Source organism: Staphylococcus sp. Marseille-Q5304, assembly GCF_943737015.1.
In the GTDB taxonomy this organism is placed as follows: Bacteria; Bacillota; Bacilli; order Staphylococcales; family Staphylococcaceae; genus Staphylococcus; species Staphylococcus hsinchuensis.
Genome location: NZ_CALSFP010000001.1, coordinates 634,387 through 692,057 on the forward strand (window position 1 = coordinate 634,387; position 57,671 = coordinate 692,057).

The 57,671-nt window shown below is 34.5% G+C and carries 52 protein-coding genes, 29 tRNA genes and 3 rRNA genes (2 of these 84 only partly in view); 69 read left to right on the forward strand and 15 right to left on the reverse strand.

The window, feature by feature from the left end; all coding sequences use genetic code 11:
- Positions 1-1,045, forward strand: the 3' portion of a protein-coding gene (gene dinB, locus NGI30_RS03120) for a DNA polymerase IV (RefSeq protein ID WP_251942697.1). The gene continues 26 nt to the left of window position 1, outside the view; only the last 1,045 of its 1,071 coding nucleotides appear in the window; the start codon falls outside the window, past its left edge; it ends in the stop codon at positions 1,043-1,045.
- A 250-nt stretch (positions 1,046-1,295) separates the two neighbouring features.
- Here dinB and NGI30_RS03125 read toward each other — a convergent pair whose 3' ends face one another.
- Entirely contained in the window at positions 1,296-1,880 is a 585-nt protein-coding gene (locus NGI30_RS03125; RefSeq protein ID WP_285813487.1) for a 3'-5' exonuclease, read from the reverse strand.
- Positions 1,881-2,179: 299 nt separating this feature from the next.
- Positions 2,180-2,680 carry an H-type ferritin FtnA gene (gene ftnA, locus NGI30_RS03130; RefSeq protein WP_251518472.1) on the reverse strand — a complete coding sequence of 167 codons (501 nt, stop codon included), beginning with the start codon at positions 2,678-2,680 and terminating at the stop codon, positions 2,180-2,182.
- A gap of 164 nt (positions 2,681-2,844) precedes the next feature.
- On the opposite strand from ftnA, the gene murT reads away from it, so the two are divergent.
- Both murT and gatD read left to right on the forward strand, forming a co-directional pair.
- A complete protein-coding gene (gene murT / locus NGI30_RS03135; protein WP_251942699.1) occupies positions 2,845-4,161 on the forward strand; it encodes a lipid II isoglutaminyl synthase subunit MurT in 1,317 nt (438 codons plus the stop codon).
- Complete coding sequence (gene gatD / locus NGI30_RS03140) at positions 4,161-4,880, forward strand: lipid II isoglutaminyl synthase subunit GatD (protein WP_251518476.1); 720 nt, start codon at positions 4,161-4,163, stop codon at positions 4,878-4,880. The genes murT and gatD overlap by 1 nt, the downstream gene beginning before the upstream one ends.
- A gap of 91 nt (positions 4,881-4,971) precedes the next feature.
- On the opposite strand, the gene NGI30_RS03145 is transcribed toward gatD, so the two are convergent.
- A complete protein-coding gene (locus tag NGI30_RS03145; protein WP_251518478.1) occupies positions 4,972-5,958 on the reverse strand; it encodes an FUSC family protein in 987 nt (328 codons plus the stop codon).
- Between the two features lie 166 nt (positions 5,959-6,124).
- On the opposite strand from NGI30_RS03145, the gene map reads away from it, so the two are divergent.
- The 5 genes from map (at position 6,125) to vraR (ending at position 9,747) form a co-directional block, all read left to right on the forward strand.
- A complete protein-coding gene (gene map / locus NGI30_RS03150; protein ID WP_251518480.1) occupies positions 6,125-6,877 on the forward strand; it encodes a type I methionyl aminopeptidase in 753 nt (250 codons plus the stop codon).
- A gap of 104 nt (positions 6,878-6,981) precedes the next feature.
- Positions 6,982-7,368: a hypothetical protein gene (locus NGI30_RS03155; protein ID WP_251942701.1), complete on the forward strand. Its 387-nt coding sequence runs from the start codon at positions 6,982-6,984 to the stop codon at positions 7,366-7,368.
- 18 nt (positions 7,369-7,386) lie between these two features.
- Positions 7,387-8,088, forward strand: coding sequence for a cell wall-active antibiotics response protein VraT (vraT, locus tag NGI30_RS03160; protein ID WP_251518484.1), 702 nt, complete (start codon positions 7,387-7,389; stop codon positions 8,086-8,088).
- Entirely contained in the window at positions 8,085-9,128 is a 1,044-nt protein-coding gene (vraS, locus tag NGI30_RS03165) for a sensor histidine kinase VraS (protein WP_251518486.1), read from the forward strand. Before vraT ends, vraS begins: the two co-directional genes overlap by 4 nt.
- On the forward strand, positions 9,118-9,747 hold the full coding sequence (gene vraR / locus NGI30_RS03170) for a response regulator transcription factor VraR (RefSeq protein ID WP_251518488.1): 630 nt from the start codon (positions 9,118-9,120) through the stop codon (positions 9,745-9,747). Before vraS ends, vraR begins: the two co-directional genes overlap by 11 nt.
- A 120-nt stretch (positions 9,748-9,867) precedes the next feature.
- Here the strand turns inward: vraR and NGI30_RS03175 are convergent, their stop codons facing one another.
- From NGI30_RS03175 to NGI30_RS03185, 3 genes are all read right to left on the reverse strand, one after another.
- Entirely contained in the window at positions 9,868-11,061 is a 1,194-nt protein-coding gene (locus NGI30_RS03175; protein ID WP_251942703.1) for a YihY/virulence factor BrkB family protein, read from the reverse strand.
- Between the two features lie 323 nt (positions 11,062-11,384).
- Positions 11,385-11,669 (reverse strand): YtxH domain-containing protein, encoded by a 285-nt coding sequence (locus NGI30_RS03180; RefSeq protein WP_251518492.1) that lies wholly within the window; start codon positions 11,667-11,669, stop codon positions 11,385-11,387.
- 6 nt (positions 11,670-11,675) lie between these two features.
- Positions 11,676-12,140 (reverse strand): low molecular weight protein-tyrosine-phosphatase, encoded by a 465-nt coding sequence (locus tag NGI30_RS03185; RefSeq protein ID WP_251942705.1) that lies wholly within the window; start codon positions 12,138-12,140, stop codon positions 11,676-11,678.
- A 593-nt stretch (positions 12,141-12,733) separates the two neighbouring features.
- Here NGI30_RS03185 and NGI30_RS03190 point away from each other — a divergent pair.
- The 3 genes from NGI30_RS03190 to NGI30_RS03200 are packed head-to-tail and all read left to right on the forward strand — an operon-like array spanning position 12,734 to position 14,733.
- Complete coding sequence (locus NGI30_RS03190; protein ID WP_418129309.1) at positions 12,734-12,916, forward strand: DUF1128 family protein; 183 nt, start codon at positions 12,734-12,736, stop codon at positions 12,914-12,916.
- Positions 12,917-12,929: 13 nt separating this feature from the next.
- On the forward strand, positions 12,930-14,168 hold the full coding sequence (locus NGI30_RS03195) for an aminopeptidase (protein ID WP_251518502.1): 1,239 nt from the start codon (positions 12,930-12,932) through the stop codon (positions 14,166-14,168).
- Positions 14,169-14,202: 34 nt separating this feature from the next.
- Positions 14,203-14,733: an acyl-CoA thioesterase gene (locus NGI30_RS03200; protein ID WP_251518504.1), complete on the forward strand. Its 531-nt coding sequence runs from the start codon at positions 14,203-14,205 to the stop codon at positions 14,731-14,733.
- Positions 14,734-14,795: 62 nt separating this feature from the next.
- On the opposite strand, the gene yfkAB is transcribed toward NGI30_RS03200, so the two are convergent.
- Entirely contained in the window at positions 14,796-15,950 is a 1,155-nt protein-coding gene (gene yfkAB / locus NGI30_RS03205) for a radical SAM/CxCxxxxC motif protein YfkAB (RefSeq protein WP_251518506.1), read from the reverse strand.
- A gap of 181 nt (positions 15,951-16,131) precedes the next feature.
- Between yfkAB and NGI30_RS03210 the strand changes: the two genes are divergently transcribed.
- The 7 genes from NGI30_RS03210 to NGI30_RS03240 all read left to right on the forward strand — a co-directional run bounded on the left by NGI30_RS03210 (position 16,132) and on the right by NGI30_RS03240 (position 21,878).
- On the forward strand, positions 16,132-16,302 hold the full coding sequence (locus NGI30_RS03210; protein ID WP_251518508.1) for an SE1561 family protein: 171 nt from the start codon (positions 16,132-16,134) through the stop codon (positions 16,300-16,302).
- Between the two features lie 95 nt (positions 16,303-16,397).
- The gene (locus NGI30_RS03215) at positions 16,398-16,919 is read left to right on the forward strand and encodes a type 1 glutamine amidotransferase domain-containing protein (RefSeq protein ID WP_251518510.1); all 522 of its coding nucleotides are present in this window, start codon (positions 16,398-16,400) and stop codon (positions 16,917-16,919) included.
- A 242-nt stretch (positions 16,920-17,161) separates the two neighbouring features.
- On the forward strand, positions 17,162-17,974 hold the full coding sequence (sgtB, locus tag NGI30_RS03220; RefSeq protein WP_251518511.1) for a monofunctional peptidoglycan glycosyltransferase SgtB: 813 nt from the start codon (positions 17,162-17,164) through the stop codon (positions 17,972-17,974).
- Between the two features lie 360 nt (positions 17,975-18,334).
- On the forward strand, positions 18,335-19,153 hold the full coding sequence (recX, locus tag NGI30_RS03225; RefSeq protein WP_251942707.1) for a recombination regulator RecX: 819 nt from the start codon (positions 18,335-18,337) through the stop codon (positions 19,151-19,153).
- The gene (locus NGI30_RS03230; protein WP_251518515.1) at positions 19,131-19,445 is read left to right on the forward strand and encodes a YfhH family protein; all 315 of its coding nucleotides are present in this window, start codon (positions 19,131-19,133) and stop codon (positions 19,443-19,445) included. Before recX ends, NGI30_RS03230 begins: the two co-directional genes overlap by 23 nt.
- A gap of 15 nt (positions 19,446-19,460) precedes the next feature.
- Positions 19,461-20,993 carry an ATP-binding cassette domain-containing protein gene (locus NGI30_RS03235; RefSeq protein WP_251518517.1) on the forward strand — a complete coding sequence of 511 codons (1,533 nt, stop codon included), beginning with the start codon at positions 19,461-19,463 and terminating at the stop codon, positions 20,991-20,993.
- A 9-nt stretch (positions 20,994-21,002) separates the two neighbouring features.
- Positions 21,003-21,878, forward strand: a complete 876-nt coding sequence (locus NGI30_RS03240) for a sugar ABC transporter permease (protein WP_251518519.1) — start codon at positions 21,003-21,005, stop codon at positions 21,876-21,878.
- A 75-nt stretch (positions 21,879-21,953) separates the two neighbouring features.
- On the opposite strand, the gene NGI30_RS03245 is transcribed toward NGI30_RS03240, so the two are convergent.
- The gene (locus NGI30_RS03245; protein WP_251942709.1) at positions 21,954-22,931 is read right to left on the reverse strand and encodes a metal-dependent hydrolase; all 978 of its coding nucleotides are present in this window, start codon (positions 22,929-22,931) and stop codon (positions 21,954-21,956) included.
- A 122-nt stretch (positions 22,932-23,053) separates the two neighbouring features.
- Here NGI30_RS03245 and mutY point away from each other — a divergent pair, with 122 nt between their 5' ends.
- The 3 genes from mutY (at position 23,054) to NGI30_RS03260 (ending at position 26,693) form a co-directional block, all read left to right on the forward strand.
- The gene (gene mutY / locus NGI30_RS03250) at positions 23,054-24,100 is read left to right on the forward strand and encodes an A/G-specific adenine glycosylase (RefSeq protein WP_251519070.1); all 1,047 of its coding nucleotides are present in this window, start codon (positions 23,054-23,056) and stop codon (positions 24,098-24,100) included.
- Between the two features lie 66 nt (positions 24,101-24,166).
- The gene (ntdP, locus tag NGI30_RS03255) at positions 24,167-24,709 is read left to right on the forward strand and encodes a nucleoside tri-diphosphate phosphatase (protein WP_232163077.1); all 543 of its coding nucleotides are present in this window, start codon (positions 24,167-24,169) and stop codon (positions 24,707-24,709) included.
- 247 nt (positions 24,710-24,956) lie between these two features.
- Positions 24,957-26,693, forward strand: coding sequence for an ABC transporter ATP-binding protein (locus tag NGI30_RS03260; protein ID WP_251942710.1), 1,737 nt, complete (start codon positions 24,957-24,959; stop codon positions 26,691-26,693).
- Between the two features lie 296 nt (positions 26,694-26,989).
- Here the strand turns inward: NGI30_RS03260 and NGI30_RS03265 are convergent, their stop codons facing one another.
- Positions 26,990-28,084 (reverse strand): FUSC family protein, encoded by a 1,095-nt coding sequence (locus NGI30_RS03265; protein ID WP_251518523.1) that lies wholly within the window; start codon positions 28,082-28,084, stop codon positions 26,990-26,992.
- 72 nt (positions 28,085-28,156) lie between these two features.
- Positions 28,157-29,446, reverse strand: a complete 1,290-nt coding sequence (locus NGI30_RS03270; RefSeq protein WP_251942712.1) for a glutamate-1-semialdehyde 2,1-aminomutase — start codon at positions 29,444-29,446, stop codon at positions 28,157-28,159.
- An 81-nt stretch (positions 29,447-29,527) separates the two neighbouring features.
- On the opposite strand from NGI30_RS03270, the gene bcp reads away from it, so the two are divergent.
- From bcp to NGI30_RS03445, 35 genes are all read left to right on the forward strand, one after another.
- Positions 29,528-29,983 (forward strand): thioredoxin-dependent thiol peroxidase, encoded by a 456-nt coding sequence (bcp, locus tag NGI30_RS03275; protein ID WP_251518527.1) that lies wholly within the window; start codon positions 29,528-29,530, stop codon positions 29,981-29,983.
- A 4-nt stretch (positions 29,984-29,987) separates the two neighbouring features.
- Positions 29,988-30,938 carry a phosphoglycerate dehydrogenase gene (locus NGI30_RS03280; RefSeq protein ID WP_251942714.1) on the forward strand — a complete coding sequence of 317 codons (951 nt, stop codon included), beginning with the start codon at positions 29,988-29,990 and terminating at the stop codon, positions 30,936-30,938.
- Between the two features lie 95 nt (positions 30,939-31,033).
- Positions 31,034-31,492 (forward strand): peroxide-responsive transcriptional repressor PerR, encoded by a 459-nt coding sequence (gene perR, locus NGI30_RS03285; protein ID WP_251942716.1) that lies wholly within the window; start codon positions 31,034-31,036, stop codon positions 31,490-31,492.
- 725 nt (positions 31,493-32,217) lie between these two features.
- Positions 32,218-33,767, forward strand: a 16S ribosomal RNA gene (locus NGI30_RS03290).
- Positions 33,768-33,869: 102 nt separating this feature from the next.
- A tRNA-Ile gene (locus NGI30_RS03295) sits at positions 33,870-33,946 on the forward strand.
- A 22-nt stretch (positions 33,947-33,968) separates the two neighbouring features.
- Positions 33,969-34,044, forward strand: a tRNA-Ala gene (locus NGI30_RS03300).
- A gap of 171 nt (positions 34,045-34,215) precedes the next feature.
- Positions 34,216-37,137, forward strand: a 23S ribosomal RNA gene (locus NGI30_RS03305).
- A 77-nt stretch (positions 37,138-37,214) separates the two neighbouring features.
- Positions 37,215-37,329, forward strand: a 5S ribosomal RNA gene (gene rrf, locus NGI30_RS03310).
- Together the 16S, 23S and 5S rRNA genes with 29 tRNA genes alongside form the textbook arrangement of a ribosomal RNA operon.
- A gap of 8 nt (positions 37,330-37,337) precedes the next feature.
- Positions 37,338-37,413 (forward strand) — tRNA-Val (locus NGI30_RS03315).
- A gap of 13 nt (positions 37,414-37,426) precedes the next feature.
- Positions 37,427-37,502, forward strand: a tRNA-Thr gene (locus tag NGI30_RS03320).
- Between the two features lie 6 nt (positions 37,503-37,508).
- A tRNA-Lys gene (locus NGI30_RS03325) sits at positions 37,509-37,584 on the forward strand.
- 13 nt (positions 37,585-37,597) lie between these two features.
- A tRNA-Leu gene (locus NGI30_RS03330) sits at positions 37,598-37,679 on the forward strand.
- Between the two features lie 3 nt (positions 37,680-37,682).
- A tRNA-Gly gene (locus NGI30_RS03335) sits at positions 37,683-37,757 on the forward strand.
- A 7-nt stretch (positions 37,758-37,764) separates the two neighbouring features.
- Positions 37,765-37,853, forward strand: a tRNA-Leu gene (locus tag NGI30_RS03340).
- 11 nt (positions 37,854-37,864) lie between these two features.
- Positions 37,865-37,938 (forward strand) — tRNA-Arg (locus NGI30_RS03345).
- An 8-nt stretch (positions 37,939-37,946) separates the two neighbouring features.
- Positions 37,947-38,020 (forward strand) — tRNA-Pro (locus tag NGI30_RS03350).
- 17 nt (positions 38,021-38,037) lie between these two features.
- A tRNA-Ala gene (locus NGI30_RS03355) sits at positions 38,038-38,113 on the forward strand.
- A 39-nt stretch (positions 38,114-38,152) separates the two neighbouring features.
- Positions 38,153-38,226 (forward strand) — tRNA-Met (locus NGI30_RS03360).
- 28 nt (positions 38,227-38,254) lie between these two features.
- Positions 38,255-38,328, forward strand: a tRNA-Ile gene (locus NGI30_RS03365).
- A gap of 11 nt (positions 38,329-38,339) precedes the next feature.
- Positions 38,340-38,432 (forward strand) — tRNA-Ser (locus NGI30_RS03370).
- Positions 38,433-38,462: 30 nt separating this feature from the next.
- A tRNA-Ser gene (locus NGI30_RS03375) sits at positions 38,463-38,555 on the forward strand.
- A gap of 14 nt (positions 38,556-38,569) precedes the next feature.
- Positions 38,570-38,643, forward strand: a tRNA-Met gene (locus NGI30_RS03380).
- Positions 38,644-38,652: 9 nt separating this feature from the next.
- Positions 38,653-38,728, forward strand: a tRNA-Asp gene (locus NGI30_RS03385).
- Positions 38,729-38,732: 4 nt separating this feature from the next.
- A tRNA-Phe gene (locus tag NGI30_RS03390) sits at positions 38,733-38,805 on the forward strand.
- A gap of 7 nt (positions 38,806-38,812) precedes the next feature.
- Positions 38,813-38,888: transfer RNA gene (locus tag NGI30_RS03395), tRNA-Thr, on the forward strand.
- 6 nt (positions 38,889-38,894) lie between these two features.
- Positions 38,895-38,978: transfer RNA gene (locus NGI30_RS03400), tRNA-Tyr, on the forward strand.
- Between the two features lie 11 nt (positions 38,979-38,989).
- A tRNA-Trp gene (locus tag NGI30_RS03405) sits at positions 38,990-39,063 on the forward strand.
- Between the two features lie 2 nt (positions 39,064-39,065).
- Positions 39,066-39,138 (forward strand) — tRNA-His (locus NGI30_RS03410).
- A gap of 14 nt (positions 39,139-39,152) precedes the next feature.
- Positions 39,153-39,224 (forward strand) — tRNA-Gln (locus tag NGI30_RS03415).
- 5 nt (positions 39,225-39,229) lie between these two features.
- A tRNA-Cys gene (locus NGI30_RS03420) sits at positions 39,230-39,303 on the forward strand.
- A gap of 8 nt (positions 39,304-39,311) precedes the next feature.
- A tRNA-Gly gene (locus NGI30_RS03425) sits at positions 39,312-39,386 on the forward strand.
- 10 nt (positions 39,387-39,396) lie between these two features.
- A tRNA-Gly gene (locus NGI30_RS03430) sits at positions 39,397-39,471 on the forward strand.
- Between the two features lie 9 nt (positions 39,472-39,480).
- A tRNA-Gly gene (locus NGI30_RS03435) sits at positions 39,481-39,555 on the forward strand.
- Between the two features lie 9 nt (positions 39,556-39,564).
- Positions 39,565-39,639 (forward strand) — tRNA-Gly (locus tag NGI30_RS03440).
- A gap of 40 nt (positions 39,640-39,679) precedes the next feature.
- Positions 39,680-39,763 (forward strand) — tRNA-Leu (locus tag NGI30_RS03445).
- Between the two features lie 316 nt (positions 39,764-40,079).
- On the opposite strand, the gene NGI30_RS03450 is transcribed toward NGI30_RS03445, so the two are convergent.
- Positions 40,080-40,400 carry a hypothetical protein gene (locus NGI30_RS03450; RefSeq protein ID WP_251519538.1) on the reverse strand — a complete coding sequence of 107 codons (321 nt, stop codon included), beginning with the start codon at positions 40,398-40,400 and terminating at the stop codon, positions 40,080-40,082.
- A 358-nt stretch (positions 40,401-40,758) separates the two neighbouring features.
- On the opposite strand from NGI30_RS03450, the gene NGI30_RS03455 reads away from it, so the two are divergent.
- From NGI30_RS03455 to fumC, 7 genes are all read left to right on the forward strand, one after another.
- Complete coding sequence (locus NGI30_RS03455; protein ID WP_251942718.1) at positions 40,759-41,826, forward strand: PTS sugar transporter subunit IIC; 1,068 nt, start codon at positions 40,759-40,761, stop codon at positions 41,824-41,826.
- Positions 41,827-42,073: 247 nt separating this feature from the next.
- Positions 42,074-43,201: a tRNA epoxyqueuosine(34) reductase QueG gene (gene queG / locus NGI30_RS03460; protein WP_251942720.1), complete on the forward strand. Its 1,128-nt coding sequence runs from the start codon at positions 42,074-42,076 to the stop codon at positions 43,199-43,201.
- 5 nt (positions 43,202-43,206) lie between these two features.
- Entirely contained in the window at positions 43,207-43,677 is a 471-nt protein-coding gene (gene trmL / locus NGI30_RS03465) for a tRNA (uridine(34)/cytosine(34)/5-carboxymethylaminomethyluridine(34)-2'-O)-methyltransferase TrmL (protein ID WP_251519545.1), read from the forward strand.
- Between the two features lie 179 nt (positions 43,678-43,856).
- Entirely contained in the window at positions 43,857-44,456 is a 600-nt protein-coding gene (locus NGI30_RS03470) for a 6-phosphogluconolactonase (protein WP_251942722.1), read from the forward strand.
- A 22-nt stretch (positions 44,457-44,478) separates the two neighbouring features.
- Positions 44,479-44,649: an SAS053 family DNA gyrase inhibitor gene (locus NGI30_RS03475; RefSeq protein ID WP_251519555.1), complete on the forward strand. Its 171-nt coding sequence runs from the start codon at positions 44,479-44,481 to the stop codon at positions 44,647-44,649.
- 138 nt (positions 44,650-44,787) lie between these two features.
- Positions 44,788-45,207, forward strand: coding sequence for a hypothetical protein (locus NGI30_RS03480; RefSeq protein ID WP_251519557.1), 420 nt, complete (start codon positions 44,788-44,790; stop codon positions 45,205-45,207).
- 211 nt (positions 45,208-45,418) lie between these two features.
- The gene (gene fumC, locus NGI30_RS03485; protein WP_251519559.1) at positions 45,419-46,804 is read left to right on the forward strand and encodes a class II fumarate hydratase; all 1,386 of its coding nucleotides are present in this window, start codon (positions 45,419-45,421) and stop codon (positions 46,802-46,804) included.
- An 86-nt stretch (positions 46,805-46,890) separates the two neighbouring features.
- Here fumC and NGI30_RS03490 read toward each other — a convergent pair whose 3' ends face one another.
- Positions 46,891-47,718 carry an RluA family pseudouridine synthase gene (locus NGI30_RS03490; protein WP_251519561.1) on the reverse strand — a complete coding sequence of 276 codons (828 nt, stop codon included), beginning with the start codon at positions 47,716-47,718 and terminating at the stop codon, positions 46,891-46,893.
- Between the two features lie 165 nt (positions 47,719-47,883).
- On the opposite strand from NGI30_RS03490, the gene NGI30_RS03495 reads away from it, so the two are divergent.
- From NGI30_RS03495 to NGI30_RS03505, 3 genes are all read left to right on the forward strand, one after another.
- Positions 47,884-48,993, forward strand: coding sequence for a GAF domain-containing sensor histidine kinase (locus tag NGI30_RS03495; RefSeq protein ID WP_251519563.1), 1,110 nt, complete (start codon positions 47,884-47,886; stop codon positions 48,991-48,993).
- A gap of 17 nt (positions 48,994-49,010) precedes the next feature.
- A complete protein-coding gene (locus tag NGI30_RS03500; RefSeq protein WP_251942723.1) occupies positions 49,011-49,634 on the forward strand; it encodes a response regulator in 624 nt (207 codons plus the stop codon).
- Positions 49,635-49,753: 119 nt separating this feature from the next.
- A complete protein-coding gene (locus tag NGI30_RS03505) occupies positions 49,754-51,031 on the forward strand; it encodes a dicarboxylate/amino acid:cation symporter (protein ID WP_251519567.1) in 1,278 nt (425 codons plus the stop codon).
- Positions 51,032-51,149: 118 nt separating this feature from the next.
- On the opposite strand, the gene NGI30_RS03510 is transcribed toward NGI30_RS03505, so the two are convergent.
- Positions 51,150-51,536 carry a MerR family transcriptional regulator gene (locus NGI30_RS03510; RefSeq protein ID WP_251519569.1) on the reverse strand — a complete coding sequence of 129 codons (387 nt, stop codon included), beginning with the start codon at positions 51,534-51,536 and terminating at the stop codon, positions 51,150-51,152.
- A gap of 545 nt (positions 51,537-52,081) precedes the next feature.
- Between NGI30_RS03510 and NGI30_RS03515 the strand changes: the two genes are divergently transcribed.
- A complete protein-coding gene (locus NGI30_RS03515; RefSeq protein WP_251519572.1) occupies positions 52,082-52,864 on the forward strand; it encodes an SDR family NAD(P)-dependent oxidoreductase in 783 nt (260 codons plus the stop codon).
- 343 nt (positions 52,865-53,207) lie between these two features.
- Entirely contained in the window at positions 53,208-55,298 is a 2,091-nt protein-coding gene (gene lip / locus NGI30_RS03520; RefSeq protein WP_251942725.1) for a YSIRK-targeted triacylglycerol lipase, read from the forward strand.
- A 186-nt stretch (positions 55,299-55,484) separates the two neighbouring features.
- Here the strand turns inward: lip and yidC are convergent, their stop codons facing one another.
- Positions 55,485-56,342: a membrane protein insertase YidC gene (yidC, locus tag NGI30_RS03525; RefSeq protein ID WP_251519589.1), complete on the reverse strand. Its 858-nt coding sequence runs from the start codon at positions 56,340-56,342 to the stop codon at positions 55,485-55,487.
- Between the two features lie 177 nt (positions 56,343-56,519).
- Here yidC and NGI30_RS03530 point away from each other — a divergent pair, with 177 nt between their 5' ends.
- Entirely contained in the window at positions 56,520-56,924 is a 405-nt protein-coding gene (locus NGI30_RS03530) for a sporulation protein (RefSeq protein WP_251942727.1), read from the forward strand.
- A 154-nt stretch (positions 56,925-57,078) separates the two neighbouring features.
- On the opposite strand, the gene purU is transcribed toward NGI30_RS03530, so the two are convergent.
- A protein-coding gene (gene purU, locus NGI30_RS03535; RefSeq protein WP_251519599.1) for a formyltetrahydrofolate deformylase crosses the window boundary here: on the reverse strand, positions 57,079-57,671 show its 3' portion. Its footprint extends 259 nt past the window's final position; the window shows 593 of its 852 coding nt (coding positions 260-852); its start codon lies off the right edge, out of view — the gene reads right to left on this strand; it ends in the stop codon at positions 57,079-57,081.

Sequence of the window (57,671 nt, forward strand, 5' to 3'; positions counted from 1 at the left end):
AGATATGGATTATTTTTTTGCTCAAGTAGAAATGAGAGATAATCCAGAATTAAAAGGGAAACCAGTCATCGTGGGAGGTAAAGCAAGTAACCGTGGCGTAGTGTCTACGGCCTCATATGAAGCAAGAAAATATGGTGTGCACTCTGCTATGCCTATGGTACAAGCACATAAATTATGTCCAGACGGTTATTATGTCACGCCTCATTTTGAAAGATATCGTGAAGCATCTCAACAAATAATGGATATCTTTAAAAGTTATACAGATATCGTTGAACCATTATCTTTAGATGAAGCTTACTTAGATATCACGCATCTAGTTAGACCAGATTTACCAGCATCTCACATCGCTCAATTTATCAGACGAGATATATTAGAAGCTACACAATTAACTGCCTCAGCAGGTGTCTCATATAATAAGTTTCTTGCAAAGTTAGCCAGTGGAATGAATAAACCCAATGGTCTTACAGTTATAGATTATAACAATGTACACGAAATATTAATGGGACTTGATATAGGTGGGTTTCCAGGGGTGGGGAAAGCATCTAAAGCAAAGATGCATGAAAATAACATCTATACAGGTCAAGATTTATATGATACGAGCGAACGTGAGTTAATAAGATTATTCGGTAAGAGAGGTCATGGTTTATACAATAAAGCGAGAGGGATAGATTATAATCCTGTTAAATCGACTAGAATTAGAAAATCTGTAGGGACAGAACGTACATTTGCTACAGATATGAACGATGACGATACAATTTTACAAAAAATATGGGAATTAAGTTGTAAAACGTCAGAGAGGTTAGCCAAAATTCAAAAATCAGGTAAGACTGTCACGGTTAAAATTAAAACATTTCAATATGAAACACTATCCAAACAACGGAGTCTCAGAGACCCGGTAAAAAGTGAAACTGATATCTATAATATTGCATATGAATTGTATACTGATTTAAAAAATCCTGATGTACCTATTAGATTAGTTGGGGTTACAGTAGGCAATCTAGAAGAAGTTTCTTTTGTGAATATGACTATTTATGATTATTTGTAACATCATAAGAGATAATATAAAATCAAGTGTGGTTATGGTTATATTATATATGAAAGCCATGTAATATTTTTGTAAGTTTATCTATTTAGCAAAAAATAATACGAGTCACTAAAATGATTCGTATTATTCTAAAGTTTTTAACAAAAATGTTATACATTTTGTTATACTGATGTTGAATTCATTTTTGAATTGTATATGATAATACATAAAAATAAATGTTGTGTTAGTTAAATTCACACCTCTATTGCATTTATTTCAATGCATCTTTGTCCTGTAGATTTTTACCGTAAATATTGAGCATAGTAGATAAATCGTTATAGTGCTTTAATAAACGGTATGTAATCATTGCACATGCTTTTGCATCATTGAGTGCATCATGATGTCCTTTGAAGTCTAAATTGTAATATTCCATCATGTAATTTAACCCATAACGATGATTTGTAATTGTTTTTCTAGAAAGTTGAAGAGAACAAAAATAAACTAGATTGGGCGTTTTATGACCGATAGCTCTAATACTTTCATGCAATACATTCATATCAAATGCAGCATTATGTGCTACAACAGGCAAACCGTCGATAAAGTTCATCATATGTGGAAACACGATATCAAACGTCGGAGCATGTATCACATCATCGGGATGAATGCCGTGGACGTTGATATTTTGTTGTGAAAAATAATCTTTTGGGTTAACTAACGTATAAAATGTTTCGGTAATTTGATGATTAATGACTTTAACCATACCGACTGAACAAATACTTGTGCGTTTGCCATTCGCTGTTTCAAAATCTAGGGCAATGTAGGCATTATCACTCATCGAATGTAGTTCCTTTCTCATTGAGTTTGAATGGTAGGGTGTTGATGGTTGCTAAAATGAATTAATGACCATGTTATTTTTTATAAAATGTGACAACACGTTATCTGAGTCACTATAAAGGCAATAAGGGAGTGGGACAGAAATCGAATACTTTTAATAGAGATTTCGTAGTCCCACCCCGGCAAGGATGACTAGTATTAAAAAAGCTTGATATAAGCACATTTTCAATTCAGACATTTATTGCTTAGTTGACAAAAAGTCTGAGACATTTATTTTTGTCTCAGACTCTAATGCATTGTATATATTATTGGATGGCTTTATTATTCTTCATCGAAAGAACGACTAGCAAGCTCTTTTTCATAAAGATAAAGCGTGTTACTATCGTCACCGATACGTTTTAAATAATCGATGTGTGTTTCAAACATTGATTCTTCTTCTACTTGTTCATCTAAGAACCAATTTAAGAATGAAATTGTAGCGTAGTCTTTTGCGTTATTAGCTAACTCTGATAAGTTATAAAAACGTTTAGTTACATCTTGTTCCTGGGCTAAACCATCTTCAAATGTTTCTAAGATGCTATTGAAGTCAGATTTAGGAGTTGAAATAGATGAAAAGATTGCGTGTTCGCCACGATCATTAATATAGTCATATATTTTTTGACCATGGAATCTTTCTTCTTTAGCTTGTTCAATGTAGAAGTTTGCAAATCCATCATATGATTCTTTGTCGCAATATGCCGCCATCGCCATATAAGCGTGTGCAGCGTAAAATTCATGGTTCATTTGTTCATTTAAAGCATTTAATAAATCTTTGTTTAACATAATCAAGCCAACCTCCATTCGTTATTGACTACATTATAGCAAATTTATAAAGTTCAGTAAATTATAATTATTATAATCTGGAGGTCGCTTTTTCAACCAACTTATTTAGTGTAATTCATAAATTAAAAATGATATAATTTTCCAGTGGAAAAGGGAGGAAACTGATGAAACGTTGGAGCGCAATTCAATTAGCAAAATTGACCAGGAGAACGAGTAAAGCTTTAGGGAAAAATGGTACAAATTTACCAGGAAAAGTTGCTAGAACTATAGATAAAAATATATTAAAAAAATTAGCTACACAAGTTGATGAAATTGTATTTATTAGTGGAACCAATGGTAAAACAACAACTTCAAATTTAATCGGCCACACATTAAAAAAGAATGGAATTAAAATTATACATAATAACGAAGGCGCAAATATGGCGCCGGGCATTACCTCTTCATTTATTCTACAAGGTACACAAGAAACAAAAGTCGCGATTATTGAAATTGATGAAGGGTCTATTCCGCGCGTATTAAATGAAATTACACCAACGATGATGGTTGTTACTAACTTCTTTAGAGATCAAATGGATCGATTTGGTGAAATAGATATCATGGTAGATAATATCGCGAAAGCAATTCAAAACAAGGGCATTAAATTACTCTTAAATGCTGATGACCCCTTTGTTAGTAGATTAAAGATTGCGAGTAAACACGTTATTTATTATGGCTTAAAAGCACACGCACATGAGTTTGAACAAAGTACAATGAATGAAAGTAAATACTGTCCAAATTGTGGGAAGCTCTTACATTATGATTATATTCATTATAACCAATTAGGACATTATTATTGTTCATGTGGCTTTAAACGTGAAGCTACCAAGTATGAAATATCGAAATTTACAGTAAATCCATTTATACAGTTTTCTCTCGAAAATCAAATTTATAATATGAAATTAGCAGGAGATTTCAATGCGTTTAACGCAATTGCGGCTTATTCAGTGTTGAGAGAGCTCGGTTTAAATGATGATTCTATTAAAAAAGGATTTGAAACATATACCTCTGATAATGGTCGCATGCAATACTTCAGTAATGAATCGAAAGAGGCAATGATTAATCTAGCTAAAAATCCAGCAGGTATGAATGCTAGTTTATCTGTGGGAGAACAAATACGTGATAATAAAGTTTATGTTATTAGCTTAAATGACTATCCTGCTGATGGTAGAGATACTTCATGGATTTATGATGCAGATTTTGAAAAGTTAAATGACCAACAACTCGAGGCTATCATCGTAACAGGAACAAGAGCAGAAGAATTACAGTTACGCTTGAAACTTGCAGAAATTAAAGCGCCGGTCATTTTGGAAAGAGATATTCATAAAGCTACGGCTAAAACGATGGATTTTAAGGATTGTTATACCGTTGCTATACCTAATTACACATCTTTAGAACCAATGTTAGAGCAACTAAACTACTCTTTTAGGGGGAAACATAAGTAATGCGCCAACTAACCGTCTATCATTTTTTGCCGGATAAGTTAAATTTATATAGTGATATTGGCAATATCCTAGCCTTGAAACAACGAGCTAAATTACGCAATATTGAGTTGAAGGTGAAAGATATCAACGTAACAGATGGTATTACCTTTGACGCTTGTGATATATTCTTTATCGGCGGAGGTAGTGACAGAGAGCAATCATTAGCCACGAAAGAATTAAGTAAAATCAAAGTGAAATTGAAAGATGCTATAGAAGATGGCATGCCAGGCTTAACCGTTTGTGGTGGCTATCAATTTCTCGGTAGCAAATATATAACTTTAGATGGGACAGAGTTAGAAGGTTTAAATATTTTAGATTTCTATACAGAATCTCAACAAGATCGATTGATTGGTGATGTCGTCATTAACAGTGAAACATTCGGAACAATTGTAGGTTTTGAAAATCATGGCGGCCGTACGTATCATCAATTTGGTTCATTAGGTAAAGTTGTAAACGGCCATGGTAATAATGGACAAGATGCGAAAGAGGGCATCCATTATAAAAATTTACTCGGGACATATTTACATGGGCCTATTTTACCTAAGAATCATGAAATCACTGATTACTTGTTAGAGAAAGCATGTGAACGAAAAGGGATTTCGTTTGAGCCACAACAGGTTAATAACGATGAGGAAGAAGCGGCGAAAAAAGTAATTATCGATCGTGTGAAAAATAAATAAATGAATAAACTAAAGGTCAGGGCATAGTACAGTGGTTGCGGTAATTTCCGTAAGTGCAACCTAAATGTAAACATGATGTCCTGACCTTTCTTTATGCAAATCGATGATCGAGAATGCGATATATTAATAAAATTTCATAAATAACGTGACTCTTAAGTTGATGTTTATCAAATTCATCAAGTTGTTTAACAGAACTCTTTAATACTGAGACAGAATTTTTTTGACGTTCGAAGTGGCCTGTAGCCTGGATATCACTAATACTTTCAGCAATATAGAGAATAGCTAAACGTTCTTCTTGCGTAAATTTAATATTCGTATCTTTGGGTAAATAAACAATATTTGATAAATGTGTAATAAATAAGCGATTTGTATGCGCTCGGGTTGTTAACGATTTGATTTGGATCCATTCATCATCACGATGCTTATGGTAACCTAATTCATCTTTTTGATAAGTGAGTAATGTTTCTATTTTTTGCGTAAGGCGCATTAATGCAGAAAGTCTTTTATAAGCATTATTTGCTGAATACTTACCCATTAAAAGTTGTTTCACACGTTCGTTGAATAACTGATACATTTCTGTTTCCGTCTTATTAATACTGTCGTTTACTTGGTCGTAGTATTTAGGTGGTAAAATGATAAAATTCACTAAAGCTGCTGTAACAAGACCAATCATCGCTGTGAGCAATCTTGAAAAGAAATTGTAGAGGTATGCTTCATGTATACCAGGAATCATAGCCATAGCTGTTAACGTAGCAACAGTAGTTCCAACGTGTAAATTGAGCTTTGTACACAACACAATTGTGAAAGTGGCACTTAAAGCATAAGTTAATGCATTTCCATCACCGAGTAAAAAAGTAAATAACACAGAAAATAGTGCTCCAATTATCGTCGCTGGTAATCTTTTATAACCTTTTTTAATTGAAGCTTTAGCTGTAGGTTCAATCGTTACGATAGCTGTTAAAATGGCGAATATAGGATTTAGATTTAGCAACAAGCAAAATAAAGCCGTTAGAAAGGTAGCTAAACCTGTCTTCAAAGTTCTGGCGCCTATAATATTTTTATACCAATGTTCATTCATATAAAAACTCCTAGTAATATGATTCAAACACTTCTTGATTATGAAGTTATGTAATTCATCTAAGTAAAGTGTTAAACTGGTTATGTTCGTATAATATAATTTATTATATCAAATGAAGTTTGCTATAATAAGGAAGAAATTAATTTTTAAAAAGGAACGGGATAATATGATAGTAAAAACTCAAGAAGAATTAGATGCATTAAAAGATATTGGCTATATTTGTGCACTAGTTAGAGACAAAATGCAGGCCGCAACAAAGCCTGGAGTAACAACAAAAGAATTAGATAATATCGCTAAAGATTTATTTGAAGAACATGGCGCTATTTCAGCTCCTATTCATGATGAAAACTTTCCGGGACAAACATGTATCAGTGTTAATGAAGAGGTTGCGCATGGCATCCCAAGCATTCGTAAGATTAAAGAAGGCGACTTAGTAAATATTGATGTATCTGCCTTAAAGAATGGTTATTATGCTGATACAGGTATTTCTTTTGTTGTAGGTGAAACTGATGAGCCTATTAAACAAAAGGTTTGCGATGTTGCATTAGAAGCATTTGATGCAGCAATGCTCAAAGTCAAACCAGGCTCTAAATTAAGTCAGATTGGTAAGGCAGTTCATGCAACAGCACGTAAAAATGACTTAACAGTTATAAAGAATTTAACAGGTCACGGCGTAGGACAGTCACTTCACGAAGCACCAAGTCATGTAATGAACTATTATGAACCGAAAGATAAAACGTTACTAAAAGAAGGTACTGTTATCGCAGTCGAACCATTTATCTCATCAAATGCAACATTTGTTTCTGAAGGTAAGAATGAATGGGCTTTTGAGACGAAAGATAAAAGCTATGTAGCGCAAATTGAACATACTGTTATTGTTACGAAAGAAGGACCTTTATTAACTACTAAAATTGATTAGAAAGTGTTTCGGTCTAAAGTACTAATTCAAGATGGTTCCGGAGCCTATATGCATGGTTCCGGATATTTTTTATAATAGAATCTAATCGATTAAGAGGTGATTCTATGAATTATATAACAACATATTTAGAAAAAATGACTAAAAATTCAATAAACACAAGCTTAGTAGAATATCAAAAATATTTGGATAAAAAGCTAAGAAGTGTGGAGATGTATATCAAATACTTAATCGAACGTAAAGATTATTTAGGTGAATTAATCCATCAATTAACAGTGACATTAGAAAATAGATATATGGATGTTTTAGATGAAATTCATGTGAGCCGTGCACAAGCAATCAATGATGAAGAAATAGAACAAATTAAGCAGGAATTAAATGAAATGGAAGCGGACTATGCACGAATCGAATCCGATTTATCGTATCATGCAGAAGAGAAAGTAAATATTGAAACAGAGTGTGATTTAATCGAACGATTAAGTTTAGTCGCTTAAGAAGAAAGGTGGCGAAACATGACAAATAAATATTTATCAACAGAAATGTTGATTATTTTTACGACATTAATGATTATTGCCAATTTTTATTATATATTTTTTGAAAAAATTGGATTCTTGCTCGTTTTACTACTTGGGCTCATACTAGTTTATGTAGGGTATCTTTATTTTCATAAAATTAGAGGGTTATTATCATTTTGGATTGGTGTATTATTAATAGCTTTCACGCTCTTATCTAATAAATACACGATTATTATACTATTTTTATTCTTAATCGTATTTATTATTCGTTATGTCATCTATCGTTTTAAACCGTTGAAAGTAATAGCGACAGATGAACCTGTTGAGTCACCTGAATTTATTAAACAAAAATGGTTCGGTGAACAAAGGACACCTACATATGTCTATAAATGGGAAGACCTCCAAATTCAACATGGTATAGGGCATGTGCATATTGATATGACGAAAGCAGCGAATATTAAAGAAGATAATACTGTAGTATTGAGACACATGTTAGGTAAAATTCAAATTATTGTACCATTGAATTATAATATTAAATTACATTTTTCCACGATATATGGGACGGCATATGTGAATGAAAAAGCCTATAAAGTAGAAAATAATAATATTAAAGTTGAAGAAGAAAATAAAGCTGAAAACTATGCAGTTAACATATATGTTTCATCATTACTCGGTGATGTTGAGGTGATTTATAAATGAATCACTATATAAGAGCAATTGGATCAATGCTAATATTAGTTTATAGCACGTTTTTTGCTATCTTTTTTATCGATAAAGTTTTTGTTAACATAATGTACTTCCAAGGTATGTTTTATACTCAAATTTTTGGAATACCCGTATTATTATTTGTTAACTTATTAGTTATATTATTATGTATTATTGTAGGGTCAGTATTAGCTTACAAAATTAATCAACAAAATCATTGGTTACAAACGCAAATAGAACGTTCCATTGAAGGACAGACAGTCGGTATAAACGATAAAAACATCGAACTGTACAATGAAACGATTGAGTTATATCAGACATTAGTACCGTTAAATCAAGAAGTCCACAAACTGAGAATGAAGACCCAAAATTTAACAAACGAATCTTATAATATTAATGACGTTAAAGTAAAGAAAATTATAGAAGATGAACGACAAAGACTTGCACGTGAATTACATGATTCAGTGAGTCAACAATTATTTGCAGCAAGCATGATGTTATCAGCTATTAAAGAGACGAAACTTGAGCCACCATTAAGCCAACAAATCCCTACACTTGAAAAGATGATTCAAGATTCGCAACTAGAAATGAGAGCATTACTATTGCATTTAAGACCAATTGGCTTAAAAGATAAGTCACTTGGAGAAGGAATAAAGGATTTAGTAATTGATTTAAAGAAAAAAGTGCCAATGAAAGTGGTACACGATATAGAAGAATTTGAAGTTCCTAAAGGGATAGAGGATCACTTATTCAGAATTACGCAAGAGGCGATATCTAATACTTTGAGACACTCTCAAGGTACAAAAGTGACCGTTGAACTATTTAATAAAGATAAGTATTTATTGCTACGTATTCAAGATGATGGGAAAGGCTTTAATGTTGATGACAAAGTTGAACAAAGTTACGGTCTTAAAAACATGAGAGAAAGAGCGATAGAAATTGGTGCAAACTTTCATATCGTATCGTTACCTGATTCAGGTACGAGAGTTGAAGTTAAAGCACCTTTAAATAAGGAGGATTCAGATGCCGATTAAAGTATTATTTGTTGATGATCATGAGATGGTTCGCATTGGTATTTCAAGTTATTTATCTACGCAACCAGATATTGAAGTAGTTGGGGAAGGGAAATCTGGTAAAGAAGCAATTGAAAAAGCCCATGAACTTCATCCGGATTTAATTTTAATGGATTTGCTCATGGATGACATGGATGGGGTAGAAGCGACAGAACAAGTTAAAAAAGATTTACCTCATACGAAAGTATTGATGTTAACAAGTTATATCGAGGATAACGAAGTGTACCGTGCTCTAGATTCTGGCGTTGATAGTTATATCTTAAAGACAACGAGTGCGAGTGATATTGCAGAAGCGATTCGTAAAACTCATGAAGGTGAATCAGTCTTTGAAGCAGAAGTGCTCGTGAAAATGCGTAATAGAATGAAAAAACGTGCTGAGTTATATGAAATGTTAACTGAACGTGAAATGGAGATACTACTATTAATTGCTAAAGGTTATTCTAATCAAGAAATTGCAAGCGCCTCACATATTACGATCAAAACGGTTAAAACCCATGTAAGTAATATCTTAAGTAAACTAGAAGTCCAAGATCGAACACAAGCTGTTATTTATGCTTTCCAACACAACTTAATACAGTAATATGAAAAGAGATAGACTATATTTTGGGGATTTTCATATTATGAAAAAAGAGTGATTTCTAAATCGATAAATGATAGAAATCACTCTTTATTTATTAACTTAAATATTATTTAGTTGGGTTTAGTCACGGTGTTGTGTTGTTGATTTATCTTCATGGCTGTGATCATGATGTACATAGTCGTTTACGTCATGGTCATCAGTCATGTAAGTACTATTTTTACCTTGTTGATTTTGTTTTTTTAATCGTTGAAATTCTTCAAGCTTTGCAAAAGATTGTTCTTCAGGTGTCTTACCAGATACAATCTTGCGTTGGTGCATAATAGCATTTATTTCTGCACCGATAATAATGATAAAGCCTGTGATATATAACCAGAACATTAAAATAATTACACCGGCAAGGCTACCGTACGTTTTTGAATAATTTGAGAAGTTCGAAATATAAAAACTAAATAATAACGTTCCTACTAAAAACGCTATCGTAGAGAAAATCGCACCCGGTATTACTGACTTAAGTTTAATCTTTACATTTGGTGCCAATGTATATAATACGGTAAAGGCAACAAATATAACGATAAGTGGTAACACAGTTTGGATGATGCTAAATACTGGTTTTATCGCTCCATCTAAACCAAGTGGCCCAAATAATAGGTCACTAATTTGTTTACCAAATGCTGGTAAAATTAATGCGATAGGTAATATCAGCACCATTGCTAAAGTAAATAGTACACTTAATAGTTTAGAAACAACGAAGTTTCTATTATCTTCAACATCGTAAGCTACATTAAATGAATTCATTAGTGCTGTCATTCCGTTTGAGGCAGACCACAATGCTAAGATTAAACCGATTACTAAGCCGAGACCACTACCTTGGTTTAATATATCATGTAACACACTACCGATATTTTGTTTATAATCTGCTGGTGCGTGTGCCTGAGCTTGTTTGATAAGTTTGTCTACTTGAGATTTACTAATTGTAATTGATACGACAGATAGTAAGAAGATTAACATCGGGAATAGTGACAACATAAAGTAGTATGATAATTGTGCTGCAAGGCCCGAAGCATCATCTTTACCTATCTTATAAATTAATTGTGAGAAAAAGTTTGAGTTTTTCGTATATTTCGCTGGTTTATTGATACGAGAAACGAAAAATGTTTGATTATCTTTCTTAGGTGTCTGTGATTTAAATTTAGCAGGTAATATGTACGTACGATCACGTTTAGAACTTGATTTTTCTTTTTCTTGCGCGTTTGTATCTTCTTTATCTTTAATACTATTCAGATAATCAGAAGTAGATTGCTTTCTTTTCGACATATTAGATCTCCTTATGTATTAATAATGTATCTTTTAATATACTGTATAAAGTTATAAAGGTAAACAAGATAATTGATAATATTTCCATAAATTTTATACAGTACATTTAAATATAGAGTAAATGTTAGTTTAAATTAATTGTTTTTAAGAAGTTTTCTACTAATCGTAAAATGAAATTTATAAAGTAATGATCGTAATAAAGTTTTAATCATAAAATTAAACAGAACATATATTAAATAAAGACTCCTAGAACTATTTGTATAAATTCTAGGAGCCTTCATTTTATTTATGAACAAATCATATTATTGAATCTTAAGCTGGAATTAACCGTTTAAACGTTGGTTTTTACGTTGTTGGAAAGTTTCCTTAGCGTCTTTCAATGAACGTTCAAGTTCAGGATTGTTACGTCTGATTTCTTGTACAACGTCTTTCCAATACATAACTTCTTCTTTAAGGTCGCTGATTTTAGAAGAACCTTGAGATTTGTTACCTTCTTTAGCATCTTTAATTGAACGTTGCAATGATTGGCGTGTAGATTTGTCAGCTAACGTTAATGAGCCTCCAATTACAGCACCTAGTAAAATTCCTGGAATTAATTTATTTCTCATATTAATTTACCCCTCTCTTAAATTAGCATCTTTTATTATAAAATCAATGAGATTATCACAAGATGATTGTACCATTTTATACACACCTGTGAAATTATTTGTATAATATGGATCAGGTACATCTGTTTCTTTCATATCGCTGAATTCCAATAGCTTAAAGAGTTTACCTTTAATATTGGGATTGATTGACTTGATATTATCCACATTACTCTGATCCATCGCAATAATATAATCAAAATCATCATCCGATTGGAACAGTTCACTTATCATACCATCATATGGGATGCCATGTGAATCTAGAATTTCTTTTGTACCTTCATGTGGTGTTTCTCCTAAGTTCCATTGACCAGTTCCTCGAGAAACAACTTGAATATCAGTTATATTTTTGTCTTTGAGTCTTTGTCTCATAATCGCTTCAGCCATTGGCGAACGACAAATATTTCCTAGACAAACAAATGCTACTGTTTTCATTATTATGTACCTCCCAATTATATTCTTTTAATTCCCAGTTTAAAGCATTTTTAATCATGTTACATCATAAAAATTATGGCTCATATCTTATGTAACAGATTTTTAAAATTTAACATTGATTAATAACAATTATACCAATGTTTTTTGACGGAAGTACAATTATAATCCAATCAAATATTAATCATTTAATAAAGCAAAGTTATTCCTATAATGAGAACAAAATCAATGAAATTAAGCTTTTGTTGGTCTGCAAGTAAGACATTATTAACAATATAATTGTCTCGTGTTTTTGCATAGGATTTCAATTTTTTGCTGACAAAAATATATACATATTTAAACATCGAGTAGATTACGCAAGTAACAATAAATATTAAAATAAGGTGTAACATCATTAAACTCCTTTTATAAAAATAGGGGACAAGACAATTTATATAACGAATTATTTAATAACGTATATTCATCTATTCAATCATTATTTTATACCTTTGCCTGTTTAATTTAAAGAGCATTTGTTGTTACAGTTTTACAACGATAGCATATTTGATAGAATACATAAAAAAGAGGTGAAAATCGTGTCAAATCAAAATGAACAAATGATAGAAGAAATTAGAGAAAGATTAAACATCGTAAATCAAGGTTTGATTGATCCAGAAAACTTTAAATCAGCAGATGAAAAAGAAGTGCGTGAAATACATGATTACGTAACTAACAAAGCATCGCTTACACCAAGCGAAGTATCTGCTATAGCAGATGCCTTAGGGCAAATTCGTAAATAAAGGAGCATGCAGTATGAGCCAATTACAAGATAAATTACAACAATATGCTCAATTGTTAGTAAATGTTGGTATGAATGTACAAAAAGATCAACCAGTATTTATCAGATCCACAGTGGATGCGGTTGAGTTAACACATTATATAGTAGAAGCGGCTTATGAACGAGGTGCTTCAGATGTGAAAGTTGAATATAGTGACGATCGATTGGCACGTTTAAAGTTTGAAAACGAACCATTATCACATTTTGAAAATAATGAAGTGAAATCATATGAAGTTGAAAAACGCATGGATTATGTTAAACGTGGTGCTGCTAATTTAGCTATTATTACGCAAGATCCTGACCTATTAAGTGGGATTGATGCAGATAAATTAGCCACATTCCAAAGAGAATACTCACTTGCTTATAAAGATTACATGGAAGCAAGTCAAAAAAATCAATTCCCTTGGTGTGTAGCAGCATTCCCATCAAAAGCATGGGCTGCAAGAGTGTATCCTGACTTACCTGAAGATGAAGCTTATTCACAATTCATCGAAGAAGTCTTAGATATTGTACGTGTAGACGGCAATGATCCAACAGAAAACTGGAAAAAACATGTGGATAATTTAAGTCAACATGCACAAAAATTACAACAAAAAAATTATAAATCACTTGAATATATTTCAGAAGGTACACACCTGGAAATAGGTTTACCTGAAGGACATATTTGGGAAGACGCGACGAGCTATACGAGTGAAGGACAAGCTTTCGTTGCAAATATTCCTACTGAAGAAGTGTTTACAGCACCACATCGCCTTCAAGTGAATGGTTATGTTACAAATAAACTACCATTAAGTCATAATGGTACCATCATTGACGGATTTACTTTAACTTTTGAAGAAGGTAAAGTCGTAGATTTCAAAGCTGACAAAGGTGAAAATGTATTACGTGATTTACTTAATACAGATGAAGGTGCGAAACATCTAGGAGAAGTTGCATTAGTACCTGATGATTCACCAATTTCTAATCGTAACACTATATTTTATAATACATTATTCGATGAGAATGCAGCATGCCATATTGCCTTAGGTTCCGCTTATGGATTTAACATCGAAGGTGGAACAGAAATGACTACCGAACAAAAGGTGGAACATGGCTTAAATGATTCGTTAGTTCATGTAGACTTTATGATTGGTAGCTCAGATTTAACAATCTATGGTATAACTCAAGATGGTAATAAAGAACTTGTATTTGAAAATGGTAATTGGGCTAAATAATAGATAAGATGATATAAAAAAGGGAGTTTATAAAATGACCGTACAAGAAAAAGCCATGTCAGAGTCTAAGAGTATCAAGACACGCCAAGTATTCCCACAAGATACAAATCATCACCACACAATGTTTGGTGGCACACTAATGTCAAATGTTGATGAAATTTCAGCTATTACAGCGATGAAACATAGTAATTCTCAAGTTGTGACAGCTTCAACAGACTCTATTGATTTCTTAATGCCAATAAAGACAGGAGATATCGTAGCCTTTGAAGCAATTATCTCTTATGCAGGTTCATCTTCAATGGAAGTATGTGTTCAAATATTTATTGAAGATGTATTTAAAAATGAAAGACATCTGGCAGCTTTAAGTTTCTTGACGTTTGTAGCGTTAGACGACGAAGGTAAACCGCATAAAGTACCTAAAGTTTATCCTGAAACTGAAACGGAAAAGTGGTTCCATGAAACAGCAGTCGCACGCGTAAAAAGAAGAAAAGAACGAAGAGAAGAAAGTAAGAAAACGATAGAATTCTTGTCTGAAGTCCAAAAGGAAAATGAAAATTTAAAATAAAATACTAGTATGCTTATTTAAAAAGACCGACCACTTCAAAATTAGAAGCGTCGGTCTTTATATTATTTCATATTATATATTTGATGCATCATTCGCTCTTTTTCTCTGAAATCTGTTTGCGGATAATACATATTTTTCACAAGGACGTTAGGCCCTAAGCAATGAAACTCCGAACAGTGACAATTTAAAGATTGAGCAAGTGGGGTATTTAGCCATTGATCAAATACATCAGGTAGTTTGTCGTTTTTAATATTTGATATTGTGCCCGTCTCATCACCGAAATCTGTCACAATTACATTACCTGTGAAGACATTTACATTGAGTCGATTTCTGCCATCTGGATCGTTACGCATCGTTACATTCGTTGAATTTCTTAATTGGTTTAACAAGGCTTGATCATTTTCATCGTTGATACATGGATAAATAGGTAAAGTACCAAATAACATCCATGTGTCAGGATCGCGTATTTCAAGTAAGTATCTAATTGCATCTTTCATTTCTTTCAGAGGTAATACTTCTAGTTGACTTGCAAAGTCTGCTGGGTACATAGGATGAATTTCATGACGCTGGCATTTCATATCATGAACAATTTCATTATGAATCTTTTTAAGGTATGGTCTTGTGCTTTGGTTTAACATCGTTTCGGCGGAAATAAACATACCTTGTTCAGAAAGTGTACGCGAATTATTTATCATTTGATCATATAATTTTAATTTCGCTTTTAAAGATGGTTGTTTCTCCATTGCGCCAAAACCAACATCTGTAAATTCTTCTATCGTGCCCCAATTATGTGAAATATGCATGACGTCAATATATTCTGCGATATCTAAATAACGATCGAGCGGTAATGTTAAGTTTGAGTTCATCTGCACATAAATACCGCGTTCGTGAGCGTATTTAATTAGTGGCTTAACAACGTTTTTAATGGATTTTTTAGAAAACATTGGTTCTCCACCAGTAATCGACATTGTTTTTAAATGGGGGATTTCGTCTAAACGACGATAAATTAAATCCATAGGTAATGGATCAGGGTCTTTCGTTTGTAGCGTATATCCAACCGCACAATGGCTACAACGCATATTACATAAATTCGTCGTTGTAAATTCTACGTTACTCAATGTCAGTTGATTATGTTCTCGAATATCATTGTAGGCTTCCCATGGGTCATTGTTGATTGAGATAGGTGCTTTGATATTTGTAGTATATGTATTTATCATTTATTAAACTTCCTTTAAATTCAATTCATATTTAAAAAGTATGTATATATCGTACTTAATTATAATATCTTCTCTTATGAGTATTGTATTAATGACTATTCTTTATTATTGAGACTATATCAATTTTTGTCAAATTCATGTTAATATAATATTATCTTATTTCAAAGGAGTTACTTTTATAATGGATGAAAATCAAACAATTGATCAGATTAAATCTAGATTAGAAAAATTTATCGACGATATTGATCACGTTAATCCAGATCAAGTGAAAGTAGAAGACATTGATGAATGGATCGGGTTACTAGATCAACTCGAAGAAAAGGTTAAAACAGTTTCAAAAACGTCAGAGTAATAGTGGTTAAGCCTTTTCATGAGCACATTTATGTTTAAGCATCCCTTTTAACGTTTATAATAAATATATAACTTACAAGGGAAAGGTGATTTATAATGGCTAAAAAAGTAGCAATTATCGTAACAGACGAATTCGAAGATGTAGAATTAACAAGCCCTAAAGAAGCAATTGAAGAGGCAGGCCATGAAACTGTTATAATTGGTAACGAAGCAAATAGTGAAGTTACTGGTAAACACGGAGAAAAAGCAACTGTAGACGTAAGTATTGCAGATGCTAAAGCAGAAGATTATGACGGTTTATTAATCCCTGGCGGATTTTCACCAGACCATTTACGTGGCGATTCAGAAGGTAGATTCGGTGCATTTGCGAAATACTTCACAGCAAATGATGTACCAACATTTGCAATTTGCCACGGACCTCAAATCTTAATCGATACAGATGACTTAAATGGTCGTACATTAACAGCAGTATTAAATGTACGTAAAGATTTATCAAATGCAGGTGCACAAGTTGTAGATGAATCAGTAGTAGTTGATAAAAACATCGTTACAAGTCGTACACCAGACGATTTAGATGACTTTAATAGAGAAATTGTTAACCAATTAAATGAAAAATAAGTAACGATTTTTAAAAGCTTAATGCAAACGCATGATGTTTGAGCTCATATAAATAGAATCCCGTCAATTAAGAATCACGTATTCTTAATTGACGGGATATTTTTATATAGAAAGAACTGAAACTTACTGAGGACTTGATTATACACCCTTGGACTGATTTTTACTTTTTACTATAGCTTAATTTTTAAGCACCTGTTAAACTCACTTATAACGATATGTGAGCAATATAAAGGAGCTATCGAATGAAGAGAAGCGATCGAATAAAAAAAGAAGAGCAACAGTACATGGAACAGCGTTACAACCAACCACAACATAATACTTACTATCAACCTTTGAACAAACCACCTAAGAAGAAAAAAGGCAAAGGGTGTCTACTATTATTACTTATACCTATTGTAATTGTTATCGCAGCCTTTTTAATTTTGATGTATGTATTGTCGTTACAATCAAATGTAGATGATTTGAAAAAAATTGAGAATAAATCGTCATTTGTTCCAGCCTCAAATATGCCTAAATATACTAAAGGGGCATTTATTGCAATGGAAGATGAGCGATTTTATAAACATCACGGACTTGATTTTAAAGGTACTTCACGAGCATTATTCTCTACTTTGAGTGACAAAGATGTTCAAGGTGGTAGTACCATTACGCAACAAGTAGTAAAAAATTACTATTATGATAATGAACGCTCATTTTTGAGAAAAGTAAAGGAATTATTTGTTGCAAGACGTGTTGAAAAGAAATATGATAAAGACGAAATTTTAAGTTTCTATGTTAACAATATATACTTTGGAGATAACCAATATACTGTTGAATCGGCCGCAAACCATTATTTCGGTGCCACAACGAACGAAAATAATAGTAGCCTACCAAAAATTACCGTATTACAAAGTGCAATGTTAGCTAGTAAAGTGAATGCACCAAGTGTTTATAATGTAAATGAACGCTCTGAAAGATTCGTAAATCGAGTAAAGGTTAACTTAGAAAAAATGAAACAACAAAATTACATTACAGAATCACAATATAAAGAAGCGATACAACAATTAGGCGTATAGCCTACCGAAACAGAAGGTCTTTCCGTATTTTAGGAAGGCCTTTTTTTTGGGTGTGGGACAGAAATCGAATTTTCTAAGAGATATTTCGTGGTCCCACCCCTGTAAGGATGACTAGGATTGGAGAAAGCTTGATATAAGCGCTTTTAAAATTCTGTCATCTACTGCCTTATTGAAAAAAAGCTGAGACAAAATAGTTGTCTCAGCTTCTATAATTAATTATATAGTGTAAGGTTTAACATGAGTGAACTCAAATTAAAAATATTTGTGAAATGAATTTATAAATAATGTGTTTACATTTTGTAGTCACTATAATTCCATTCACTTAAAATATGAGTTATTCTATAAATTGGAGTGAATATGATGCCGAAGATAACTAAAATTGAAGTACAAAAAAAGAATAAAGAACGCTTTAATCTATATTTAGATGACGAGTTTGAAATGGGTATTGATGTAAATACCTTTGTTCATTTTAATTTAAAAAAAGGACAAATTGTTGATGCTAAAGATATGCAGCAAATTCAAGATTTCGAACAATATAGACAGGCGATTAATGATGCAATACAGTACATATCATATCGAAAGAGAACGGATTATGAAGTGCAACAACATTTAGCACAAAAAGACTTTTCAGATACAGTTATCGCACAAGTGATTGATTACTGTTATGAGCAAAGATTACTTGATAATAGAGATTATGCAAATAGCTTAAAAAATACGATGTTACTAACTACTGATAAAGGGCCTACTGTTTTTAAGCAAAAGTTAGTGAAAGCAGGCGTTTCGCCTTCAATTATAGAAGATTATGTAAGACGCTATGAAGAAGAACAGCCATTGGATGATATTGTTAAAGTAGCTGCTAAGATTTCCAAACAGAAGAAGGGCCCCGAAATAAAAGTAAAAGAGAAAGTCACGCAATCATTAATGCAAAAAGGCTATACATTTGAACGCATCAATGATGTTTTTGAAGAATTAGATATTTCTCAATCCGAAGATGAATTAAATCATTTATTGCAACGAGATTTGGAAAAATCTTATAATAAATATGCACGAAAATATGAAGGCCAAAAACGTGTAAATAAAACGATAGAAGCCCTTATGAGGAAAGGCTATAAATATGATAAAATTAAAGACAAATTAGAAGAGAGTGGAATTATAGATGGAACAGAAGAAATTGAGTGAAATGAGCGAAATTGAATTAAGACATGAGATACAAGGGTATAAGGAAAAGATGCGTAAAGCAGAGATGAATGGAATATATAATGAATATGACGTTTATCAAAGTAAATTAATAGTAGCAGAAAGTTATTTGATAGACCGTAACAAAGTTGAAATAGGTAAAATTTATAAACTTAATGATGGTTCAGACAATTATTTTAAAGTGGAACGTCTGAAAGGTATTTTTGCTTGGGGTTTTAGAATTAATAGCTCCAAACCTGAAGAAGGTTTACCGCTCGCATTATTAAAAATTTAGAAGGATGAAGATAGGATGGGAAGTTCAATTATATTAAAGTTACTTAATGTAACTACTTATTATAGAGATAAAAAAGCACCTAAATGGTATTTACCCTATGGATATGGTGCCAACGATATAGAATTGAATAATATCAGCCTACATATTTACAAAGGTGAAGCGTTAGCAATTATAGGTGAAGCAGAATCATCTAAAGCACTCATTGGTAGATTGTTGAGTGGTGAAATTAAACCTGACAAAGGTAAAGTTGTGCGTAAAAGAGATGTCTTTTTTGCAGATATTTCTGATAAGAAACAACAAGATGACACGGTTCATAATTACGTGTCTGAAGCTGTTTCACTTTTCTCTGATAATGGAAAAACTAACAAAACTGAAGAACTAATTAAAGAAGCACAACTGAATGAACAGACGTCTCAACAAATTAATCAACTTTCTGATATTTCTTATGCTAATTTATTATTTGTACTAGCAAAGCATTCAAAAGCAAGTGTGATTATTTTTAATCATATAATTGAACATTTAGATGATACATTTGTTGAACAAGCAATAGCTTTAAGCGAATCATACATAGAAGACAATTTAACGATTATTTCAATTGATGATAATCTTGAACGCGTTGAACAAACTTCAAATTACGCGACATGGATATCACATGGTCAATTGAGGATGACAGGTTCTGTGAGCGAAGTATTTTCACAATATAGAGAACATGAATCTGATTGGCAATCATTAGAAACGGAAGATGAAAGATCCAACTTTGATTTGGATTGGAAGAAAAAAAGAACGCGTGTACCTGAATTATCATATAATTTCAGACGTACAGAGAGATATGAGCATATTAATACGCCTCACGCGATTACAAGATTTTGGACTATATTATTATCTTGTTTAGCTGCACTTCTTTTTGTCGCAGTGTTGTTATTTAATAATGTAGGCGTAATGAATATGGGGAATGATGTTAACCATGCTTCAATTCAAACAAAACATAAAGATACTTATGAAGAGAAACTCGCATATGGAATTAATTTAAAGAATAAGGTAAAACTTAAAGGCTTGAATCACAATAAAAATATATCTGCAAAACGTTATGCATTTTTAACGATCACTGGTGAGAACAGTAAAAACTATCGAATTATCCTTGATAATAAACAATATACAATTCCTAAAAATCAAATACGTTACTTTGACCCAGCAGGTTTATTTGAAAAACACAGTTTAAAAGCTTTATCACCATATATTCATTCAAAATATAGTAAATTCAATGAATTCTACAACGGCAATTTGCATAAATCACATAAAAAAGTGACTGATTCATTAAAACCAAAAGATGATAAAGATAATCGCTTAGTAACACCAATTTTACAACAACCAATGTCTATGATCTTTAACGATCGAAATGACTTAACAGGATTTGTAGTTCCAATTAAAGATAAAGCAAAATTAAAGAAAAAGTTTAATATAGATAGTGATTTTTGGATAGTAAAATCAGGAGATGGTTATTTCATGGCAGATGTGAAAAATAATAAATGGATATATATTGAATTGTAGGTGTAATGAATGTCAGAGATAAAAAATAATGTTTTCAAAAGAATGCCATCTTTCTTTAAAATTGCGATAAATCAATTCAAAGCACAATGGCTTTGGTTCATTATCCCATTCGCTGTAAGTTTAATTATGCTTGGAATAATGATGTTAGTATTTAACCTTAATCAAACTGACGAAGTTAAACAAGCCAATGGTTATTTTAGGTTAGCTGGTATATTCAGTTTTGCAATGATCATCATCACAATTTATAAAAATTATACGTCATTTAAAAAGCACTATTATGTCAACAAATTATTTAACATAAATCCTATTTATTATTTCGTTGTTGTTTCTGCTATTACAAGCATATTAATGTTGATTGCTGTAACGGCAATTGCTTTAGTCATGCCAGTAAATTTAGAACATTCATTTTTATCATTATTATATTATGTAATTATGTCATTTATATTTATGGTAGTGGCATCAACCATTTTCGGATTGTTAACCGTTATTAGAAAAAATGTAAAGTTTCTGTTTATTATAATTACTGTTATTTCTTTTTTAATGGTACCTATCATTTTTATACCAAATAATAGTAATTCTATATTGATACATTTGTTTATGTTAAATCCATTTTTCTATTTAATACAAGGTATTGCGCAATCAGTAGTACTAGGTAGAGAAAGTTTGAAAAACTTACCTTATCATTTATATTTCTATATATGGATTGGATTTGGCATATTTATTATTTTCACTTTAAATAGAATAGTGGCACATAAAAAACATCATCAAAAACTATTAGATCAAGAAAAGATGGCAACTACTAATAAAGATTATCAAGAAAAAAATGATACAGAAGACAATGATACAAGTGAAACTACTTCATCAGAAAATATAACTACAAAGTAAACTCATAAATCAAAAAGGGAGCAAGACGGAAATCTAAAAGTTGTAATTAGATTTCAACGTCTTGCTCCTTTTGTTTTAATTAGCAAACAATTTCTTTTGTAATTTATCTTCACTAAATACCCAACCGATATAAGAATGATCAATTTGATTGTGTTGGTTTAAATGGACAATAGCTACGAAAGAGTAGTGATCTTTCCTTAAATAACGCAAATCAATCAAACGAACTTCTGTCGTATTATCATCTAATGTTGTAGTTTGCCAACGATAAATGGAAGAGAAATTAAGAAATGTCTTAACGTTTTTATCATCTTTAACGTAGTTTAATAGTTCTTCACTGAGTGATGGTTGGCGTTTTGTTTTGTCGCTAAAGACAACATTTTTGCCAAAGCTTCTTCCAACATAATCATGAGCTTCAGTTTGAATTGCAACACGCCACTCCATAAAACGGATTGTAGGTGCCACAAAGATTTTGACTGGTTTATGATCATTTTGAATTTGTCTTAAAGCTTGTTCTTTGATAAGGGCTTGCATTCTAAATCTGATAATGTAATATACAACAAGTAATGCTACTATTGGAAAGAAAACTGCATAGGGATGTACACCCATAACCCAAATCATAATTCCAATACACCAAATGGCAAAGATTATTGGATCAAAGGTATTGATTACACTGAGTTGTATCCATTTTGTAGAAATTGGTCTGAGCGCTTGCGTCCCATATGAGTTAAAAATATCTACAAAAACATGTAAGAATACAGCCAATTGTGCCCATAACCATATATGTGTAACATCTATGTTTTTGAAAAATATATAAACCAATAGTGCGATTAATAATGGCCAAAATAGTGTAAAAGGAATTGAATGTGTAATGCCTCTATGATGTGTAATATAAGTGGCGTTATTTTTTAACTTTAAAACGGTGTCACTATCAGGTATTAAAGAACCACCAACTAAAGTGGTTGCGGTGGCAGCAAAGGGGCCAGCCATAGCTGGATCTTGGGTAGCTAAAGCAGATAGGGCGACACCCATTGCAATGTGAGTAGCTGTGTCCATATATTTTCACTCATTTCATGTCGAATTTATATTTATTATAAGCGATGTGCTTTTATATTAAAAATAACAGAGTTATATACACAACCAATAATTTTAAATAATAAGAGAAAGAGATGTTTTTTATGTATTCCGAAGCTAATTTTAAATCAAAATTAATACATTGGTTTGATGAAAACCAACGTCAAATGCCTTGGAGAGAAACGACGAATCCGTATTATATCTGGCTCAGTGAAGTCATGTTACAACAAACACAAGTAAATACTGTAAGAGAATATTACTTAAAATTCATTAATCGTTTTCCTACAATAAGTGATTTAAGCAAAGCTGAAGAAGATGAAGTTTTAAAATATTGGGAAGGGTTAGGCTATTATAGTCGTGCTCGAAATTTCCATACAGCAGTTAAAGATGTAGATGAAAATCATGCCGCTACTGTTCCAAGAGATCCAGAAATATTTAAGAAACTAAAAGGTGTGGGACCTTATACGCAAGCTGCTGTCATGAGTATTGCATTCGATCAACCTTTGGCTACTGTTGATGGTAATGTATTTAGAGTTTGGTCTAGATTAAATAACGACAACAGAGATACGAAATTGCAATCAACACGTAAGGCATATGAGATAGAATTATCGCCTTATGTACAAAGTCAATCTGGCACGTTTAATCAAGCGATGATGGAACTAGGTGCATTGGTTTGCACACCAAAAAATCCTCTTTGTCTATTTTGTCCGGTACAACAACATTGCGAAGCATTTGAACAAGGAACGGTATCAGAATTACCTGTGAAATCAAAAAAGATTAAAAAGAAAAACGTAAAACAACATGTGTATATTATTAAAAATCTTAATGACGAAGTGCTCATTGAAAAGCGTAAGGCAAAATTACTGAACAATATGTGGGAGTTCCCAATGTATGAAGCCACTGCATCTGAGGGTATAAATCAAGCTTTAAATATTGATATTCCAATTTCAACAACACCGATAAAACATTTGAAACATCAATTTACTCATTTAACGTGGGATATAGATGTGTTCGAAGCCAAGACAGCCGTGGATCATACAAAAACAGAACTACCTGAAGAAATGACATGGATGAAAATGACAGATAAAGAAATGTATAATTTTCCAGTAAGTATGACGAAAATTTATGAATTTATTAAGAAACAATTTTAGATTCGTGGTTAAACTCAGACTTATGTTATAATGCTCTATGTAAAAAAATAAAAGGTGGTGTGGAGCATGGTAAAAGAGTCCATACCTAAAGAAGGTCAGACAATTAAAATACAAAGTTATAAACATGATGGTAATATCCACCGTGTTTGGTCTGAAACTACAATTTTAAAAGGTACGGATCATGTTGTTATAGGTGGTAATGACCACACACTCGTTACTGAGAGTGATAGTCGCACTTGGATTACCAGGGAACCTGCAATCGTATATTTCCATTCAGAATACTGGTTTAATGTGATATGCATGTTCAGAGAAGATGGTGTTTACTATTATTGTAATTTATCTTCTCCATTCGTATGTGATGAGGAAGCGTTAAAATACATCGATTACGATTTAGATATCAAGGTTTATCCAAATGGAAAATACCATCTATTAGACGAGGATGAATATGAACAGCATATGAAACAAATGAATTATTCATCAGATATTGATAAGATTTTAAGAAGAAATGTAGATATCCTTCAACAATGGATAGAACAGAAGAAAGGTCCCTTTGCTCCAGATTTTATTAAAGTGTGGCGCGAAAGATATAAAAAAGTAAGAAATTATTAAGCACATTTGATGTATAAAAGTTAATTATCGTTTATAGTGAAGTGCGTGAGACAGAAATTGTAAGGTTGAGACAAATGATTTAGTATACTGAAGGCCATATACAGCGTACTAATTTGTCCCATCCTCTATAAATGTAATCGCTATATAAACATAATTAACTCTCAGTCATTGTGCGTTTACAACAGCCTAGTTGAATGATCAACATAGGCTGTTTCATTTGTTTAATAATAAGGAGGTAAATCAGATTATGATTCGCAGATATTTGCAATTTGTTAAGCCTTATAAATGGCGAATCATTGCCACGATAATAATCGGTATAATTAAATTTGGTATACCTATGTTGATACCTCTTTTAATAAAGTTTGTAATTGATGACGTCATTAATAACAGCGGAATTACAACAAACGAGAAGTTTATGAGACTTGGTATTGCATTAGGTATTGCCTTGTTTATTTTTGTCATTGTGCGTCCACCAATTGAGTTCTTACGTCAATATTTAGCGCAATGGACAAGTAACAAAATATTATATGATATTCGTAAGAAATTATATACGCATTTACAAGCACTAAGTGCACGATTTTATGCAAATAATCAAACTGGGCAAGTCATTTCACGTGTTATCAATGATGTGGAACAAACGAAAGACTTTATTTTAACTGGTTTGATGAACATCTGGTTAGATTGTGTGACTATCGTCATCGCATTATCTATTATGATCTTTTTAGATTTCAAATTGACACTGGCAGCAGTACTTATTTTCCCAGTTTATATATTAACCGTTTATTTCTTCTTTGGACGTTTAAGAAAATTAACACGTAAAAGATCACAAGCTTTAGCGGAAGTACAAGGCTTTTTACATGAACGTGTTCAAGGTATGTCTATTATTAAAAGTTTTGCCATCGAAGATAACGAGGCAAGAAACTTTGATAAACATAATAAACATTTCTTAGAGAGAGCATTTAACCATACACGATGGAATGCCTATTCATTCTCTGCAATCAATACAGTGACAGATATTGGTCCGATCATTGTCATTGGTGTTGGTGCATACTTTGCTATTACCGGATCAATTACTGTAGGTACGTTAGCAGCATTCGTCGGTTATTTAGAGCAACTCTTTGGTCCGTTGAGACGTCTTGTTTCTTCATTTACGACATTGACGCAAAGCTTTGCATCAATGGATCGTGTATTCCAATTAATGGATGAAGATTACGATATAAAAAATAAAAAAGGTGCCCAACCGATTGAAATTAAAAAAGGGAATATTGAATTAAATGATGTAAGCTTTAAATATAACTATAACGAAGCAAAAGTATTAAAAAATATCAATCTAAATGTTAACCAAGGTGAAACTGTTGCCTTTGTAGGTATGAGTGGTGGCGGTAAATCAACTTTAATTAATTTAATCCCTCGTTTTTATGACGTATCAGAAGGTGAAATTAAGATTGATGATACAAATATTAAGTCATACTTAACAGGAAGCTTGAGAAACCAAATCGGTTTAGTTCAACAAGACAATATTCTGTTCTCAGATACGATTAAAGAGAATATATTATTAGGTCGACCTGATGCTACAGAGGACGAAGTGATTGAAGCGGCTAAGATGGCTAACGCACATGATTTTATTATGAACTTACCTGAAGGTTACGATACAGAAGTAGGGGAAAGAGGCGTAAAACTATCAGGTGGTCAAAAGCAACGTGTTTCAATTGCTCGAATCTTCCTAAATAATCCACCAATTATTATTCTTGATGAAGCGACAAGTGCACTTGATTTAGAAAGTGAATCAATTATTCAAGAAACACTTAACATATTGAGTGAGAACCGTACGACGTTGATCGTAGCTCACAGACTTTCTACAATTACACATGCAGATAAGATTGTAGTATTAGAAAATGGTCAAATTGTAGAAACAGGTACGCATCAAGAACTCATAGATAAAAAAGGTGCTTACGAACATCTTTATAGCATTCAAAACTTATAGAAGAATATTTATTGATATATTAAAAGTAAGATATATATCTTTGAAAGAGCCCATCCAAAAGATTATTAATTTAACCTTTTGGATGGGTTATTTTTATAAAAAATGCTATTAATCGCTTACGTAAAAATCTCAGTACCTAAAACATTCCGTATCTATATCATTGATACATTATATTTTATAATGAGTACATTTAGATAGGTGCCTTGCAATTAATAAAAAAGGCAATTTCTATATTGTTTTAATAGAAATCGCCTTTTCCACGTGTGAAAATATTTCATGTAATAGTTATTTTTAGATTATAAATCAAAATCTTCTTCGTAAATATCAATTTCATTATCATTTCTATGATAGGAGAAAAAGCTCATACGCAAACGATCAAGATGTTCTAAGATATGGTGATATTCCTCGATAGCAGAAATAATTTGCATCACATTTGAATAAGTATAGCCATCTTGATATGGGTCTTTAATGATTTCTTTAATATATGCATCAATTAAATCTTTCTTTTGAGGGTTTTGTATTTGTGTATCAAGTTGACACACATCATAACGTGCTTTTTTAGATAGACTTATGAAAATCTGTTCATGATACGCAATCAAATCATCGATTTCTAGTTTGATTTGCAATAATAATTCTTGATTTAAGTTATGCAAATCGTTTTGATAACGGTTCATTTTCTTTAAGACTTCATAAGCTTGACGTGTACTACGCACGACCTCTTTGAAAAGTATCTTTTTTCTATTTTGTGAATAAGTTTTCTTTTTCGACCATGGCTTTTCTTCTGCATAATAAGCATAAGTTTGTTCAAGTTTGTTAATCCTTTTGCTAATAAGCCCTCTGTCTTCTTTAATATTATGGTAATCGGAAGTATCATTGAGTACTAATTTAAACCACACGAAAATATCAGAGCATATATTTAATGCATTATAGTAAATCTTAGATTCAAATTTTGGTGGTAAAAATAAAAGATTGACGAGGGAAGAACTGGTTACACCTATCATTACAAGTATAAAACGGTAAAATGCAGAAACATAGAAATTTCCGGTGTGCTGTCCCATTATAATTAAAGCTGTCACACTTGCTAACGTAGCAACATGAGCTAAATTAAATTGGAATAAAAGTGCAATGAGTAAAATAACAGTTACACCCATAATTACAACATTATCGCCAAATATTGTAACCATTGCAACAGCGAGTAAGGCACCAACAAAGTTACCAAGTGCTTGTTCGGATACGGTCTTAAGTGAACGATAGACACTTGGTTGCATTGCTACCACAGCACTGACCCCAGCTATTGCTTTTAAACCAGCTTCATTCGGTAATAGAGAAGCGATAAACAAAGCAAGTATAATGGCTATACCTGTCTTAAGAATACGAGCTCCTAATTTCAAACGTACCGCTCCTTCATTATATTTATTTGTAGTTAATACTTGTTATACAATGATAATGAATAAAATTCAAGTTTATTTCATTTGACTGAATGCGTAATCTGCTGCATCTAATGTTTCGTCTATATCTTTTTCTGTATGTTCTGTTGTTAAGAACCATGCTTCAAACTTAGACGGTGCAAGGTTAATACCTTGATGTAACATGAGTTTAAAGAATTGAGCAAAGGCTTCACCGTCTGTATTTTCTGCTTGATCATAATTGCTTACTTTTTCATCAGTAAAATAGAGTGTTAAAGCACCATAAACTCTGTTGACAGTTGCTTTAATTTGATGTTTTTGAATAAGTTTGTTTAAACCTTCTTCTAAACGTTGGCCAAGTTGGTCTAGCTTGTCGTAAACGCCATCTTGTTCTAACACTTCAAGTAAGGCAATTCCTGCTTTCATTGAAAGTGGATTACCAGCCATTGTACCAGCTTGATAAGCAGGACCTAATGGGGCTACTTGTTCCATAATGTCTTGATTACCACCATATCCACCAATCGGTAGTCCGCCGCCAACGATTTTACCAAATGCAGTTAAATCTGGGTACACTTTATATAAATCTTGTGCAGCCCCATAATGGAAACGAAACGCAGAAATAACTTCATCATAAATCACTAAACTCCCATTATCGTGTGTGAGCTGATTTACTTCTTCTAAAAAGCCAGGCTTCGGTTCTACCATACCGAAATTTCCAACTATAGGTTCTACTAATACGGCAGCAATTTCATCTCCCCAATGTTCTAAAGCTTCCTTATAAGCTTCAATATCGTTATAAGGGACGGTAATAACTTCTTTGGCAACGCTTTGTGGCACACCAGCTGAATCTGGAGAGCCTAATTGAGAAGGGCCACTGCCGGCTGAGACTAACACTAAATCAAAATGTCCATGATATTGACCTGCAAATTTAATAATCTTATTTCGATTCGTATAAGCACGGGCGATACGAATTGTTGTCATTACTGCTTCAGTTCCAGAATTTACAAAACGAATCTTTTCCAATGAGGGAACGGCTTCTCTTAATTTTTTAGCAAAGTCAATTTCAAGTTCAGTAGGTGTACCATACAACACGCCTTGTGCAGCTTGTTCTTGAATTGCTTTTGTAATGTGTGGGTGAGCATGGCCAGTAATAATTGGTCCATAAGCTTGTAAATAATCGATGTATTTATTTCCATCAACATCATATAAATATGCACCTTCACCAGAGCGCATCATTACAGGAGCGCCTCCACCTACAGCTTTGTATGAGCGAGAAGGAGAATTTACGCCACCTAATATATATTCGTCAGAGAATTTTTGAAGTCTTTCACTTTCGTTAAAATTCATGTGTATCAACCTCTTTTAATTTAATATTTTCGACTATTATCGTATCATAAAATAAAGTATAAACAGAAATAGGTGAGACATATGTTACAAAAAGGAGATCAGTTTCCACAATTTAATTTAGAAAATCAAAATGGTGAAATCATTTCAAAAGACGCATTAAAAGGAAGTAAAGTGATTCTATACTTTTATCCAAGAGATAATACGCCTACATGTACGACAGAAGCTTGTGATTTTCGTGATAATATTGCCTTATTTAATGAAGCAAATGTGAAAGTTTATGGTATAAGTGGAGATTCAAAGCGAAAACATCAAAATTTTATTAATAAACTAGATTTGAATTTTGATTTACTCGTAGATGAAGATTATAAATTATCTGAAGAACTTGGCGTTTATCGAGAGAAGAAAGCATTCGGTAAAACTTCGATGGGAATTGTAAGAACAACTTTTGTTCTTGATGAAGATGGAACAGTTCTTGACCTTATAGAAAACGTTAAAGTTAAAACACAAATGCAACAATTAAAAGATATATTGGGGTGATAGAATGAAAGTGGTTGGATTAAGAAGATTAGGAGATATGGAAGATAAGCTACAACAACAATTTAAAGATGTTGATTTCATTTTTACCGATGGCGTATCCGAAGTAAAAAAGGAAGATCAAGATGATTTAGATATTATATTTGGTTATGATGGCAACATATCTCAATCCTTTCTAGAACAATGCCCTCAATTAAAATGGATTGCTTGGTACTCAACTGGTGTAAATAATTTACCACTTAAATATATAGATGAAAATAACATTTTATTAACGAATGGTAGAGGGATCCATGCGAAACAAATGGCAGAATTTATAATCGGCTTTATTTTAGACGACTATAAAATGATGAGAACGTCTTATGATAATCAAAATAATAGAAAGTACGATTCAAAGATTACTGCACCTATGGTTAAAGGAGAACGTATACTATTTTTAGGAACTGGCAATATCGCTCAACGTACCACTACTATTGCAAAAGCACTCGGTCTTCATATTACTGGTGTAAACACATCTGGTAGATCAGTTAAAGATTTTGAAAAAACGTATGCAATTGATGACCTAAATGAAGCGCTAGAACAAGCGGATATTGTAGTAAATACTTTGCCTGAAACTGAGAAAACAGTTCACCTACTTAACAAAGCACATTTTGAACGTATGAAAGATACTGCTCTGTTTATTAATGTAGGTAGAGGTACAATTGTTAAAGAAGAGATAATTATCAATGCATTAAAAGAACGACTAATAAGATATGCATATTTAGATGTATTTGAAAATGAACCCCTGAAATCCAATAATCCATTATATGACCTTGAAAACGTAACGATAACTGCACATATAACAGGAAATGGAGCAGATCACAGTAAAGAAGCGACACTATTATTCATGGATAATTTATCCCATTTTCTCAATTACGGTAAGTTAATTGAGAATGAAGTCGAACCACAAAATGGTTATTAAGTTGATTCTGACATTGTTTATTGACATTCCACACTTTTAACAGTTATATTAATATTAAGTAATAATCATTATTAAATAGAAAGATGGTGAGGGAAATGAGTGCAGAAATGGATACAATTGAACACGAATTAGAAGATTCGATTGCTACATTAAGACAAGCCGGGATTAGAATTACTCCCCAGAGACAAGCAATTTTAAAATTTATGATTGCTTCACATACACATCCAACTGCAGATGAAATTTATCAAGCACTTTCACCAGATTTTCCTAATATAAGTGTTGCTACAATATACAATAATTTACGTGTTTTTAAAGAAACAGGTATAGTCAAAGAATTACCATATGGTGATTCTTCTAGTCGTTTCGATTTTAATACACATAACCATTATCATGTTATATGTGAACAGTGTGGTAAGATTGTTGATTTCCATTATCCACAATTGGATGAAGTTGAGCAATTAGCCCAACACGTAACTGACTTTAATATAACGCATCACCGTATGGAAATTTATGGTCTGTGTAAAGAATGCCAAGATAAAAAATCTAACAGTTAATTGAAATCTTAAGCTGTGGTTTCTAAAGTGATTGCTAAGATATAACAGCTTTATGAAACCATGATTGTTATGTTAAGGATAAGACATTGAATTGTCTTATCTTTTTTTATTTTCACAAAGTTTATATACGCTGAGAAACAAGTGCTTAGTAGTGGTTGTATGCAAATAAGGCTTTTTTAATAGAAGAAATGAGAAATGGCTAGTTATTTATATCTAATCTCGTCAATGTAAAGTAATAAAAGAGGCGTTATTAATATAAAGATTTACATAGTCATTTACACTATATTTACATTTAATACAATTAAACAATAATAAAACGTTTGAAAGGTAAAATTAAACTAAAAATATCCTTGAATATGATTGACTATGCTATTTAAAGTTGATATTATAAAAAAGTCGTCAAAACAAGAGCGACAAAAACAGTATTAGCCTTTCCTTATCAATTCAAAAAAGTGTAAAATTGATACTTGTTAATTGGTTGAGAAGGTAATACAATAGAAAACGTTGAGTTCAAAAAAACACAACAAACTTAATAAATAAAAAAGAATTTTATTATTGACTTAATATTTACTTAATGTTAGAATAAATTCTTGTAACGTGAAAAATGAACATTGAAAACTGAATGACAATATGTCAACGTTAATTCCAAACACAACAACTTAAAGTTGTTAAAAAGTGTTGAAGAAACACATTTAGTATTATGAGCTAATCAAACATCATAAATTTTTATGGAGAGTTTGATCCTGGCTCAGGATGAACGCTGGCGGCGTGCCTAATACATGCAAGTCGAGCGAACAGATAAGGAGCTTGCTCCTTTGACGTTAGCGGCGGACGGGTGAGTATCACGTGGGTAACCTACCCATAAGACTGGAATAACTCCGGGAAACCGGGGCTAATGCCGGATAATATTTAGAACCGCATGGTTCTAAAGTGAAAGATGGCCTTGCTATCACTTATGGATGGACCCGCGCCGTATTAGCTAGTTGGTAAGGTAACGGCTTACCAAGGCAACGATACGTAGCCGACCTGAGAGGGTGATCGGCCACACTGGAACTGAGACACGGTCCAGACTCCTACGGGAGGCAGCAGTAGGGAATCTTCCGCAATGGGCGAAAGCCTGACGGAGCAACGCCGCGTGAGTGATGAAGGTCTTCGGATCGTAAAGCTCTGTTATTAGGGAAGAACAAATGCGTAAGTAACTGTGCGCGTCTTGACGGTACCTAATCAGAAAGCCACGGCTAACTACGTGCCAGCAGCCGCGGTAATACGTAGGTGGCAAGCGTTATCCGGAATTATTGGGCGTAAAGCGCGCGTAGGCGGTTTTTTAAGTCTGATGTGAAAGCCCACGGCTCAACCGTGGATGGTCATTGGAAACTGGAAAACTTGAGTGCAGAAGAGGAAAGTGGAATTCCATGTGTAGCGGTGAAATGCGCAGAGATATGGAGGAACACCAGTGGCGAAGGCGACTTTCTGGTCTGCAACTGACGCTGATGTGCGAAAGCGTGGGGATCAAACAGGATTAGATACCCTGGTAGTCCACGCTGTAAACGATGAGTGCTAAGTGTTAGGGGGTTTCCGCCCCTTAGTGCTGCAGCTAACGCATTAAGCACTCCGCCTGGGGAGTACGACCGCAAGGTTGAAACTCAAAGGAATTGACGGGGACCCGCACAAGCGGTGGAGCATGTGGTTTAATTCGAAGCAACGCGAAGAACCTTACCAAATCTTGACATCCTTTGATCGCTCTAGAGATAGAGTTTTCCCCTTCGGGGGACAAAGTGACAGGTGGTGCATGGTTGTCGTCAGCTCGTGTCGTGAGATGTTGGGTTAAGTCCCGCAACGAGCGCAACCCTTAAGCTTAGTTGCCATCATTAAGTTGGGCACTCTAGGCTGACTGCCGGTGACAAACCGGAGGAAGGTGGGGATGACGTCAAATCATCATGCCCCTTATGATTTGGGCTACACACGTGCTACAATGGACAATACAAAGGGCAGCTAAACCGCGAGGTCAAGCAAATCCCATAAAGTTGTTCTCAGTTCGGATTGTAGTCTGCAACTCGACTACATGAAGCTGGAATCGCTAGTAATCGTAGATCAGCATGCTACGGTGAATACGTTCCCGGGTCTTGTACACACCGCCCGTCACACCACGAGAGTTTGTAACACCCGAAGCCGGTGGAGTAACCTTTGGAGCTAGCCGTCGAAGGTGGGACAAATGATTGGGGTGAAGTCGTAACAAGGTAGCCGTATCGGAAGGTGCGGCTGGATCACCTCCTTTCTAAGGATATATTCGGAACATCTTCTACGAAGATGAAACGGAATAACAACGACATATTGTATTCAGTTTTGAATGCTCATTTTGAGCGTTTAAATACGAAATGGGCCTATAGCTCAGCTGGTTAGAGCGCACGCCTGATAAGCGTGAGGTCGGTGGTTCGAGTCCACTTAGGCCCACCATTTCATATTAATTTTATATAACGGGGGCTTAGCTCAGCTGGGAGAGCGCCTGCTTTGCACGCAGGAGGTCAGCGGTTCGATCCCGCTAGTCTCCACCATTATAATTATTGTACATTGAAAACTAGATAAATAAGTAAAATAATGATTTTACCAAGCAAAACCGAGTGAATAGCGTGTATACGCTTGAATTCAAAAAATAATCGCTAGTGTTCGAAAGAACACTCACAGATTAATAACGTTTGCTTTTTAGTCTTTTGACTAAAAACATAGATTAAGTTATTAAGGGCGCACGGTGAATGCCTTGGCACTAGAAGCCGATGAAGGACGTTACTAACGACGATATGCTTTGGGGAGCTGTAAGTAAGCTGTGATCCAGAGATTTCCGAATGGGGAAACCCAACACGAGTTATGTCGTGTTATCGATATGTGAATACATAGCATATCCGAAGGTAGACGCGGAGAACTGAAACATCTTAGTACCCGCAGGAAGAGAAAGAAAAATCGATTCCCTGAGTAGCGGCGAGCGAAACGGGAAGAGCCCAAACCAATGAGCTTGCTTATTGGGGTTGTAGGACACTCTCTACGGAGTTAGAAAAGAATAGATTAGACGAAGTAACTGGAAAGTTACATCAGAGAAGGTAATAATCCTGTAGTCGAAAATCTGTTCACTCTTGAGTGGATCCTGAGTACGACGGAGCACGTGTAATTCCGTCGGAATCTGGGAGGACCATCTCCTAAGGCTAAATACTCTCTAGTGACCGATAGTGAACCAGTACCGTGAGGGAAAGGTGAAAAGTACCCCGGAAGGGGAGTGAAATAGAACTTGAAACCGTGTGCTTACAAGTAGTCAGAGCCCGTTAATGGGTGATGGCGTGCCTTTTGTAGAATGAACCGGCGAGTTACGATCTGATGCAAGGTTAAGCAGCAAATGTGGAGCCGTAGCGAAAGCGAGTCTGAATAGGGCGTTGAGTATTTGGTCGTAGACCCGAAACCAGGTGATCTACCCATGACCAGGCTGAAGTTCAGGTAACACTGAATGGAGGGCCGAACCGACTTACGTTGAAAAGTGAGCGGATGAGTTGTGGGTAGCGGAGAAATTCCAATCGAACCTGGAGATAGCTGGTTCTCTCCGAAATAGCTTTAGGGCTAGCCTCAAGTGATGATTATTGGAGGTAGAGCACTGTTTGGACGAGGGGCCCTTCTCGGGTTACCGAATTCAGACAAACTCCGAATGCCAATCAATTTAACTTGGGAGTCAGAACGCGAGTGATAAGATCCGTGTTCGAAAGGGAAACAGCCCAGACCACCAGCTAAGGTCCCAAAATATATGTTAAGTGGAAAAGGATGTGGCGTTGCCCAGACAACTAGGATGTTGGCTTAGAAGCAGCCATCATTTAAAGAGTGCGTAATAGCTCACTAGTCGAGTGACACTGCGCCGAAAATGTACCGGGGCTAAACATATTACCGAAGCTGTGGATTGTCCGTAGGACAATGGTAGGAGAGCGTTCTAAGGGCGTTGAAGCATGATCGCAAGGACATGTGGAGCGCTTAGAAGTGAGAATGCCGGTGTGAGTAGCGAAAGACGGGTGAGAATCCCGTCCACCGATTGACTAAGGTTTCCAGAGGAAGGCTCGTCCGCTCTGGGTTAGTCGGGTCCTAAGCTGAGGCCGACAGGCGTAGGCGATGGATAACAGGTTGATATTCCTGTACCACCATGATTCGTTTTAAGCGATGGGAGGACGCAGTAGGATAGGCGAAGCGTGCTGTTGGAGTGCACGTCCAAGCAATAAGACTGAGTGTTAGGCAAATCCGACACTCATAAGGTCAAGTTGTGATGGGGAGAGGAAATTGTTTCCTCGAGTCGCTGATTTCACACTGCCAAGAAAAGTCTCTAGCTAGAATACTGGTGCCCGTACCGCAAACCGACACAGGTAGTCAAGATGAGAATTCTAAGGTGAGCGAGCGAACTCTCGTTAAGGAACTCGGCAAAATGACCCCGTAACTTCGGGAGAAGGGGTGCTCTTTAGGGTGCAAGCCCAGGAGAGCCGCAGTGAATAGGCCCAAGCGACTGTTTATCAAAAACACAGGTCTCTGCTAAACCGTAAGGTGATGTATAGGGGCTGACGCCTGCCCGGTGCTGGAAGGTTAAGAGGAGTGGTTAGCTTCTGCGAAGCCACGAATCGAAGCCCCAGTAAACGGCGGCCGTAACTATAACGGTCCTAAGGTAGCGAAATTCCTTGTCGGGTAAGTTCCGACCCGCACGAAAGGCGTAACGATTTGGGCACTGTCTCAACGAGAGACTCGGTGAAATCATAGTACCTGTGAAGATGCAGGTTACCCGCGACAGGACGGAAAGACCCCGTGGAGCTTTACTGTAGTCTGATATTGAAATTCGGCACAGCTTGTACAGGATAGGTAGGAGCCTTAGAAACGTGAGCGCTAGCTTACGTGGAGGCGTTGGTGGGATACTACCCTTGCTGTGTTGGATTTCTAACCCGCACCATTAATCATGGTGGGAGACAGTGTCAGATGGGCAGTTTGACTGGGGCGGTCGCCTCCTAAAGAGTAACGGAGGCGCTCAAAGGTTTCCTCAGAATGGTTGGAAATCATTCATAGAGTGTAAAGGCATAAGGAAGCTTGACTGCGAGACCTACAAGTCGAGCAGGGTCGAAAGACGGACTTAGTGATCCGGTGGTTCCGCATGGAAGGGCCATCGCTCAACGGATAAAAGCTACCCCGGGGATAACAGGCTTATCTCCCCCAAGAGTTCACATCGACGGGGAGGTTTGGCACCTCGATGTCGGCTCATCGCATCCTGGGGCTGTAGTCGGTCCCAAGGGTTGGGCTGTTCGCCCATTAAAGCGGTACGCGAGCTGGGTTCAGAACGTCGTGAGACAGTTCGGTCCCTATCCGTCGTGGGCGTAGGAAATTTGAGAGGAGCTGTCCTTAGTACGAGAGGACCGGGATGGACATACCTCTGGTGTACCAGTTGTCGTGCCAACGGCATCGCTGGGTAGCTATGTATGGACGGGATAAGTGCTGAAAGCATCTAAGCATGAAGCCCCCCTCAAGATGAGATTTCCCAACTTCGGTTATAAGATCCCTCAAAGATGATGAGGTTAATAGGTTCGAGGTGGAAGCGTAGCGATACGTGGAGCTGACGAATACTAATCGATCGAAGACTTAATCAATTTTTAAACGTTTTGTTTGGTTTCATTCATTTTACTTATTATCTAGTTTTGAATGTATAATTTCATACATTGCATTGTCTGGTGACAATGGCAAGGAGGTCACACCTGTTCCCATGTCGAACACAGAAGTTAAGATCCTTAGCGCCGATGGTAGTCGGACTTACGTTCCGCAAGAGTAGGACGTTGCCAGGCAATTATTCGGAGGATTAGCTCAGCTGGGAGAGCATCTGCCTTACAAGCAGGGGGTCGGCGGTTCGAACCCGTCATCCTCCACCATTTAAATACATTAGCCGGCCTAGCTCAACTGGTAGAGCAACTGACTTGTAATCAGTAGGTTGGGGGTTCAAGTCCTCTGGCCGGCACCATGTTTTGAGCCATTAGCTCAGTTGGTAGAGCATCTGACTTTTAATCAGAGGGTCAGAGGTTCGAATCCTCTATGGCTCACCATTTGAATTTACATGCGGGTGTGGCGGAATTGGCAGACGCACTAGACTTAGGATCTAGCGCCTTACGGCGTGGGGGTTCGACTCCCTTCACCCGCATATGCAGAAGTAGTTCAGCGGTAGAATACGACCTTGCCAAGGTCGGGGTCGCGGGTTCGAATCCCGTCTTCTGCTCCATTATAGTGCCGGGGTGGCGGAACTGGCAGACGCACAGGACTTAAAATCCTGCGGTGAGAGATCACCGTACCGGTTCGATTCCGGTCCTCGGCACCATTTAAATTTTTGCGCCCGTAGCTCAACTGGATAGAGCGCTTGACTACGGATCAAGAGGTTATGGGTTCGACTCCTATCGGGCGCGTTAGTTTACGGGAAGTAGCTCAGCTTGGTAGAGCACTTGGTTTGGGACCAAGGGGTCGTAGGTTCGAATCCTGTCTTCCCGATAACCAAATAAAATATTGGGGGCTTAGCTCAGCTGGGAGAGCGCCTGCTTTGCACGCAGGAGGTCAGCGGTTCGATCCCGCTAGTCTCCACCATGTTTTTAATATAAATTAAATACTGATAAATTCAATATCGGCGGTGTAGCTCAGCTGGCTAGAGCGTACGGTTCATACCCGTGAGGTCGGGGGTTCGATCCCCTCCACCGCCATCATATTTTATTTATAAATTATATTTTAGGACCTTTAGCTCAGTTGGTCAGAGCTAACGGCTCATAACCGTTCGGTCGCAGGTTCGAATCCTGCAAGGTCCATATAATTTTTTGGAGGAATACCCAAGTCCGGCTGAAGGGATCGGTCTTGAAAACCGACAGGGGCTTAACGGCCCGCGGGGGTTCGAATCCCTCTTCCTCCGCCATTTTTACAATTTAATACTTTTTATTTTAATGGAGGAATACCCAAGTCTGGCTGAAGGGATCGGTCTTGAAAACCGACAGGAGTTTAACGGCTCGCGGGGGTTCGAATCCCTCTTCCTCCGCCATTAAATAACATTATCGCGGGATGGAGCAGTTCGGTAGCTCGTCGGGCTCATAACCCGAAGGTCGGTGGTTCAAATCCGCCTCCCGCAATTATATTTAGGTCCCGTAGTGTAGCGGTTAACACGCCTGCCTGTCACGCAGGAGATCGCGGGTTCGATTCCCGTCGGGACCGCCATTATGGTTCAGTAGCTCAGTTGGTAGAGCAATGGATTGAAGCTCCATGTGTCGGCAGTTCGACTCTGTCCTGAACCATTCATATGCCGGCCTAGCTCAACTGGTAGAGCAACTGACTTGTAATCAGTAGGTTGGGGGTTCAAGTCCTCTGGCCGGCACCATCTCATGGAGGGGTAGCGAAGTGGCTAAACGCGGCGGACTGTAAATCCGCTCCTTCGGGTTCGGCAGTTCGAATCTGCCCCCCTCCACCATTAGTTAAAATAGGGGCATATTTCAACGGTAGAATAGAGGTCTCCAAAACCTTTGATGTGGGTTCGATTCCTACTGCCCCTGCCATGGCGGTTGTGGCGAAGTGGTTAACGCATCGGATTGTGGTTCCGACACTCGTGGGTTCGATTCCCATCAACCGCCCTTAATAACATTAATGGGCTATAGCCAAGCGGTAAGGCAACGGACTTTGACTCCGTCACGCGCTGGTTCGAATCCAGCTAGCCCAGTTATTGGCGGCATAGCCAAGTGGTAAGGCAGAGGTCTGCAAAACCTTTATCACCGGTTCAAATCCGGTTGCCGCCTCCATGAAATATGCGGGAGTAGTTCAACTTTTAGAACACGTTCCTTCCCGGAACGAGGTATAGGTGCAAGCCCTATCTTCCGCTCCATTTTTAATATGCGGGAGTAGTTTAACTCTTAGAACACATTCCTTCCCGGAATGAAGTATAGGTGTAAGTCCTATCTTCCGCTCCATTTTAATATGCGGGAGTAGTTTAACTCTTAGAACACGTTCCTTCCCGGAACGAGGTATAGGTGCAAGTCCTATCTTCCGCTCCATTTTAATATGCGGGAGTAGTTTAACTTTTAGAACACATTCCTTCCCGGAATGAAGTATAGGTGTAAGTCCTATCTTCCGCTCCATTTGATTGCTTCCGTTATGGAAGTTTTTTGTTTATCTAAAGCCGGTGTGGCGGAATTGGCAGACGCGCGGGACTCAAAATCCCGTTCCATTTATGGAGTGTCGGTTCGAACCCGACCACCGGTATTCATTTAACATCATAAAGCATCATTTTATTTTAGGAATCCCACAACCACGGGGTTCCGTTTTTTTATATAATCCATTAAGTATCAATATTTTGGACAACGAGTGGACAACAAGGCTATTTTTAAGTGGCCATTGTCCAAAAACACTTGAGACCGGTGGGACTCTAAGGATTGAGAGGTACAAAAAAATATTTTTATAGACATTGCCATAATTCAACTGTTTTTATTGTGGACGTTGTTCAGAATAGCTATTTTCTGTAAGATACAAAAGGTTAAAAGTCATAAAAGTAAAACCCCACCTTAAAAGGTGGGGTTTTTTATTTAAATTTATTTGGATATTTTTCTAATATTTCTTTTGGTATTTTATCTTTAGAAACTTTTTTTGTATCTACGATAACTCCTTTACCATCTGTCGTATGTACACGTATGATGTCACCATGTTGATACTTTTGGTTTGAGGTTAAATCATATACTTTCATAGTATTGTCTTTAGCTACTAAGTTATAAGCTGTTTTATTATCAGAGGATATAACACCATAATAATATTCATCTTCGTTTAAGTATTGAAAACCACCTATAATCAAACCAATAAATAAGGCCGGGATAAGCAAAAGTATTATTATAAATAGTTTTTTCATGTTGTTCTCCTTTTCCTAGATTGAAAACTTATTATATATTTAATTGATAAAACAAACATCATACTTAAGCCTTATTTTGATTAATCCAATTTAAATGTCATATTTATATAAATTGGATTTATTTTTAATTTTTTTAAGCCTACACCTAATTCTAAAATTAAACAATTATTCTACTGATTTACGATAGCAATACGATTATTTTCAAGTTGTGAAGATTATCTCAAATTTATTTGAGAATGATAAGTCGTACGATGTTTATTTTTCTGAAACTATTTCTATATTTAATCAAAATTTATATTGTAGTTTTTGTTAATTTATAATATTATTAGTCTAATGTTTTAATACGGAGGTCAAAAGCATGTCGACAAGTAAAAATGCCTCAATGACAGGCAAACAATTTTTCAGTAATATTTTACAAGCGGTTGGAGCAGGGGTAGTTATTGCTTTGTTACCTAATGCGCTACTTGGGGAATTATTAAAGTTCTTTAAAACTGGTAACCTTTTATTGGAAAATATTTATCAATTTGTAGTACTCATTCAATCATTTATGGCTTTTATTATTGGAGTTTTAGCGGCACATCAATTTAAATTTAATGGCCCAGGTGCTGCTATGACTGGAGTTTCTGCCATGTTAGGCAGTGGTGCTGTTGTTATTTCTGAAGGTGGCTTTATGTTGAAAGGTATAGGAGATATAATTAATACGATTATTGTTGTTATTATTGCTTGTTTCTTCTATATGTTATTACAAAATAAGCTCGGTTCATTAGAAATGATTATTTTACCTGTTTTAATACCAGTACTAAGTGGAATCATAGGTATTTTTACTTTGAAATATGTTTCTCACATAACAAAAGCTTTAGGTAATATGGTAAATACATTCACAGAGCTCAATCCGTTGTTAATGTCTGTATTAATATGCGTAACCTATGCATTATTGATGGTTACACCTATATCAGTAGTGGCTATTGCAACTGCAATTAGTTTGTCTGGTTTAGGAAGTGGCGCGGCAAATATGGGTATTGTAGCTGCTTGTGTAACGTTCTTATTTGGTTCACTTCGCATTAATGGTGCTGGCGTGAATATCGTGTTATTGATAGGTGCAGCTAAAATGATGATTCCAGTTTACTTTAAGCATTTGATTATCGCTGTACCGCTAGCTATTAATGGTATTATATGTGGACTCGTTGCTTACTTTATCGATATTAAAGGCACGCCAATGTCTGCAGGATTTGGTTATACAGGTCTCGTTGGTCCTATTAATGCATTTAACCGTATGGATGGAGACCCAACAATGAATATTATACTTTTAGTTATAGGCTACTTAGTTATTCCATTTACTTCAGGATATCTTGTGCATCAATTATGTAAAAAGATATTACCTCGATATTCAGATGAAATATACAAATTTGAAATTACAAATCAATAAATTTATTTAATTAAGATCCAGTTTGCAAGTAATCTTGTAAACTGGTTTTTTAATAATATAAGCAACTTTTACGTTTACGAGTTTTCACATTTCCTTTAAAAATCATTAACAATATAGGAGTAATTTTAGAATAGAAATAGATAGTGAGAGTGAGGTACAAGTTTAAAATAGTAAATTCTCAATGCTTTTATTTAAAATAATGTGTTAAAATGTCACGTGTATGTTTTTTAATATGGGGTGTAAATTAGTGGATATTAAACAATTAAAGCAAGATGTAATTAACTATGCTCACTCAATTGGTATAGATAGTATTGGTTTTACAACGGCAGACCCTTTTGATGAGATGAAACAAAAGCTCGTTGATTATCATGAAAAAGGTTATGCTTCTGGTTTTGAAGAGTCAGACATAAATTTGCGTACAGAGCCTAAATTATCATTGCCAACTGCTCGGTCGATTATTGCAATTGCAGTCGGTTATCCAAATAAATTAAAGGGTGCCCCACGAAGTAAACGAGGAGACCGTAGAGGTATGTTTGCACGTGCTTCATGGGGTCAAGATTATCATACGATTATGCGAAAAAGATTGGATAAATTAGCAGAGTATCTCCAATCACGAGTGCCTGATGTAGAGATACAGTCGATGGTAGATACTGGCGTACTGTCAGATAGAGCAGTTGCAGAAAGAGCTGGGCTCGGATATGTAGGTAGAAATGGATTTGTCATAAATCCAGATTTAGGTACATGGACCTACCTCGGAGAAATGTTAGTTAGCATCCCGTTCGAGCCAGATGACCCACTACTTGATAGTTGTGGTGATTGTACGATTTGTGTTGATCGTTGTCCAACAGGCGCACTTGTAGGTGATGGTCAATTAAATAGTCAAAAGTGTATCAGTTTCTTAACCCAGACAAAAGGCTATTTGCAAGATGAATACCGTTATAAAATTGGTAATAGACTTTACGGCTGCGACACGTGCCAACAAGTTTGTCCTAGAAATAAAGGCATCAATACACAACATGATGATATCGTATTAGAACCTGAGATCTTGAAACCAAGACTTGTCCCATTATTGAAAATGAGTAACAAAGAGTTTAAAAATACGTATGGACATCTAGCAGGTGCATGGCGTGGAAAGAAACCTATACAGCGTAATGCTATAATCGCATTAGCACACTTTAATGAAGAATCAGCAATCCCGGATTTACAAGATGTGGCAATCAATGACCCACGCCCGATGATTAGAGGCACAGCATATTGGGCGATTGGGCAAATACAAGGAGAAACAGCCAGACCTTTTATTAATCAACATTATGATAAAGAGTTAGAAGAAGTCCAACAAGAAATGATTAAAGGGCTTGAAATGAGGAGCGAATAACAAAAATGACAAATCATATTGTATTATTTCAACCAGAAATCCCTGGTAACACCGGAACAATTGCGCGTACTTGTGCAGGTACTGATACAAACCTACATCTAATTAAACCATTAGGCTTTAGCACAGATGATAAGATGTTAAAACGTGCAGGATTAGACTATTGGGATACTGTAAATATCACTTATCATGAAAGTATAGAAGCGTTCTTTGAAGATACTGAAGGAGCTTATTATTTGATCACAAAATTTGGCGATCATATTTATTCAGATTTTGACTTTTCTGATGTGGAACAAGATCATTATTTTATTTTTGGAAGAGAAACGACAGGGTTACCTGATTGGGTTAAAGACGCTTATAATAATACTGCGTTACGTATTCCAATGAATGATAATATTAGATCTCTGAACTTATCAAATACTGCATCTTTAATTATATATGAAGTTTTAAGACAGCAAGATTTTCCAAGTTTGAAATAAAAGTTAATAAATAAATGAAATATTTAGTTTAAATTTGTATAATGAAAGTAAGTAGTTTAAATGGCTAATTCGTAGACTTGAGTAATTGACTCTAATTAGTTTACTTATACAATGATACGGGTATGTATAAAAATAATACTATAACGTGTCTTAAAAGAATAAGAGGAGTGTAAATCGATATGGCAATGAATTTTAAAGTTTTAGAAAATGAACATGACGTAGCTGTATATACTGCAGACATTTTAAGAAAACAATTTAATAACAATCCAACAACAATCGCAGGTTTCCACCTTGCAAAAGAAAGTGCACCTGTATTAGATGAATTAAAGAAAAATGTTGATAGACATGCAGTTGATTTCAGTCAAGTAAACATTTTAGATTATGATGATAAAAAATCATATTTTTCTGCATTAGGCGTACCTGAAAGCCAAGTTTATAACGTTTCATTCGGTGAAGATACTGAATCATTTATCAAAGACAAAATGAAAACAAAAGAAAATAAAGGTAAATTAATTACACAAGTACTTTCAATGGATTCACATGGTAAATTAGATATTAGTGTTAAGCAAGGTTTATTCTCAGCTCGTGAAGTAATCTTAGTCGTTACTGGTCATGACAAAAAAGAAGTTGTGCATAAATTATATGAAGAAAACGGTCAATCAAGCTTTGAACCATCAGATTTAAAAGCACACCGTATGGTTAACGTAGTGCTTGATAAAGCAGCTGCAGAAGGCTTACCTGAAGACGTTAAACAATATTTCACAGCACGCTTTGCATAAGTAAAAATTGTGAGGTGTTAATATGACTACTGACAAGCACAATGAACATCAACATACTGATACTGAAAATGAAATGGTAGACGGTTACGATGATGTTGTAGAACTTGGCAAAGAAATGGAACAAATTTCTGAAGAAAATGATGAAGACAAATTAAATAAAACGCATGATTCAGAAGTACGTTCGGATTTATGATTTCTTAAATGAGGCTTCATGATGAGTTAGTAATTCATCATGAGGTCTTTTTTATGCTTGTAACAATAAAACATATCATCAAGAAATTTGAATATGTTATGATGATAATATTATTTATATTAAGGAGATTTATTATAAATGCTTAAAAATTATTGGAAGTATACGATGATAGCAGCATTTATTGTTAATTTAATTTCTATAAAAGGATTTCCAATGGCAATAGGTGCAATCTATCTCCCGATACTATTTAAAGTCATACAAATGCAGATTAATTTATCACAAGGTCTCGTTGATCAAGTGAACGCCTCTACATTTGTAAAAAGTAATCGCACAGGTGTCATTATAAGTGTATTATGTTGTATGTTTGTGACAGTGTTACTATTTAAACCATTAAATGGTTTCTATGAAAGTTTAACGGGTATATTAGGTTTCTTAATTACGATTAGTCCCGTTCTAATGGTGATTGGTGCAATCTTATTAATTTTAACCGCTATTGGCATCATTCAAGCTGCAAAAGCCCAATTTGATGGGGTGACGATAACAAAAGATAGAAAATAATTAGGAGAAATTGAACGTTCTAATAGGGCTTTCGAATTCCTACCTAATTGATAAAGAGTCTGAGACATCTATTTTTGCCTCAGACTCAATTTTTTTATAGTAAAAATTAAATTACGATGATTATGAAAACGCTACATATTACAATTGCCCCTTTAAAATAGTTAATGATATACTAAGTGTAAACTTAAGTTAATGAAGGGGAGAATTATATATGTCAGTAAGAATTGAACATGATACTTTTGGTGAAATTGAAGTACCTGCAGATAAATATTGGGGTGCTCAAACTGAAAGAAGTAAAAGAAATTTCCCAGTAGGTAAAGAACAAATGCCATTAGAAGTAGTATATGGCTTTGCTCAATTAAAAAGAGGTGCAGCTTTAGCTAACCATGAGCTCGGTAAATTATCAGATGCTAAAAAAGATGCAATTGTTTATGCATGTGATAAAGTTTTAAATGGTGAATTAGATGAACATTTCCCATTAGTTGTTTGGCAAACTGGTAGTGGTACACAAAGTAATATGAATGTTAACGAAGTTGTAAGTTACGTTGCAAATGAATATTTAGAGAGTAAAGGTAGCGACGAATCTATTCACCCGAATGATGACGTGAATAAATCACAAAGCTCTAATGATACTTTCCCAACAGCGATGCACGTAGCTTTATATAACGAAGTGGAATCTAAATTAGAACCAGCATTAAAGTCATTACGTGACACTTTTGAAGAAAAAGAAAAGAAATTCCACGAAATCATTAAAATTGGACGTACGCACTTACAAGATGCAACACCAATCCGTTTAGGACAAGAAATCAGTGGTTGGCGTTATATGTTAGATAAATGTGAAACATTATTAAAAGAATCTAAAGCGCATATCTTAAACTTAGCTATTGGTGGTACTGCAGTAGGTACTGGAATCAATGCACATCCTGAGTTTGGTGACAAAGTTGCTAAATTTATTGCTGAGAATACAGGATATCCTTTCGTATCATCTGAAAATAAATTCCACGCACTTACTGCGCATGACGAAGTTGTTCAATTACATGGTACATTAAAGGCATTAGCTGGAGACTTAATGAAGATTGCTAACGATGTAAGATGGTTAGCTTCAGGACCAAGAGCGGGTCTTGCGGAAATTTCAATCCCTGAAAATGAACCAGGTTCATCTATCATGCCTGGTAAAGTTAATCCAACGCAATGTGAAATGCTTACAATGGTAGCTGTTCAAGTTATGGGTAACGATTCAGCAGTTGGTATCGCAAGTTCACAAGGTAACTTTGAATTAAACGTTTATAAACCAGTTATTTTGCACAATACGTTACAGTCTATCTACTTATTAGCTGACGGTATGCAAACATTTAACGATAATTGTGCTGTTGGTATTGAACCAATTGATGAAAATATTGATAACTACTTAAATCAATCATTAATGTTAGTAACTGCTTTAAACCCTCACATCGGTTACGAAAAAGCAGCAAGTATTGCGAAAAAAGCACATCGCGAAGGTTTAACATTAAAAGAATCAGCTATTCAATCAGGTTATTTAACTGAAGAACAATTCGATGAGTGGATTAAACCTGAAAATATGGTAGAACCAAAATAATAGTTTCTTTATTTTATTCGTTATATAAATTAAAAAACACTTTCGACTACTACATCGTATTTGATGTGTAGTTCGAAAGTGTTTTGTTATTTTTCATCATCTAAACTGACGGAAATTTCTTGTTTTGTTAAAGGATGAATAAATTCTATTTTATAACTATTTAGTTGTAGCTTTCTTAAAGTTGAATCACCATAAAGTGGGTCACCGATGACCGGATGTCCAATTTCAGCTAAATGTACACGGATTTGATGCGTTCTACCTGTATCAAGTTTTAAATCTAATTCGCATACGCCTTCTTTAATCATCTTGGAATCTAGAATATGCGTGATGGCTGTTTGGCCAGTTTCAGAAACTCTTCGACGGTTGGAATGAAATTTATCTTTACCAATTGGTTTATCAATAGTTTGAGCCTTGATAGGTAAAAGGCTATGTACATGCGCTTTATAGATACGGGCGATTTGATTATTTTCTAACATTCTATCTAATATTTTCTTCATTAATGGATTTTTTGCAACGATCAGTAATCCAACAGTTTCTTGGTCTAATCGATGAATCGGTTCTACATATTTACTATCCATTGTATAGATGAGATGATTCATTAAAGTATTGCTTTCTTTTAAATCATTTGGATGTGTTTTTACACCTTTAGGTTTTAAGACAATCGCTAAATGCTCATCTTCATAATATATCTTTGCATAACGATAACTTGGCACGTAATTACTTTCTTCCTCAGGTGTTGGTATATAAACTGAATCACCAGTGTTTACTGAAGACATTAGCTTTGCTGGCGCATCGTTAATTGTAATTTCTTTAGACATATTCAACTGATGTAAATCTTTTTTAGGTAATTGAAGTTGTTGGAAAATTTTTCTCAACGTAAGTTGATTATATTGTTCTGGGATTTCAAATTTCATAGTATCCTCCTTGAATTTTACATTCATATCATACCATATATACGATTTTAAAAATATCTTCAATTCCAATTCAAATATTAATGAATATAGAATTAGAGTGTTTTTAAAATAAAGGATTAGATTGTATAATTATAATGAATTTACTAGACAGATTGGACTGGTTAAATGCAAAAACCAACACGCTTAGCATTATTAAAAGATATTGCTGAATTTTTAAATGAAGAAACCGAAACGTATAGCATGTTACAAGGTGCCTTGGAGTCATTAATAAAGGGGAGTGATTTTACCACAGGTTGGATCTTTTTTATCGATGAAGCGGGCGAACATGAAGTCGTTTCAGACGTTTCCTTACCAGGTGCCTTAACAAAGCAAAATAGCAAATACATGTGTGAAGGTTCATGTTGGTGTGTACAAGCATATCAAAATAAAAAGTTAACGAAAGCCTCTAATATTATAAACTGTTCGCGCATCAATCTGGCTAATCAAGCATATCATGAAGAAACAGATGGCGTAACACATCATGCGACAGTGCCTTTAAAATCCGGAGACGAACAATATGGTTTACTGAATGTCGCGGCGCCACATACTACACATTATAGTGAGGAAAATCTAGAATTATTAGAATCGGTAGCATTTCAAATCGGTTCAGCGATTAAACGTATCTTGCTCACAGATCAGGAAAAAGAAGCTGCACGTATTAGTGAGCGTAATCGATTAGCGAGAGATTTACATGATTCTGTTAACCAAATGTTATTTTCAGTTAAATTGACAGCACATGCAGCATTAGGAATGACACAAGAAGATGTTTCTAAAAAAGCATTTCATGTTATAGAAGAAACAAGTCAACAAGCTGTCAGTGAAATGCGTGCTTTAATTTGGCAATTGAAACCAGTTGGTTTAGAACATGGTTTAGTGCAAGCTGTAAACAAATATAGTGCGTTACTCAATTTAGAAATAAATGTTCAAGTGGAAGGGCTTATAGATTTACCTAACATTATCGAAGAAAACATTTATCGCATTATTCAAGAAGCGATGAATAATACAAAAAAACATAGTCACACATCGACTATACTGCTAAAACTTAATCAACAACAACATCGTTTACTCGTGGATATTGAAGATGAGGGGACAGGTTTTAAAGAAGATCAAGTTGACTTACAATCGCACGGCTTAAATAATATGAAACAACGTGTGAAAGTCATTCATGGGAAAATAACTATTGATACAGCGCCTGATCAAGGTACCCACATTCATCTAGATATACCATTAAAGTAATAGGAAGGAAGTTAAACATGTATCGGATTTTATTAGTAGATGATCACCATATCGTAAGACAAGGTTTAGAATTTTTGCTTTCTACTGTGGATGATTTAGAAGTGATTGATGGATTTTCAGATGGTGAATCATTTTTAAAATATTTAGAAACGCAGCCACATCCTGATATCGTACTTTTAGATTTAGTTATGCCTGGAATGAATGGTATTGAGGTCACTGAAATTTTGAAAAAAAAGTACCCCGACATAAAAATTCTCGTACTGACGAGTTATGTCGATGATGAACATGTGATTTCAGCGATTGATAAAGGAGCAGATGGCTACGAAATGAAAGATGTGCAACCTGAACAGTTAATACAGACCATCAAAGAAGTGGTGTCAGGCAACAAAATCATACATCCACAAGCACAAAGTGTAATTGATTCAATAAGTAAGAAACCACATGTTACAAATAAATTATCTAAACGTGAAACGGAAGTACTTGCAGAAATGGTTAAAGGGAAAACTAACAAAGAAATCGCTTCAGCTTTATTTGTTTCAGAAAAAACGGTAAAAACGCATGTCAGCCATATATTTGCAAAACTTCAAGTAACAGATCGTACACAAGCAGCGATTTACGCAATGGAAAATAAATTAATATAATTCACAGCTATGTATCTAATAAATACATAGCTGTTTTTTAAATTTTCTGAAAATTATAGTGTAAAATAACAAATTGTGTTATATAATTATATTTAATAAAACATAGGGGGGGTGTTGTTATGAAAACAAAGCATCTTTCGTTAAGAATAGTTATCGCACTTATATTAGGGATAGTTGTGGGATCTATTTGTAACTTGTTTATCCAAAATGGTTTTATTGGGGGCTTGGATAAATATGTGTTTAATGTGATAGGTCAAATATTTTTGAATTTGATCTTTATGTTAGTGGTGCCTATTGTTTTTGTATCAATTGTATTAGGTGTAATAGGAGTTGGTGATCCTAAATTATTGGGAGGTATAGGATTAAAAACAATTACATTCTTTTTAACTACAACAGCGCTTGCGATTACTATCGGTTTACTATTAGCGATGTTATTTCAACCTGGACAAGGGAAATCAGATTTATTGAAGAGTAAAGATGTCGATAAGTATGAACAAACATTGAAAAAAGATAGTGGAGGAGAAGCTACAAACCAAACTTTTGACCAAACATTAATAGATTTATTCCCTAAAAACCCTGTAAAAGCTATGACGGATGAAAATATGCTGCAAATTATTACTTTCGCTATTTTCATAGGGATTGGAATTATTATGGTTGGGTCTAAAGCACAAATCGTTCATAAATTTTTCGAACAAACAAATGAGGTCCTGATGTACATCATTACAATGATTATGAATGTGTTTGCACCAATAGGAACATTTGGTTTAGTCGCACATGCTTTTACAGGTGCCGGATTCGGAGCTATACAGCAATTAGGAATGTATTTCTTTGTTGTGTTACTTGCGTTATTTGTACATTTCTTTGTGGTATATGGTACAGCAGTCAAATTGTTAGGCCATTATAGTCCAATGAAGTTCTTTAAAGCATTTATACCTGCTATTACAGTAGGGTTCAGTGCTTCAAGTTCAAATGCTGCGTTACCTGTGTCGATGGAATGCACCAAAAAGATGGGGGTTCGACCTGAAATTGCCTCATTTGTTCAACCTTTAGGTGCCACGATAAACATGGATGGTACAGCGATTATGCAAGGTGTAGCAACCATATTTATTGCCCAAATTTCTGGAGTTCAGCTATCATTGGGACAATTAATTACTGTTGTAATCGTAGCTGTTGTCGCTTCAATAGGAACAGCAGGTGTGCCTGGTGTTGGGTTAATCATGTTGGCGATGGTACTTAATGCTGTAGGTTTAAATCCAGCTGCTATAGGTATCATATTGGGCATAGATAGACTGCTAGATATGACCCGAACTTCAGTAAATATTACTGGTGACGCAGCTTGCGCACTCATTGTATCAAATAGTGAAGAGAAGAAACTTGCAACTAAAAATAGCGCATAAGTATAAAAATAATTATTAAGTGATAAATAGTAGAGTTAAATATATCGATGTTTTCTATGGACCTCTTTATAGAAATCATCGGTATATTTTATATTTAACAATTATTTTATATGCAATATTAATTATTGAATTTGTCATTTTTATATTGCTTTTCTAACTGATTAAAATATTCTAGTTTCACTTCAACTTTATTAAATGCTCTGTTCAAATTTTCTTGTTGAATTTTTAATTTTTCTCTATGTTCAAGCAAAATTTTTCTTCTTGAATCAAAATCCTCACTTTCATTATACGTTAACAAAATTATTTTACGTAAATCTTCTAAAGACATACCTGTAATTTTTAAACATGAAATAAACTCTAACCAACCTAAGTCACTATCGTCAAAAATTCTATAGCCATTTTCATCACGTTTCAAAAAAGGGAGTAAACCTTCATTTTCGTAATATCTAATTGTGTGTGCGGGGAGATTCATTTTTTCTGAAACTTCTTTTATTGTATATTGCATAAAAAAACCATCCTCGTATTCAAAATTCACAAAAGTTAAAAATCTTATAATAAGATTACCAATATTCGCTTTTGTTGACTAGAATTTTAACAGAAGGTGATTAAAATTATAGATAAGTGTAAATATATGATATTCATTTATTTTCATATTCTGTAACTAAGTATTATTACTAATTTGATAATTTTGGTATTATATTTAATACTACTTTACTTGATAATTCGATGATGATTATATTTTTCATAAAATAGTTAGGAAATGATATGGAACGTGAAATAATAAATAATTATGTTTTGAGTGTGGTGCCATCCGTATGTTTATGGGTTGATAGTTAATAGAAATGTAAACGAATATTTTGTAGTAAAATTACACTTTGGAATAGTTTGTCTTCAAGTATAAATTAAATATTTTTATCAACATAAAACCAACCTTTAAAGGACAAGCTCTATCAAGAAAGAACATTTCAAATATAAATAAATAAAATCCTTGCTATAAAGTAGACTTTAAGCTGTATATTAATAATACAAATTTCAGAAAGGATGTATATGATGATAAATAAAAAATTAGTGTTAATAACGGGTTCAAGTTCAGGTTTAGGTTTTGAATTGGCTAAACTATTTGCAGAAGATAATTATGATATAGCAATGTCAGGTTCGAGTGAAAGAATTTATCATTCTGCTAAAGAAATAGAAAAACTTGGTGTGAAAACATATCCATATAAGGCTGATGCTTCTACTTATGAAGGGGTGGAAAATTTTTGGAAATTTGTTGAATCGAAAGGTAGAAAAGTCGATGCGGCTGTACTCAATGTTGGTATCAGTTTAGGAGGCGCCTTCTTGGAAAATAAGTTGGAAGATGAACTACGTTTAATTGATATCAACATTTCGGGCACAGTTCATATGGCTAAGCGTGTAGCTAAGCATATGGTAGAAAATAAATCAGGAGATATTTTAATCGTTTCATCATTATCTGCTACTCTACCCACACCTTATGAAACAGTATATGGACCATCTAAAGCATTCGGTTTTATGTTTTCTGAAGCATTACGAGTAGAGTTAAAAGAGAAAAACGTAAATGTAACTGCCATGCTTCCAGGTGCGACTAACACAGATTTCCATCACAATGCAGGAATGGATAACACATTTTTTGGTGACGAGAAAAATAAAAATGATAAAGTTCAAGTAGCCAAACAGGGTTACGATGCACTAAAAAATAAACTAGATTATGTAGTTTGTGGAGATGAAGAAACAAAAAAAGAGGCAATTCAAAATAGAACAACTCCTGAGGAAGTTAAAGCAATGAGACATGCTCAAAAGGCGAAACCTGAATAGAAAAGAAAAAAGAACCTATTTTATTTAAAAGTAGGTTCTTTTATATATATTTTAAATAAAAATATTAATTGTTTTTGAAATATTGACAAATTGGTGAACAATGTTTATAATCCTAACTACAAAATTATTGTGATTGATTGATTTGTAGGAAATGCTATAAGTAAAAATATGTTTCCTGCAAATTAAATTTATCTTTATGAGTGAAAGCGTTTACATAAAAGGAGGAAGTAAGATGAAAGAACTATTCGGTAAATTTTTCGAGTTATTACCCCGCTTAATTTTAAATTTATTTGTATAAAGGAATTTTTACTACAATTAAAAATGAATATTAGAGGTGTTTTTTATGAAAAAAAGGCAAAACAAATACAGTATACGTAAATATAGTATGGGCGCAGCGTCAATATTAATTGGTACTTTATTCTTTAGTGTGGGTCATGCAGATGCTGCTGAAACTAATGATGCAAACCCAACTGGCGAAACGCAACAGATACATAAAAAAGCCAAGTCAGTTACGAGTAACGAAACTGCAGAAAATGAAAACACTCAACAAAATTCAACGAAAACAAATCAATTAGAAGACACTCCCACTTCTAATACCGCGACAAATTCTAATAATGAAGCAACACAATCAGAACAAAAGCAAAATGTAAATTCAGAAGAAACTAGCACAACACAAGAAGAAGCGAAATCATCTGAGCAAAACCCAGAAAAGGCTAACACAGCACAAGAAGAACCAAAGACATCTGAGCAAAACACAGAAGAAGATAACACAACACAAGAAGAAGCGAAATCATCTGAACAAAGCACAGAAGAAAATAACACAACGCAAGTAGAACCAAAATCATCTGAACAAAGCACAGTAGAAAATGCCGCAACACAAGAAGAGCCAAAGACATCTGAACAAAGTACAGAAGAAGATGACGCAACAGAAGAAGAGCCAAAGACATCTGAACAAAGTACAGAAGAAGACAGCACAACACAAGAGGTTCCAACCTCTGAAGAAGTCCAACCATCTAAAGAGGACCAAAATACAAATTCTGTTAAAGACAATAACTTAACAGAATCGAACACAAATTTAAGTGAAAATGCTTCGAACGACAGTAATCCTATCTCTCTAAATCAATTAGAAAATCAACAACCAAGTACGACTTCACCTGTTAACAATGATAAGAAAGAACAAGATCAAGCGCTAAGCACATTAAAAGAAAATGCAGTAGCTACAACGCGTGATCAATCATCGAACACAACTGCAGAAGCAACTGACGTTCAGCCTGGCAAAACTGCAAAACAAGGTGAATATAAAAATGAAGACCCAATCATTTTAGTGCATGGCTTTAACGGCTATACAGATGACAATAACCCAATCGGCATGACTCACTATTGGGGTGGAGATAAATTAAATATCCGTGAAGATTTAGAAAGTAATGGATATGAAACACATGAAGCAAGTATAAGTGCGTTTGGTAGTAACTATGATCGTGCGATTGAATTATATTACTACATTAAAGGTGGAACGGTTGATTACGGTGCTGCACATGCTGCGAAATATGGACACGATCGTTATGGTAAAACATATGAAGGTGTATACAAAGATTGGCAACCAGGTCAAAAAGTACACTTAGTAGCGCATAGTATGGGCGGACAAACTGTACGTCAATTAGAAGAATTATTAAGAAATGGTAGTCAAGAAGAAATCGAATATCAGAAGGAACATGGCGGCGAAATTTCACCATTACTCGCTGGTGGTCACGATAATATGGTTTCTAGTATTACGACTTTAGCGACACCACATAATGGTACACTTGCTGCAGATGAATTAGGAAATGAAGCATTCATCAGACAAGTCCTTTATGATTATATTAAATTAGGAAGTACCTCAGCTTCTAATGTAGACTTCGGTCTTAGTCAATGGGGCCTTAAACAACGCGAAGGTGAATCATTTATTGAATATATGCAACGAGCTGAGCAAAGTGGAATCTGGAAAACAACAGATAATGCGTTACACGACCTAACACGTGAAGGTGCGAATGAACTTAATCAACGTACTTCATTAAATCCAAATATCGTTTATAAAACGTATACTGGTGAATCAACACATAAATCTTTATTCGATCGTCAAAAAGCTGATCTCAACTTATTTTTCCAACATGCGTTAACAGCTAATGTTATTGGTAAAGCAGATGATCCTGAATGGCGTGTTAATGATGGACTTGTTTCTACTATTTCTGGACAACATCCATTTAATCAAGCATATACAGATGCTACAGATGATATCCAAAAAGGTATCTGGCAAGTTACTCCAATCAAACATAATTGGGACCACGTAGACTTTGTAGGACAAGATTCTACGGATACAGCGAGAACTACTGCTGAATTAAGAGATTTTTGGCATGGAATTGCTGAAGATTTAGTTAAAAGTGAACAAGTTAACTAAATTGAGTTATAAATAATTAAAAATCACCATTTAGAAAGGAGGGCGACAATTATGACAGCGAGCTTACCAGAATTAATCGAATCATTCTTCAGAGTTTTAGGTGTATTATTCAAATAAGCTAAAAATGACAAAACCCACTAATGTATTTACATTAGTGGGTTTTTTATCTATTTAAGTATGCTAAAGTTATTTCTTTTTCGTACTAATTGTTTTACCTTTATTTCTTGTGCCTTTGTTTTTCTTCTTTTTGTTATCAATTTTGGCACGTAATTTTTCAGCTTCTTCTGTAGCAACTTTTGAATAAATTTTATTAGCAATATACGTTTGTGTTACAAGGAATGCCGCATTGACAGCCCAATATAATGCTAAGGCTGAAGGTGATTGAAGAGATACAAAAATAATGAAAATTGGTGAAATCACCATCATCATATAACCCATAGATTTTTGTTCTTTCGGCATTTGTTCTAAATTTACAAGTGGTTGAACAATATAGAGTAGACCTGCGATTATTGTCATTAATATATCTGTTTGTGTTAAATCAAACCATAAGAAATGTGAATGTGATTTTAAATCTCCTGATGGCCACTTTAAAATTGAATAGAGTGCAAATAAAATAGGCATTTGTACAAGTAATGGTAAACACCCAAGCATAGTTTTCATTGGGTTCATATCAAATTCTTTATATTTTTCCATCATTTCTTGGTTTGCTGCCATTTTTTCATCTTGTGTTCTTGCACGTTTTACTTTTTCCTGAACTTCATCCATTTCAGGTTTAACAATATCCATTTTTTTACGCATCATTTGACCATTTTTAGCTTGTGCCAACATAAATGGTAGCATAATAAAACGGACAATAAGTACAATTGCGATGATGGCTAATCCAAAGTTATTGTTAAATATACTTGCAAACCAATGTAATAAACCTTCCATTGGTTTTATAAAAGTTTGTCCGAAAAAGCCATTCTTACTTTCTTCTGATGAATAGTTACAACCTGCTAGAAAAATAGGGGATAGTAAAAGAAAATATAAATATTTATTTTTCATGGAAACAACCTTTCATAATGTTCGTCAGTAGTAAATTATAACAGTGATCTATCAATTATAAAAGAAAACCTATAAAATGGAGATACATCATTTTTAAAGATAAATTATATGTTGTTTAATATTAAATATAACGGTTGAAGTCAATTGAATGGGGTAGCAGAACTATGAGGTGATATAATGTTTGAAAATATTTTAAGCGCTTTTGGAGTTAACGACGTTAGCGTTAAGACTAAAGTAAAGCAAAAAGACATACAAGTAGGGGAACGATTAGATGGAATAATTCTCATTGAAGGTTGTGAAACGGAAGAAACGATACATAAAATTAAAATTGAATTAGTTGAAAAGATAGAAAATACTGATGAAACAAGTGACTTTAAACAATTAGATAACATCATTTCTACGTATGAAATTGAAGATGTTTATGACATTCCGCCCAATGAATCTTTGGAAAAAGATTTTTCAGTACAATTTGACTCTGACTCATTAAAGAATAAACCGAACAAGATTACTTTGAGAACCCATCTATATTTATCTAACGCAGTAGATAATTACGATGAAGTAGAATTAGATGTACATTATTAATTCGTTCATTCAAGTTTCAAAAGATTAAATAAATACGAGGTTAAGACGAAGTAGATTTGAGTTTTTATACATAATTCGATAAGACTCAAAATCCATTTTTAACGTCTTGACCTCGCTTATTTTGTATAAACAAAATATCTATTTTAATTGATGATTAAAAGACAATTGTTTTATTACCTTCTGTGACAATAACTTTATGTTGAACATGTAGTTCTACTGCATTTGCGAGCACTCTTGATTCAACATGTCGTCCTTTTTTACGTAATGCTTTTACATTGTAACGATGGTTAATTCTAGTTACATCTTGATCGATAATTGGTCCTTCATCTAAATCTGAAGTTACGTAATGACCTGTAGCACCAACGATTTTAACGCCTCGATCCCATGCTTGTTTATACGGATTTGCGCCGATAAACGATGGTAAAAATGAATGATGAATATTTATGATTTGGTTTGGATAGTGACTGACGAAGTCATCTGACAGAATTTGCATATATTTAGCTAATACAATTAAATCCACATTGTGTTCTTTACAAATTTCTATCATTTTAGATTCGGCAGCAGATTTTGAATCTTTATTGACTGGTATATGATAAAAAGGGATATTAAATGCATCTGCAAAATGTTTGTTATTTGTATGGTTACTTACAACACAAACAATTTCTGCTGGAAATTCTCCACGTTGTACTCTTAACAATACCTCATTAAATGCATGATCTTCTTTTGAAACAAATAATGCTATTTTAG

Excerpts from the sequence above, each read along its gene's own strand:
- NGI30_RS03450 (WP_251519538.1), bottom strand. The coding sequence starts at position 40,400 with ATGAAAAAACTATTTATAATAATACTTTTGCTTATCCCGGCCTTATTT.
- NGI30_RS03245 (WP_251942709.1), bottom strand. The coding sequence starts at position 22,931 with ATGGACACAGCTACTCACATTGCAATGGGTGTCGCCCTATCTGCTTTA.
- mutY (WP_251519070.1), top strand. The coding sequence starts at position 23,054 with ATGTATTCCGAAGCTAATTTTAAATCAAAATTAATACATTGGTTTGAT.
- NGI30_RS03495 (WP_251519563.1), top strand. The coding sequence starts at position 47,884 with ATGCAAAAACCAACACGCTTAGCATTATTAAAAGATATTGCTGAATTT.
- NGI30_RS03125 (WP_285813487.1), bottom strand. The coding sequence starts at position 1,880 with ATGAGAAAGGAACTACATTCGATGAGTGATAATGCCTACATTGCCCTA.
- NGI30_RS03515 (WP_251519572.1), top strand. The coding sequence starts at position 52,082 with ATGATAAATAAAAAATTAGTGTTAATAACGGGTTCAAGTTCAGGTTTA.
- NGI30_RS03280 (WP_251942714.1), top strand. The coding sequence starts at position 29,988 with ATGAAAGTGGTTGGATTAAGAAGATTAGGAGATATGGAAGATAAGCTA.
- NGI30_RS03510 (WP_251519569.1), bottom strand. The coding sequence starts at position 51,536 with ATGCAATATACAATAAAAGAAGTTTCAGAAAAAATGAATCTCCCCGCA.
- murT (WP_251942699.1), top strand. The coding sequence starts at position 2,845 with ATGAAACGTTGGAGCGCAATTCAATTAGCAAAATTGACCAGGAGAACG.
- yidC (WP_251519589.1), bottom strand. The coding sequence starts at position 56,342 with ATGAAAAATAAATATTTATATTTTCTTTTACTATCCCCTATTTTTCTA.
- bcp (WP_251518527.1), top strand. The coding sequence starts at position 29,528 with ATGTTACAAAAAGGAGATCAGTTTCCACAATTTAATTTAGAAAATCAA.
- NGI30_RS03175 (WP_251942703.1), bottom strand. The coding sequence starts at position 11,061 with ATGTCGAAAAGAAAGCAATCTACTTCTGATTATCTGAATAGTATTAAA.
- trmL (WP_251519545.1), top strand. The coding sequence starts at position 43,207 with ATGACAAATCATATTGTATTATTTCAACCAGAAATCCCTGGTAACACC.
- NGI30_RS03190 (WP_418129309.1), top strand. The coding sequence starts at position 12,734 with ATGATAGAAGAAATTAGAGAAAGATTAAACATCGTAAATCAAGGTTTG.
- perR (WP_251942716.1), top strand. The coding sequence starts at position 31,034 with ATGAGTGCAGAAATGGATACAATTGAACACGAATTAGAAGATTCGATT.
- NGI30_RS03505 (WP_251519567.1), top strand. The coding sequence starts at position 49,754 with ATGAAAACAAAGCATCTTTCGTTAAGAATAGTTATCGCACTTATATTA.
- NGI30_RS03235 (WP_251518517.1), top strand. The coding sequence starts at position 19,461 with ATGGGAAGTTCAATTATATTAAAGTTACTTAATGTAACTACTTATTAT.
- ntdP (WP_232163077.1), top strand. The coding sequence starts at position 24,167 with ATGGTAAAAGAGTCCATACCTAAAGAAGGTCAGACAATTAAAATACAA.
- NGI30_RS03210 (WP_251518508.1), top strand. The coding sequence starts at position 16,132 with ATGGATGAAAATCAAACAATTGATCAGATTAAATCTAGATTAGAAAAA.
- NGI30_RS03200 (WP_251518504.1), top strand. The coding sequence starts at position 14,203 with ATGACCGTACAAGAAAAAGCCATGTCAGAGTCTAAGAGTATCAAGACA.
- NGI30_RS03240 (WP_251518519.1), top strand. The coding sequence starts at position 21,003 with ATGTCAGAGATAAAAAATAATGTTTTCAAAAGAATGCCATCTTTCTTT.
- NGI30_RS03480 (WP_251519557.1), top strand. The coding sequence starts at position 44,788 with ATGCTTAAAAATTATTGGAAGTATACGATGATAGCAGCATTTATTGTT.
- NGI30_RS03145 (WP_251518478.1), bottom strand. The coding sequence starts at position 5,958 with ATGAATGAACATTGGTATAAAAATATTATAGGCGCCAGAACTTTGAAG.
- NGI30_RS03230 (WP_251518515.1), top strand. The coding sequence starts at position 19,131 with ATGGAACAGAAGAAATTGAGTGAAATGAGCGAAATTGAATTAAGACAT.
- NGI30_RS03490 (WP_251519561.1), bottom strand. The coding sequence starts at position 47,718 with ATGAAATTTGAAATCCCAGAACAATATAATCAACTTACGTTGAGAAAA.
- vraT (WP_251518484.1), top strand. The coding sequence starts at position 7,387 with ATGACAAATAAATATTTATCAACAGAAATGTTGATTATTTTTACGACA.
- gatD (WP_251518476.1), top strand. The coding sequence starts at position 4,161 with ATGCGCCAACTAACCGTCTATCATTTTTTGCCGGATAAGTTAAATTTA.
- map (WP_251518480.1), top strand. The coding sequence starts at position 6,125 with ATGATAGTAAAAACTCAAGAAGAATTAGATGCATTAAAAGATATTGGC.
- NGI30_RS03215 (WP_251518510.1), top strand. The coding sequence starts at position 16,398 with ATGGCTAAAAAAGTAGCAATTATCGTAACAGACGAATTCGAAGATGTA.
- vraR (WP_251518488.1), top strand. The coding sequence starts at position 9,118 with ATGCCGATTAAAGTATTATTTGTTGATGATCATGAGATGGTTCGCATT.
- vraS (WP_251518486.1), top strand. The coding sequence starts at position 8,085 with ATGAATCACTATATAAGAGCAATTGGATCAATGCTAATATTAGTTTAT.
- NGI30_RS03270 (WP_251942712.1), bottom strand. The coding sequence starts at position 29,446 with ATGAATTTTAACGAAAGTGAAAGACTTCAAAAATTCTCTGACGAATAT.
- recX (WP_251942707.1), top strand. The coding sequence starts at position 18,335 with ATGCCGAAGATAACTAAAATTGAAGTACAAAAAAAGAATAAAGAACGC.
- NGI30_RS03455 (WP_251942718.1), top strand. The coding sequence starts at position 40,759 with ATGTCGACAAGTAAAAATGCCTCAATGACAGGCAAACAATTTTTCAGT.
- sgtB (WP_251518511.1), top strand. The coding sequence starts at position 17,162 with ATGAAGAGAAGCGATCGAATAAAAAAAGAAGAGCAACAGTACATGGAA.
- NGI30_RS03185 (WP_251942705.1), bottom strand. The coding sequence starts at position 12,140 with ATGAAAACAGTAGCATTTGTTTGTCTAGGAAATATTTGTCGTTCGCCA.
- NGI30_RS03530 (WP_251942727.1), top strand. The coding sequence starts at position 56,520 with ATGTTTGAAAATATTTTAAGCGCTTTTGGAGTTAACGACGTTAGCGTT.
- lip (WP_251942725.1), top strand. The coding sequence starts at position 53,208 with ATGAAAAAAAGGCAAAACAAATACAGTATACGTAAATATAGTATGGGC.
- NGI30_RS03180 (WP_251518492.1), bottom strand. The coding sequence starts at position 11,669 with ATGAGAAATAAATTAATTCCAGGAATTTTACTAGGTGCTGTAATTGGA.
- ftnA (WP_251518472.1), bottom strand. The coding sequence starts at position 2,680 with ATGTTAAACAAAGATTTATTAAATGCTTTAAATGAACAAATGAACCAT.
- fumC (WP_251519559.1), top strand. The coding sequence starts at position 45,419 with ATGTCAGTAAGAATTGAACATGATACTTTTGGTGAAATTGAAGTACCT.
- NGI30_RS03260 (WP_251942710.1), top strand. The coding sequence starts at position 24,957 with ATGATTCGCAGATATTTGCAATTTGTTAAGCCTTATAAATGGCGAATC.
- NGI30_RS03500 (WP_251942723.1), top strand. The coding sequence starts at position 49,011 with ATGTATCGGATTTTATTAGTAGATGATCACCATATCGTAAGACAAGGT.
- NGI30_RS03470 (WP_251942722.1), top strand. The coding sequence starts at position 43,857 with ATGGCAATGAATTTTAAAGTTTTAGAAAATGAACATGACGTAGCTGTA.
- NGI30_RS03475 (WP_251519555.1), top strand. The coding sequence starts at position 44,479 with ATGACTACTGACAAGCACAATGAACATCAACATACTGATACTGAAAAT.
- yfkAB (WP_251518506.1), bottom strand. The coding sequence starts at position 15,950 with ATGATAAATACATATACTACAAATATCAAAGCACCTATCTCAATCAAC.
- NGI30_RS03195 (WP_251518502.1), top strand. The coding sequence starts at position 12,930 with ATGAGCCAATTACAAGATAAATTACAACAATATGCTCAATTGTTAGTA.
- NGI30_RS03155 (WP_251942701.1), top strand. The coding sequence starts at position 6,982 with ATGAATTATATAACAACATATTTAGAAAAAATGACTAAAAATTCAATA.